Raw genomic sequence first — 55644 nt, 5'->3', positions numbered from 1 at the left:
CAGCGGCTTGCAGGCGTTGAAAATCTCCACCGATCGCTACCGCGTGGAGCCTGTACCGGATAACGGCGGCGCCATGGAGTTGCAGACCACCACCATCAGCGGTGCCTACCAGAGCGAGAGCCCCACCGGGCCGGTAGCAGGTTATGTGGCCACCCGCAGTCTGTCGGGCACCAAGACCGACACCGCACTGGTCGAAACGCCGCAGTCGATTTCGATCGTGACCAAGGACCAGATGCGGGCGCAAAACGCCGAGAGTCTCAACCAGATTCTGCGCTACAGCGCCGCCGTGGTGCCTGAGACCCGTGGCGCCACCGCCTCGCGCCTGGACCAGTTGACCATCCGTGGCTTTGCGCCGGCCACCTACCTCGACGGCCTGCGCGTGCCATCGAGCCGTGACGCCCTGCCACAAAAGGATGCCTTCGACCTGGAGCGTGTCGAAGTGCTGCGCGGCCCGGCTTCGGTGCTGTACGGGCAGGGCACCCCGAGCGGGGTGATCAACATGGTCACCAAGCGCCCGCTGGACACGCCTTTCCACGAAGTGGGCGTGGAATACGGCACCTTCAACAAGAAGCGCACCACCTTCGATTTGAGCGGCCCGATTGACGACCAAGGGGTTTATTCCTACCGCGTGGCGGGCCTTTTCGATGACGCTGACGGCCAGGTCGAACACACCGAGACCCGTCGCCAGTCGTTGTCCAGCGCCTTCACCTGGCGCCCTGACGACGCCACCTCGCTGACCCTGCTCGGGCACTTCCAGAAGGACCCCAAAGGCGCGTCCTACGGTTCGGTGCCGGCCTGGGGTTCGGTGCTGCACAGCCCGACCGGGCGCAGCATCGATGTGGACTTCTATGACGGCGAGAAGAATTTCGAGAAGAGTGATCGCGAACATTACTCCCTGGGCTATGCCTTCGAGCATCACTTCAACGATGTGTGGACGGTGCGCCAGAACGCGCGTTACCTGCGTGCCGAAGGCGTTTACCGCAGTATCTACAACAGCAACCTGCAGGCCGACTACCGCACCTCCAACCGGTCGACCATCGCTACCGATGTCGATATGGACGCCTACACCCTCGACAACCAGGTGCAGGCCAAATTCGACACCGGTCCGTTGCAGCACACCTTGTTGGCCGGCCTCGACTACCAGAACACCAGCACCGACACCAAAGCCGGTTATGGTCGCGGGCCGACCCTGGACATCTTCGACCCGGTCTACGGTGCACCCGTGGCGACTCCGGCCTTCAGCACCGATGCCACCTCGCGCAGCGAGCAGACCGGTGTTTATCTGCAAGAGCAGATGAAGTGGGACAAGTGGGTGCTGCTGCTCGGCGGTCGTTATGACTGGGCCAGCACCGACAGCACCACCAAGACCCTCAGCAGCGGTGCCAAGAGCAAGTCGTCGCTGGACAGCAAGGCCTTTACCGGCCGCGTGGGCCTGGTCTATCTGTTCGATAATGGCCTGGCGCCGTATGCCAGCTATGCAGAGTCCTTCAACCCGCAGTCGGGCACCGGTTACGGCGGTTCGGTGTTCAAGCCGACCGAAGGCAAGCAGTATGAAATCGGCATCAAGTATCAACCGCCGGGCAGCAACAGCTTTATCACGGCGGCGATCTTCGACCTGCGCCAGACCAACGTACCGACCCTGGACCCGGATCCCACCCACCTGTGTGGCAACGGCCGTTGCAGCGTGCAGGACGGCGAGCAGCAATCCCGGGGTTTCGAGCTGGAAGGCAAGGCCAGCCTGAACGACAACCTCGATATCACTGCGGCCTACGCTTATCTGGATAACCGCACCAGCAAGTCCAACAGCACCACGCAATACGCGCCGATCAGCGATGTCGGCACAGGCCCGGCGATTCCCCTCAAGGGCACCACCAGCTACGGTGTGCCGCGGCATACCGCGTCGGCCTGGGCTGACTACACCTTCCACGATGGCCAACTCAAAGGTTTCGGTGTAGGTGCGGGGGCGCGGTATGTGGGTTCGTCCTGGGGCGACACCGCCAACACCTTGAAGGTGCCGGGCTACACCCTGTTCGATGCGGCGGTGCACTACGACATCCCGAACATCGCCAGCCTCAAGGACAACCTGCGTCTGGCGCTGAACGCCAGCAACCTGGCGAATAAAGAGTACGTCGCGTCCTGCTATTCCTATTCGTGGTGCTGGTACGGCTCGCAGCGCACCGTACAGGCGAGCGCGACTTATCAGTGGTGAGGTGAAAAACGGAATAAATGGCCGTGCCCAAGCGTTCCCTGTGCGTGCGTTACGTGAGTAACCACCGGTCTCTGACCGCTCAATTCGCCAGAAAGGAACAGGGAACTCACTATGAGCACGCCATCTACTCCGTTCGCGAGTCCACAACAGACACGTGAAGCCCTACTGAAGCAAGCCAACCTGGAAGGCGGCTTTTTCAACGTGATCAATGGGCGCCAGACCACCGCCGACAACACACTGGAGGTGGTGAACCCGGCCACGGGGGAGGTGATCGCCTCGATTCCGGACGCCGGTGAAGATGCTTTGAATCAGGCCGTGGCCGCCGCCCGCCAAGCGTTCCCGGCCTGGGCCGCGACGCCCGTTGCCGAGCGGCGTGCACTGCTGCTCGAGTTCATTGCGCGGATAAAAGCCCATGAACCAGAGCTGACCGCATTGCTCACCGCCGAGAATGGCCGGCCCCTGGCGACATCGACCTGGGAACTGTCCGGCTTGGCGGATGCCTTCGGCCCGTCCCTGGTCAACCTTGAATTACCTGTCGAGTCCTATGACTCGCCGATCATGGGGCAGGTGACCCAGCACTACACGCCGCTGGGTGTCGTGTGCGCGATTTGCCCGTGGAACGTTCCGGCGCTGCTGGCGATGATGAAAATCCTCGCGGCTTTGGTCACCGGGAATACCGTGGTACTCAAACCCTCGCCCTACGCGCCGTTGACGGTCCTGCGGATCGCCGGTTATGCCGTGGATCTGCTGCCTGCCGGCGTGCTCAACGTGATCACCGGCGGCGATGCGCTGGGGCCGTTGATGACTGCGCATCCAGGCTTCGACAAAGTGAGCTTTACCGGATCGAGCCAGACCGGCAAGCGGGTGATGAACTCGGTGTCCGGCAAGCTCAAGCGTGTGACCCTGGAACTGGGCGGCAACGACCCGGCGATCGTGCTGGCCGACGCCGACCCGCAGAAGATTGCCGAGTCCTTGTTCTGGAGCATGTTCAAGCTCAACGGCCACGCCTGCATCTGCCTCAAGCGCCTGTATGTGCACGCGTCCATCTACGCCGAAGTGGCCGAGGCACTGGTGGCCTATGCGGCCCATGTCAAAACCGGGGATGGCTTCTTGCTGGACTCGGGGCTGGGTCCGATCCAGAACAAAATGCAGTACGAAAAGATCCGTGCCACCTGGGCGCAAATCCAGGCCAGCGGTACGAAGGTGCTGTATCAGGGTGAAGCACCCCATGCCGGTTATTTTTTCCCGGTGACCCTGCTCGACAATCCTTCCGACGATGCACCGTTTGTCCGGGAAGAAGTGTTCGGCCCGATTCGGCCGATCATGAAATACAGCGACCTGGACGACGTGATCGCCCGCGCCAACGACACCCCTTATGGCTTGGGGGCTTCGGTGTGGGGCAGCGACCGCGAACAACTCGCCCAGGTTGCCAGTCGACTGAACGCGGGCACGGTGTGGGTCAACCAGCACGCGGCACTGGCCCCTGATGTGCCATTCGGTGGGCACAAGGAGTCGGGTTTTGGTGTGGAGTTCGGTGTCGAAGGCTTGAAGTCGTACTGCAACCTGAAGGTGATTGCCGCGCGATAGGCCCTTCATGGGGCCGGGACAGTTGTGCAGTGAGGAAGGCAATTTAATGGCCCCTTTGTAACAAAATCCTCGCCAGAATCACTTTTATTTTCAGGTGGTTAGGTGGGGAATCGAATGCGCTCTGTTGGAATCATGTTGATCGCCTGTTCCCTGGCCGGCGGCGCCGCTGCCGTGCAGGCCCGGGAACTGCGCGACGGTGACAAGTACATGTGCAGTTGGGGCGCCGGCACGGCTGCCAGGGCCCAGGAACTCAAGCTGTCCGGTGTGTCACTGTATGCGGCGCGGCAGAAGATCCAGACCCTCAAGTTCAGCAAGCCCTGGATGCGCATGATGGCCATGGGCATCACCGAGCAGACCTACGACAGCCGTTCACGCCTCAAGCCCGAAGCCATTCGCCAGGGCTTCTATCAGGACTGTGTGCGCTACAAAGTGGCGCGCAAATGAGCGTCCGGCGGGCTCAACGCAACAGCAGCGGCCCAGCATTCTTCCGGAAAACACCCTAAGCGTTCGCTTTGAACAGGCATTCATTGCGTCGCCAAGCACCGGCCAGTGCAAAATCTGCGTAAGCCTGTCCAACTTCGCACCTGTGCCCCTCGCCATACTGGCGCCAGGTAAACGAAGAGGCACAGGCCATGACTGATTACGTATTCACGCCCCCGCATACGCCGTCCCTGGCGATTCAGGGTACTGACGCGCGCTTCCCGCTGCGCCGCATATTTTGCGTGGGCCGCAACTACAGCGAGCACGCACGGGAAATGGGACATGACCCGGACCGCGAGCCGCCATTCTTTTTCATGAAACCGGCGGATGCCGTGGTGTCCGCCGAGGGCGTGATTGCCTACCCGCCATTGACCGGCGACCTGCACCATGAAGTGGAACTGGTAGTGGCCATCGGCAAGGGCGGGGTGGATATCAGCCCCGAGCAGGCCTTTTCCCACATCTGGGGCTATGGCGTCGGCATCGATCTGACCCGCCGTGACCTGCAGGCCCAGGCGAAAAAACTCTCACGTCCGTGGGAATGGGCCAAGGCGTTCGATGACTCTGCGCCCAGCACCGCGTTGCAGCCGGTGAGTGCCGTCGGGCACCCGTCCAGCGGCAAAATCTGGCTCAAGGTCAACGGTGAACAGCGCCAGGTCGGTGACCTGGCTGACCAGATCTGGTCGGTCAGCGAAGTGATCAGCCATGCTTCCCGGTCCGTCGCGCTCAAGGCCGGGGACCTGATCTTCACCGGCACGCCGGCCGGGGTCGGCGCGCTGCAACCGGGGGATCTGGTCAGCGCTGGCATCGATGGCATCGGCGAGTTGAGTTTCACCCTCGGCCAGGGTTGAGGCTACAGTGGTGCCCAGGCCATTCGAGAGACCGTTATGCCCGGCACCCGCGTCACCACCTACGGCATGGAACAACGCAGCGACCGTCCCGACTTCTATATCCGCGACAAACGCGGACGGGCGGCGCTGACCAGTCCCCATCGCCATGAATACTTCCAGATCCAGATCAACCTCGGCGGCGACACCGTGCAGCACATCGGCGGCGCTGTGCGGCCGTTTCCGCGAAAGGCCCTGGCGTTCATCCTGCCCCATCGCCTGCATGTGATTCCCCACCCCGAGGACGGCGAATTCATGCTGATCAACTTCAGCCAGGCGTTTTTCCTGCCGCAATTGACCTGCGATCCTCTGGACCTGGAAGACATCCCCATCGGCCAGGCGCCGGAGCTGTCGCCGTTTCGTTTTCAGGAGCAACTGGACTTCATCCTCGACGATGCGGCCTTCGACGACGTGCAGACCTGGCTCGCCCATATGCGCGAGCTGGATGCCCACCGCACTTTCGGCGCGCGGGAGCGCCTGAAGGGCTACCTGTTCCAGTTGATCGGCCTGGTCTGCGAGCAGTACGCCGAATCTCTGCAGGCTTTTGCGGCCAACAACGCGACCCGTCGTGGGCGCAAGGACGCCCTGGCGCGGGTGCAGGGCTACATCCGCGAACATTTGCATGAGCCCAGCCTCAACCTCACGGACACGGCCGCTGCGGCATTTCTGTCGCCCAACTACCTCACCCATCTTTTGCGCAAGGAAACCGGCAAGCCCTTTTCCCAACTGGTACTCGACCGCCGCCTGCAATTGGCGCGAACGCTGCTACTCAACAGCCCGCAGATGATCGGCGCCATTGCGCACCGTTGTGGTTTTACCGATGAAGCGTATTTTTCCCGTTGTTTCCGCAAGGCCCACGGCCTGGCGCCGGGACAGTTTCGGCGCCGGCAGCATGGAGAGCCTTTGTAGCCTGCTGTTTTACAAATCCACGACAATCACTATGTTTCTATTTGCATACAATTGCGCCCTTCACCCGGGAGACCTGTATGCAAACCCCGATTCGCGCGTCGGCACAGGATGCTGTCGACGACGTGTACCTTGAGAAGAGCAGGGCGTCGTAACCCCATGCGCGCGCCAGAATCGCCTTCTTCCAACAGCTTGCGCTACTTCGTGGGCGGGGTGCTCTGCGTCGCGGTGCTGCTGGGCCTGTATTTCGTGCAGCTCAACGCCCGGGTGGACCGTGAGCGTGAACAGCTCAATGAGCGCCTGGCGTTATGCAGGCAGGTGGAAAGTGTCGCGCGTTCGGTTCACCCCAGTGGCCTTGAAGTGCGGGACGCCTGCGAACACATGGGCGGGCATACCGCCAAAAGTGCGACGCCACTTTAGGCCCTAATGAATAACCCCTTTTTATAGATGGAATATACGCGGGAAGTATCGGCTTAGTTGCACCAAAAAGTGGCACCCATACAGTTCGCTTCCTTAAAAAAGGTGTGGTTATTGAATGACTTACAGCGCTTTTAATCCGACGAAAGGATTGAAATAGTCTTGTTACATGTTTTTACAATCGCTACTATAGCCGGGCGTTCACCTCCCACGGTTTATGCATTTTTAAATCCCAAGTGTCCATCAGCTACTTGGGATTTTTTTTGCCCGTCATTTAGTTGCGCATCACGCTTGTGCGTCATCGAACTCGGCACGCATGCGCCCGTTGCGTTTGGCCTGATACAGCAATTTGTCGACGTCTTCGACGAACGCCAGCATCTCGCTGCCGGGTTCGACCAGGCGGGTGCCCACGCCCAGGCTCAAGGTCAGCAGGTTCGACACCGGTGAAAAACCATGTTCGATCTGCTGCTGGCAAATCAGGTGCAGGCAACGCTGTGCCACTTGCCTGGCCGAGGCGGCATCGGTTTCCGGCAACAGCCACACAAATTCTTCGCCACCGATACGCGCAATGAAATCCCGGGGACGGTTGGCCGCCAGCGATAGGGTGCGTGCTACCTGGCGTAGGCATTCGTCGCCCTTGATATGCCCGTAGTGGTCGTTGTACTGCTTGAAGTAATCGATATCCAGGATCAGCAGGGACAACGGCAACTGGCTGCGTTGGGCACTGGCCCATTCGCGCTCCAGCACGGTGTCGAACATGCGTCGGTTGGCGATGCCGGTGAGACCGTCCTGGAACGAATATTCCTCCAGCTGTTTTTGCAGACGGATCAGGTGTTCCTCGGTCTTCTTGCGCTCGCTGATATCGAACATGAAGCCGATCAGCGCTTCGACTTCGCCGTCCTTGCGCACCACGTGCACCACATCGCGGATCCACACGTAGTCGCCGTTCACCGTCAGCGCCCGGTAATCGGCCTCGTGGTCCACCCCGGCGCGGGATTGCGACACACAGAAGTTCACCACGTATTCACGGTCATCCGGGTGCATGCGCTCCACCCAGTCATCCACGCTGACCCAGCTCTGCGGGGTCCAGCCCAGCAACGTTTCGATCTGCGGGCCGATGTAGCTGAAGGTCATGGTTGCCCAGTCGATGCGCCAGGGGATGGCCTTGGTCGATTCCAGCAGCGTTTTGTACACGTCACTGTCGGGCGGGCTCGGGGGGTCGATGCTCATGGAGGCTGCTCAGGTGATGGCGAAAAGCCAAGAGCGTCTGGTGATCGGCGCCCGGAGTCAAGCACCCCGAAGGGCAGCAGACGAGAGGTCGTGATGCGGGTTTTCTGACGCCAGCGAGCCGGCGTTTTCGCAGCAAAATGAGGCGTGTATAACACTTTTGAAGTAATCATTCCGTACGCCGTAAAACCTCATCTACTCTGTTTGCATCACAACGACCGGCTGAGGCCCAGGGCAGGGTGTCGATCATGATCTCCATCGTCGAATTCAATCGCATCATGGCGTCTGGCTTCCTGCCGCTTGCATGCGACTGCACCTTGAACAGCGACGGCTCCCTGCGCATCAGCATCTTCGAGCCACAGAGCGGACGCGTCGAGCTGCTGCTCACCCGCGTCTCGCCCGAAGGCCTGGACAGCATCCGTTCCATCTCGAACCTGATCGGTGAGTTGCGCACCGAAATCAAGGCCGGGCGGCGCGGGTTTGCGGCGGTCGGTTAACCGTTGACGGTGCTGACGGGCGTATCGACGGCCCCGTAATAACGCCAGCAGCAATGCCGATGTTCCGGCAGGATCACGCAGCCGCTGAGGCTGACGATCAACACAGCGGCAACAAGCATGTAAAGACGACGGTGCATGGCATTTCCTCTTGGTGGGTACAGCGTTAATCCTTCAACGCCGTGACTCGCCGTAATCCGTCGCGAGCTTTCAAAGATTTCATCAAGTCCCGCCATCCCCCGCGCAATACTGCCTGCGACCACTGCCCCGAAAAAAAAAGCGTGGCCCGCGACGGATTTTTCTGTACCCGCCGTTCAACCCATCAGCAACGAGCACTTTCGCCCGCTGCATGAAGGAGTTGCCATGAGCCCCCTGACGATCTTGCGCCATGCGTTGCTTGTTCCCTTGGCTTTCGCTGCGTTGGTCAGCACCCCGACCTTTGCCCAGACCGAAGTGATCATTCGCCAGGCACCGCCGGTGGAGCGGGTGGAAGTGATCCCCGCCGAACGCCCAGGCTATGCCTGGGACCGTGGTCACTGGCGCTGGGAGGGTGGCGGCTACGGCTGGGTCCCCGGCCACTGGCAGCCGGTGATGCGCAATGCGCGCTGGGAGCCGGGCCATTGGGAGTCCCACGGGCCCAACTGGTACTGGCGTGAAGGGCACTGGATCCGCTGAACCTTGAGACTTAGCCCCCGGACCGAGTACTACCTGATTGAAAGACACTGATCCGGACGTTGAGCTGCTGGCCCGTATCGGCAACAACGAGCCCGCGGCCGTCACCGAAATGGTGACGCGCAAGCTGCCGCGCCTGTTGGCGTTGGCCGGCAGGCTGCTCGGCGATGCCGAGGAGGCCAGGGATGTGGCCCAGGAAAGTTTCCTGCGCATCTGGCGCCAGGCGGCAAGCTGGCGCCCGGGTGAAGCGCGTTTCGACACCTGGCTGCACCGGGTCGCGCTCAACCTGTGTCACGACCGTTTGCGCCGACGCCGGGAGCGTCCGCTGGACGATGAGCACATCGTCGAACCGGTGGATACGACGCCGTCGCCGGATGAGCAGCTGGAAGCGGCCGACCGCAGCGCACGCATGGCCGCCGCATTGGCGACCTTGCCCGAGCGTCAGCGCGAAGCGATTGTGCTGCAGTATTACCAGGAGCTGTCGAACATCGACGCCGCGGCCCTGATGAATATCAGCGTCGAGGCACTGGAGAGCCTGCTGTCGCGGGCCCGACGCCAGTTGCGCAGCCAACTTGCCGACACACCCGGGCTTGCCCGCCCAGGAAGGGGAAAATCATGAGGCCTGAACGCTTTGTTTACCTGGCCGACGCTTATGGCGCCGACCTGCACCGTTGGCCCGCCACCGAACAGGCCCAGGCCCGGGCGCTGCTCGACAGCGGCAACGCGCAGGCGCTGGATGCGCTGGCACAGGCACGCTGGCTCGACAACCAATTGAACAGTCATCAACAGATGGCGGTCGACCCGGCGCTGGTGCGTCAGATCCGCTTGTCCGCCCCCACGCGCACCTCGTTCTGGTCGCGTTACGCCAGCTGGCTGTCGCCCGCTGGCCTGGTGGGGGTGGGCATTGCCGGCGTCGTCACCGGCATGCTGGTGGCGTCCTTGAGTGTGCCACTGCCTATGTTGTCATCCGAAGTGCTGCCCAGCGTCTTCGATCAGGGCGACGCGGAAGTCGTCTTCACCGTCAACGCCGAGGAAACCGAGCAATGACCCCAACGTCTCTCAAGCCGTGGCTGCTCCTGTCGGTCGTGCTCAACGTATTTCTGATCGGTGGGGTGGGCGGCGGCCTTTATCACTGGATGGCCAGCGCCAGGCCCGCCGAAGCGGTAGTCAACCAGCACGGCTTGCGCCAGGCCATGTTCAAGCTGCCGCCGGAGCGGCGCCGGGAACTGCGCCAGTTGTTGCGCCATGACAGCGCCGCCAGCCAGCCCCTGGTGATGGCGGGGCGCGAGGCGCGCATGGGGGTGATCCGGCAGCTCGAGGCGCCGACGCTCGACCGTGATGTGCTGGTGACGGAACTGGCCAAGGCGCGGGAGGCCGATGCGGCGCTCAGGGCATTGGTGGATGGCACGCTGGCGCAGTTTGCCGGGACCCTGCCGCTGGATGAGCGCAAGGCGCTGGTGGAGGCGTTGTACTTGAGGGGGCAGGCTAAAACCAAAGAAAAGTTTATCGACACAACCGGGAATAAACCTCGGTCCTGAACTGTTAAGCCGGCATCACACCTGCGGAGCACTGCGTATGCCGGCTGCAAAAAAGAAACAGGCTTTTGATTTCTCCTGCGGGGCGGCGTCCCTGATGTGTGCCGCCGTGGAACTGGAAGGCAATTTGCCCAATGGGCTATCGCCCACCGACGCGCTACGCACCAGCATGTGTGAAGTCGAGTTGTACAAGCTCACTTCCGGGGCGACCACCGGCGGGGTGGTCAAACCGTTCGACCCGACCAAGGCCGGGTATTCCTACCCGCACAACGTGGCCCTGGCAGCACGCTCCATGGGGCTGAACGTGACCATCTATATGGATGGCTTTATCGCCAGTGCGTTGTCGGTGCTCTACCCGCAGTGCGAGGAACAGTGCATTCGAGCGGGGTTCCCGGTGATCCACGGCGCGCCCCCGGCACTGGCGGCCAACCGGCGAGCGCTGATTGTGGTCACCACTTTTCTGGTGGGTTTGCACTACGTGATGGAACGGCCAGGAGGCGGGTACATGGACCCGAACGATGGGGCGGACTTTGCGGACTTCAAGGCGATGAATGGATGGTCGAAAACGTATGGCAAGACGGGGATCACGTTGGTGCTGGAGAAAGAGGTAACGGTGTAGGCCAGCGCGTTCGGCGGTGCACCCGTCCCTGTAGTGAGCAGGCTTGTCCTGCGCCGGGTGGCGAAGCCACCCCAAGACCAGGCGCCGCGTTCTTCCTGAAATAACGCGGTGGTTTTATTGGGGCCGCTGCGCGCCCCAGCGCGGGCGGTGCGACGATTCGACAAGCCCGCTCACTACAATCTGACGGAGGTGCCAGCCTGAAATACTCACTGTGGTGAGCAGGCTTGTCCTGCGCCGGGTGGCGAAGCCACCCCAAATATCTTCAACACCTCCTTCCTCAACCACAAATGCCGTGGATCCTTCTGGTTCCGCGCATGCCAGTGGTGTTTCAGGCTGTACGGCGGGATTTCCACCGGGGCTTCGATCATGCGCACGGCGGAGTGCTTTTCGTAGATGTGCGCCACGGCGCGGGGCAGGACGGCGACGAGGTCGGAGCGTTCGATGATGGCGGACATGCTCATGTAGTGGGACATCTGCACCACGATCTTGCGCTGGATACCTTGCTCGGCCAGGTAGCTTTCGTACATTTCCTGGCTGCGGCTGCCGTCGCGCACTTGCAGGTGTTCCAGGTTGCAGAAGTCGTCCATGGTCAGTTGCGCGGCGGTGATGCGGTGGTGGCGGCCGATAAGGCAGACCAGGTCGTGGTCGAACAGGCGTTGCTGGTAGATGTTCGGCGCGTCGAGGTCGGGGAAGTAACCCAGGGCCGAGTCCACCCGGCCTTCGCGCAGGGCTTCGTGCAGGTCCTTGGGGCCCAGGCTCAGGCATTGGATCTTGGCGTTGGGCGCGGCGCTGCGCAGGCGGTCGAAGAGGGCGGGGAGGAACACCACTTCGCCGATTTCACTGAGGCAGAACGTAAAGGTCTCGCGGCTTTCAGCGGGGTCGAAGGTGGGGCTGGGCAGGATCTCCTGGTCGATGGTGGCGATCACTTCGCGGGTGCGTTCGACGATGCTGCGCGCCCGTGGCGTGGGCTCCATCGCGGTGCCGCTGCGCACGAACAACGCATCGCCCAGTGAATGGCGCAAGCGTGATAACGCGGCGCTGGCGGCGGGCTGGCTCATGCCCAGTCGCTTGGCAGCGGCGGTGACGTTGCCGCAGTCATGAATGGCCAATAAAACGCGTAGCAGGTTCAGATCCGTGCGCATGACTATAACCAAACCAAATAGATTGAATAACCAGAATTCGCTTCTGCTATTTGTGCCCCACGGCGAGGATTGTGTCCAGACAAGAATAAAACCAAGAGGCACCCTCATGATCAACCTGCATGACATCCGCTACGTGCGCCTGGGCACCGCGGACCTTGCCCAGGCCAAGCTGTACGCCACGCAGATGCTCGGCCTGCAAGTGGCGCGCGAGGCCAACGGTGCGATCTATTTTCGCTCCGACAGTCGCGACCACACCCTGTGCTACTACGAAGGCGATCCACGGGAAACCACCACTGCCTTCGAAGTCACCAGCTGGAACGAACTCGACCACGCCGCCCAATTGCTCGAAGACAACGGCTTCGCCGTGCGCCATGGCAGCCGCGAAACCGCCGAGGTGCGCCACGTCAACGAGCTGATTCAGTTTCGCGACCCCAGCGGCAATAACATCGAATTGGTGCTGCGCCCCCATGCCAGCGGCAGCCGTTACTTCGCCAGCCGCGATGCAGGCATCACCGGCTTCAGCCATATCGGCCTGCGCACCACCGACGCCAAACGCGACGAAGCCTTCTGGACCACCCTGGCCAACGCCCGGGTCAGTGACCGCATTGGTGAAGCGCCGTTGCTGCGCATCGACGAGGTGCACCACAAGATCGCGCTATTCCCCTCCAGCCACGCCGGCGTGCAGCACATCAACCACCAGGTGGAAAGTATCGATGACGTGATGCGTGCCTGGTACTTCCTCAAGGAGCGCGGGATCAGGATTCTGTTCGGGCCGGGCCGCCACCCGACGTCCGGGGCGATGTTCCTGTACTTCGAAGGGCCGGACGGCATGACCTACGAATACTCCACCGGCGTCAGCCACATCGCTGCGCAAGACGAAGCCACCCATCAGCCCCGGCAATTTCCGCTGGTCACCAGCTCGTTCTGTGCCTGGGGTTCGAAGCCGGACATTCCGGAGTTCAAGTCATGAGCCGCGTCAGCCAGGAAGCCGAAGTGCGCGTGGCCGCGCGTGCCCTGGCCAACGCGGGTTTTGTACACGCCTACGGCCATTGCAGTGTGCGCCTGGATGCCGGGCACTTTCTGGTCTGCGCCGCCAGGCCCATGGGCCTGATCCTACCCGGCGAGCCCGGCACTGTGGTGCCGGTGCACGGCCCGCTGCCGGAAGGGGTGTTGGGTGAAGTGCGCATCCACCAGCAGATTTACCAGCGTCGGCCCGATGTCAATGCGGTGATCCGCTGCATGCCGATGCAGGTGATGAGCCTGTCCTGCGCCGGGCTTGCCCCACGGTTGCGTCACGGCATGGGCGCGTATTTCAAGGACGGCGTACCGCTGTGGGATGACCCGCAATTGCTGCGCGATGACCCACAGGCCGCCGCCCTGGCCGAGCAATTGGGCCGGTCCCGGGCCCTGGTGATGCGCGGCAACGGCGCCATCGTGGTCGGCGGCTCCCTGGTGGAGGCGCTGACCCTGGTGTTCTACCTGGAGGACGCCGCCCGCATCGAGTTGCAACTGCTGGCCGCCGGAGTCGCCGACCACGCACCGCTGCTGAGCCTCGACGAAGCCAGCCGTCGAGCCACCAACAGCGGGCGGATTTTCGAACGCATGTGGGACTACCTCACCGCCGGCGATGCCGAGCTGAACCTGATAACAAGAGAAGAGCGCCAACCATGACCAAGCATTTTCACAACTTCATCGACAACCAATGGGTCGAGGGCGTACGTACCTTCGACAACCGCAACCCCGCCGACAATAGCCTGATCGGCCAGGTTCACGAGGCCGGCCGCGAGCAAGTCGACGCGGCGGTCAAGGCGGCCCGCGCTGCGCTGAACGGCCCTTGGGGCAAGATGACCATCGCCCAGCGCACCGCGCTGCTGCACAAGGTGGCCGACGGTATCGAACAGCGCGCCGAAGAATTCGTCGCCGCCGAAGTGGCCGACACCGGCAAACCCCATGCGCTGGCCAGCCACCTGGACATCCCCCGTGGCGCGGCCAACTTCAAGGTGTTTGCCGACCTGATCCGCAACGTGCCCACCGAAAGCTTCACCATGGACACCCCCGACGGCGGCAAGGCCGTCAACTACGCGGTACGCAACCCGCGCGGCGTGATCGGAGTGATCTGCCCATGGAACCTGCCGTTGCTGCTGATGACCTGGAAAGTCGGCCCGGCCCTGGCCTGCGGCAACACCGTGGTGGTCAAACCCTCGGAAGAAACCCCGGCCACCGCCACCTTGCTCGGTGAAGTGATGCGCGATGCCGGTGTGCCGGCGGGCGTTTACAACGTGGTGCATGGTTTTGGCGAGCACTCGGCGGGGGCCTTCCTCACCGAGCACAAAGACGTCGACGGCATCACCTTTACCGGCGAAACCGGTACCGGCGAGGCCATCATGAAAGCTGCGTCCAAGGGCGTTCGCCCGGTGTCGCTGGAGTTGGGCGGCAAGAATGCCGGGGTGATTTTCGCCGACGCCGATCTGGACAAGGCCGTGGCCGGCATCGCCCGCGCGGTGTTCGAAAACAGCGGCCAGGTGTGCCTGGGCACCGAGCGCGTGTATGTGCAACGGCCGGTGTTCGACGCGTTTGTCGCCGCCCTCAAGGCGCGTGCCGAAGCCATCCAGGTCGGCGCGCCGAACGCCCCCGGCGTCACCATGGGCCCGCTGGTTTCCGTGGGGCACCGCCAGAAGGTGTTGAGCTATTACGCGCAAGCGGTCAAAGACGGCGCCACCGTCGTCACCGGCGGCGGCATCCCGGACATGCCCGCCGAATTGGCCGAAGGCGCCTGGGTGCAGCCGACTATCTGGACCGGCTTGCCTGAAGACTCCGCGGTGATCCGTGAAGAAATCTTCGGCCCGTGCTGCCACATCGCGCCGTTCGACGACGAAGACGAGGTGGTGCGCCGGGTCAACGACACGCCTTACGGCCTGGCCGCCAGTGTGTGGACCACCGACCTGCAAGTCGCCCACCGCCTGGGCGCCGCGCTGGACGTAGGCATCTGCTGGATCAATTCGTGGTTCCTGCGCGACCTGCGCACCGCGTTCGGTGGCGCCAAGCAATCCGGCATCGGCCGCGAAGGCGGGGTGCATTCCCTGGAGTTCTACACCGAACTGCGCAACGTGTGCATCCGTCTGTGAGGTCCGCCATGACACATCTCAACCACCTCGGCGCGCAGTTGCACCAGGCGCTCACCGAACACAAACCCCTGGCGCCGCTCACCGAGCAATGCCCCGACTTGACCGTGGCCGACGCCTACCAGATCCAGCTGGCCATGCTGCAACCGCGCCTCGACGCCGGGCAGACCGTGATCGGCAAGAAGATCGGCGTCACCAGCCAGGTGGTGATGGACATGCTCGGCGTGGACCAGCCCGACTTCGGTCATCTGCTCAGCGACATGCTGGTCAACGACGGTGCCGCACTGGCCTGCGCTGACTTCATCGCGCCCAAGGCCGAAGGCGAGATCGCCTTTGTGCTCAAGCAGGACCTGGTCGGTCCCGGCGTGACTGTGGCCGATGTGCTGCGCGCGACGGCGTATGTGATGCCGTGCTTCGAAATCGTCGATTCGCGGATCAAGGACTGGAAAATAAAAATCCAGGACACCGTCGCCGACAACGCCTCGGCCGCCGCGTTCGTGCTTGGCGACGGCGTGGCCGACCCGCGTGAGATCGACCTGGCGTGCGTGGGCATGACCCTGGAAAAGAACGGCGAAATCGTCGCCACCGGCGCCGGTGCGGCAGCCCTTGGTCACCCGGCGAATGCAGTGGTGTGGCTGGCCAATACCCTGGGGCGCCTGGGCATCCCGTTGAAGAAAGGCGAGGTGATCCTGTCCGGGTCCCTGGCCGCCATGGTTCCGGTGCAGCCCGGCGACCAGTTGCGCATGAGCCTGGGCGGTATCGGCTCGGCTTCCATCCGATTTGTTTGAAGGACAACCCCATGAACCTGTCAGCCGCAACCATCGCCGAACTGGCCATCCATTTGGAAAACGCCGAGCTCAATCGTGAAGCCGTGGCCAAGATCACCGATGCCCACCCGGACATGGACTGGGAAGACGCCTACGCGATCCAGAACGCCATTCGCGCCAACAAGGAGGCGCGGGGCGTGCGCATCGTCGGCCTGAAGATGGGCCTGACGTCCTTTGCCAAGATGAAGCAGATGGGCGTCACCGAGCCGATCCACGGCTTTATCACCGACTACGGTTCCTGCGCCGACGGTTCGGTGATCGACGTCGACACGCTGATCCACCCCAAGGTCGAAGCCGAAATCGCCTTTGTGCTCAAGCACCCGCTCAAAGGACCGGGCGTGCACGTGGGGGATGTGCTGGCGGCTACCGACTTCATTTTGCCGGCGGTGGAAGTGATCGACTCGCGTTATGAAAACTTCCGCTTCGACCTCAAGAGCGTGATCGCCGACAACACCTCGTCCGCGCGCTTCGTCACCGGTGGCCAGGCCCGCAGCCCGCTGGGCATCGACCTCAAGTGCCTGGGCGTGGTGATGGAAAAGAACGGTGAAGTGGTCGCCACCGCCGCCGGTGCCGCCGTCCTCGGCCACCCGGCGCAAAGCGTGGCGATGCTCGCCAATATGCTCGCCAGCCAGGGCAAGGAACTGCCCGCCGGCACCTTCATCATGACGGGCGGCGTGACCGAAGCCATCGCGGTGCAGGCGGGCGACCAGATCACCGTGCGCTACCAGCACCTGGGCAGCGTTTCCATGCGTTTTGCCGCCAAGTCCGAGTGAGGAAAGCACCATGCCGATCATGCAGGTTTATCTGATGGAAGGCCGCGACGACGAACAGAAGGCGCGGTTGATCGAAGCATTGACCGAGGCTGCGGTCGCATCGATCCAGGCCCCGCGAGAGTCTGTGCGGGTGATCATCACCGAAGTGCCGAAGACCCAGTTCGGGATCGCCGGCAAAACCGCCAAGGCCCTGGGGCGCTGACATGAACACACACAAGAAGAACGTCGCAATCATCGGCTCGGGCAACATTGGCACCGACCTGATGATCAAGATCCTGCGTCATGGCCAGCAGTTGCAGATGGCGGTGATGGTGGGCATCGATGCCGCCTCCGACGGCCTGGAGCGGGCGCGACGCCTGGGCGTGGGCACCACCCACGCGGGCGTCGAGGGGCTGGTGCGCATGCCCGAGTTTGCCGGCATCGATATTGTCTTCGACGCCACCTCGGCCACCGCCCATGTGGCCAACGATGCACTGCTGCGCCAGCACAAACCGGGCATCCGCGTGATCGACCTGACGCCGGCGGCCATCGGGCCGTACTGCGTGCCGGTGGTGAACCTGGACACCAACCTGGCAGCGCTCAACGTGAACATGGTCACGTGCGGTGGCCAGGCGACCATTCCGATGGTGGCGGCGGTGTCCCGGGTGGCCAAGGTGCATTACGCGGAGATCATCGCGTCCATCAGCAGCAGATCCGCCGGCCCCGGCACCCGGGCAAACATCGACGAATTCACCGAAACCACCGCCCAGGCCATCGAGGCGGTAGGCGGCGCGGGCAAGGGCAAGGCGATCATCGTGCTCAACCCGGCCGAACCGCCACTGATGATGCGCGACACGGTGTACGTGTTGTCGGAGGCGGCGGATCAGGCGGAGGTGGAAGCCTCCATCGAAGACATGGCCAATGCGGTCACTGCCTATGTGCCGGGCTATCGCCTGAAGCAGAAGGTGCAGTTCGAAGTGATCGCGCCCGAGGCACCCTTGAACATTCCCGGGCTGGGCCGTTTCAGCGGTTTGAAGACCACGGTGTTCCTCGAAGTCGAAGGCGCCGCCCATTACCTGCCGGCCTACGCCGGCAATCTCGACATCATGACCTCCGCCGCGCTGGCCACCGCCGAGCGCATGGCGCAGGCTTTGTGAGGCCCCGACCATGATCTTCAACCCTGGCAAGAAGCTGTATATCAGCGACGTGACCCTGCGGGACGGCAGCCATGCCGTGCGTCACCAGTATTCCCTCGACAACGTGCAAACCATCGCCCGTGCCCTGGACAAGGCCCGTGTCGATTCCATTGAAGTGGCCCACGGCGACGGGCTGCAAGGCTCCAGCTTCAATTACGGGTTTGGCGCCCATACCGACCTTGAGTGGATCGAGGCGGTCAGCGATGTGATCAGCCACGCCAAGGTCGCCACCCTGTTGCTGCCGGGCATCGGCACCGTGCACGACCTCAAGGCCGCGTACAACGCCGGAGCGCGGGTGGTGCGGGTCGCGACCCATTGCACCGAGGCCGACTGCGCGCGCCAGCACATCGAGTACGCGCGCACCCTGGGCATGGACACCGTGGGCTTCCTGATGATGAGCCACCTGACCAGCCCGCAGAACCTGGCTGTCGAAGCAAAGAAAATGGAGAGCTACGGCGCCACCTGCATCTACGTGGTGGACTCCGGCGGGGCCATGGGCATGCACGATATCCGCGAGCGCTTCCGTGCGGTGAAGGCCGTGCTCAAGCCCGAGACCGAAACCGGCATGCATGCCCACCATAACCTGTCGCTGGGCGTTGCCAACTCCATCGTCGCCGTGGAGGAGGGCTGCGACCGCATCGACGCCAGCCTCGCCGGCATGGGCGCCGGTGCCGGCAATGCGCCGCTGGAGGTGTTCATCGCCGCTGCCGACCGCATGGGCTGGAACCACGGCACCGACCTCTACGCGCTGATGGACGCCGCCGACGACATCGTGCGCCCGCTGCAGGATCGCCCGGTGCGCGTCGACCGCGAGACCCTGGCCCTGGGTTATGCCGGGGTGTATTCGAGCTTTCTGCGCCATGCCGAAGTCGCCGCCCGGCGCTACGACCTCAAGGCCGTGGACATTCTGGTGGAACTGGGCAAACGCCGCATGGTGGGCGGCCAGGAGGACATGATCGTCGACGTCGCACTCGACCTGCTGAACCGCTGATTTCACCTGCTGGTGGAGAACCCAATGTGGGAGCGGCGGTGCGACGATTCGACTTGCCCGCGATGGCGATATACCTGCCAGAAAAGCATTGAATGACACACCGCTATCGCAGGCAAGCCAGCTCCCACAGGGGACCGCATTTTTAACCTGAAACATGCTTTTGCAGTGCACTTGATTCACCCCAAGACAAATCCAAAAACAGGGGAACATTGATGAACAGCAAGACTGCCAACATCGGCGCGACAATCGATAACAACAGGATCTCCGGCTACCAGATCATGGTGCTGCTCCTGTGCTTCCTGGTGGTGCTGGTGGACGGTTTCGACACCGCCGTCATCGGCTACATCGCCCCGGCCCTGCGCCAGGAGTGGGGCCTGCAAGCGGCGCAACTGTCCCCGGCCTTCGGCGCCGGGCTGTTCGGCCTGATGGTCGGCGCGTTTATCTTCGGCCCGGTGGCCGATGCCTACGGGCGCAAGAAGGTGCTGCTGGCGTCGGTGCTGATCTTTGGCATTGGCACCCTGGCCTCGGCGTATTCCACGTCCATCGAGATGCTCACCGCGCTGCGCTTTCTCACCGGCATCGGCCTGGGCGGGGCAATGCCGACGTGCATCACCTTGAGTTCCGAGTACTCGCCGGCCCGGCGCCGGATGATCATGGTCACCTTGAGCTACAGCGGTTTCACCACCGGTCTTGCGCTCGGTGGTGCGGTGGCTAGCCAGATCATTCCGGCGTTCGGCTGGCGCGGCGTACTGATGATCGGCGGGATCGTGCCTTTGCTGTTGCTGCCGTTGCTGGCCTGGTTGCTGCCGGAGTCGGTGCGCTTCATGGCCGCTCACCCGCGGCATGCCGATACGCTGCGCAAGGTGATGGGCAAGATCACCGGACGCAAGGACCTGCACGATGTCACCTTCGTCGAGCCGCAAAGCCCGGTGGCGGTGCGTTCGCCGATCTCGCAACTGTTCATCGAAAACCGCGCCCTGCGCACCGTGCTGTTGTGGGGCACGTTTTTCTGTTCACTGTTTGTGTTCTACCTCCTGACCAGCTGGCTGCCGAGCATCCTCAAGGACGCCGGCTACGACATCGCCGCCGCCGCGCGAATCGGTGCGATGGTGCCGCTGGGCGGCACGGTGGGCGCGATCCTGCTGGCGTTGCTGATGGACCGCGTCAGCCCTTACCGCGTGCTGGGCCTGGCCTACCTGGGGGCGGCGCTGGTGATCGCGCTGATCGGCTTTGCGCTGGCGGATGCGTTCTGGCTGGGGCTCACGGTGTTCATGGTCGGCTTTGGCGTCGCTGGGGCGCAGAACGGCTTGAACCTGCTGTCCGCCAGCATTTACCCGACCGCCGCCCGGGCCACGGGGGTGAGCTGGGCCATGGCCAACGGCCGGGTGGGCTCGATCATCGGTTCGGTGCTGGGCGCGTGGCTGATCGCGCAACTGGGCCAGCCGTCGGTGTTCTTCCTGGTGCTGGCGATTCCGGCGCTGTTCGGTTCGATTGCGATCTTCTCGCTGCAATTCATGACCGAAAAAAAGCCGGCGCCTGAGGTCACCGTACTCCCCACCTGACACCCCAACCCTTGTGGGAGCTGGCTTGCCTGCTCCCACCGTTGATCGGCGTTATTGCTTCACCCCACACAACAATAAAAGCCAACGGGTACACCCTCATGAAAACTTCCGTATTCCAAGCGGCGCCTGCGTGCGCCTGCGTTTTGCTCGCCGTCAGCACTGTGGCCCAGGCTGAAGGCTTCCTCGATGACGCCCACGCCAAGCTCGAGGCGCGCAACGTCTACTTCAACCAGGACAACCGCAGCGGCCCGGCCCAGCCATCCAGGCTGGAGGAGTGGGGCCAGGGTTTTATCCTCAACGTCAATTCCGGCTACACCCAGGGGCCGGTGGGTTTTGGCGTGGATGCGCTGGGCATGCTCGGCATCCGCCTGGACTCCGGGCGCGGCACCCATGGCAACCCCAACAGCGTGACCCAGGGCGGGTTCGTGTTCCCCACCGACAGCGATGGGCGCGCAGTGAGTGACTTCAGCAGCCTCGGGCTGACCGGCAAAATGCGGGTGGCCAAGACCGAACTGAAAGTGGGCACCCTGATGCCAAGGCTGCCGGTGGTGGTCTACAACGATGGCCGCCTGTTGCCGGAAACCTTTCAGGGCTGGCAGGCCACCTCCAAAGACTTTGACAACTTCACCCTGATCGGCGGGCGCCTGAGCGGCGTGAAAAGCCGCAATTCGTCCAACAACGAAGACCTCGCCATCAGCGGTGCCGGCGGCCCGGCAGGCAAGCGCAGCAACCAGTTCTACTACGCCGGTGTGGATTACACGCTGCGCCCGAACCTGCTGTTGCAGTACTACTACGGTGACCTTGAAGACTTTTACCAGCAACACTTCGTCGGCCTGGTCCACACCCTGACCTTGCCGGTGGGCAGCCTCAAAAGCGACCTGCGCTTTTTCGACAGCTCATCGGACGGCCGCAATGGCAGTGCCGCCGGACGTGCCGAGGGCTATCGCAGCACCGGCTACCACAACAATGGCGAAGTGGATAACCGCGTGCTGGCGGGGCTGTTCACCTACAGCCTGGGCGGTCATGCGGTGAGCCTGGGCTACCAGCATCTCAACGGTTCCAGCGACTTTCCGTTCCTCAACCAGGGCGACGGTTCGGCCACCTACCTGATCACCGATCGCCAGACCGGCGCACGCTTCCAGCGCGCCGGGGAGAACACCTGGGTGGCGCAACACGCGTTCAACTTCGCCACGGTGGGGGTTCCGGGGTTGACCTCCCAAGTGGTCTACCAGCGCGGCGGTGATATCAAGTCCGACCAGGGCCGGCAGCACGAGTGGGAGCGTGACGTGATGCTGACCTACGCGTTCCAGAGCAAGGCCCTCACCGGGTTTGCCGTGCAATGGCGCAACGCGATGCTGCGCAGCACTGTGGCCACCCAGCGGGACCTGGATGAAAACCGGTTGTATCTGACGTATACCCGCGCGCTGTTCTGACTCGAGGCATGTGGATGTCTCAGGGGCCCCATCGCAGGCAAGCCAGCTCCCACAGAGGAAGGTGATGCCTTGCGATCTGTGGGAGCGGGCAAGTCGAAGCGTCGAACCGCCGCTCCCACATTCAGTTCGGTGTTGTGCCTGTTAATACTGCCTGCTCGCGCTCCGCACTGTTGACGTTGACAGTGCGGGCGAAGCTCACGCCATCGCCTTCAAACACGCACACCACCCGATCCCGGAACGCGGTCTGCGGGTAGATCCAGGTCATTTCCAATGTTTGGGCATCCAACCAGCGTGCACCGGCGACGATCTGCGCATCGTGGAATTCATAGCCATGGTGCAACGCCCGGCCCGGCAGGCTGGTGAGGCCGCTGAGCCAGTGCTCGATGCCCACTTGCACGCGGTGGGTGGTGTGTTCGTCGGTGAGTGCGAAGGTCAGCACATCGCCAGCAACGTCGAACGACAATTGCTGCACGCCCAGGCTGTTCGGCGCCATCGTGAATACCCGTGTCGAATCCCCAGGTGCGGCACAGGCCGAGACCAATGCCGGACGCTCGGCCATGCTTGCCAGGCGCCGCTCCAGCCGGGCATCGGCCTCGGGGTTGATGCACGGGTCAGCACCCAACACCGCAGGGAAATACCGCTCGATAAACGGCACGATTTCAGCCGAGTTCTTCATGCCGCCCACCAGGACCAGGGTTGCGTTCTGTTCGCGGTACACCGCTGCCATTTGCACGAATACCCCCAGGGCGCTGAACGCCGGGCGCGGTTTCATCATCCAGTGGTAGCCGTAACGGCTGTCGGGCCCACCCTGGGGCTGGGTCGCGGCCTCGACCCAGGCCGCCGGCAGGACTTGTCGGCCTTCCCAAACGCCATTTTGTGCGTGCAGCACCGCCAGCTTGAGCGCCGCCGACACCGGCGCCGTAAGGCCGTTGCCGCCGGGATTCACCCCGTCGGGGCCGATATCCCAGGTTTCGTTGTGAATGGCCAGCGGCTGGAACAGGCGCGGCTTGAGGTACTGGTGCAGGGTTTGCCCGGTGACGCGGTTGATCAGCGCCGAGAGCATATAGCTGGCCGCGCTGGTGTAGACGTATTCGGTGCCGGGCGCATAGGCCAGGGGAATCTTGAAGAACTCGGCGATCCAGCTAGTGGCGATGCCGCGCCACACCGAGCCGGAGGTGTTGCTGGCGTGGCCGGTGCGCATGGTCAGCAGGTGTTCGACGGTCATGTCGGCCAGGCGCGGGTCGGCGTCGGGCGGCACGTCGTCGGGAAAGAAGCTCACCAACCGGTCATCAAGCCTGAGCAAGCCTTCGTCGATGGCCAGGCCGATGGCGCAACCGGTGAAGCTCTTGGCCATGGAGTGCAGCACGCGGGGCTCGTTGGGGTCCACCGGCCAGGTCCAGCCTTCGGCGACCACATGGCCATGGCGGTGCAGCATGAAACCGTGCAGGTCGAGGCCGGCGGCCTTGACCTCGTCGAGAAAGGCAATCAGGCGGTCGGGGTCCACACCCACGCTGCTGGCGCTGGCGCGGGGCAAACCGTCATAGGAAATCGGAGGCATGAAGGGGCTCGCGGGTAGGGTGGCTCAACGGCTGCGGTGCACCAGCCGGGAGTAGGAAATCAGCATGCTGGTCAGCTCCTGGCTGACCCCGGTAAGGGGCGCGGAGCGGCGGCTGATCAAGCACACATCACGCGGTGCCAGCGGCTCGTCGATGGCGATGGTGGTGAGTGCGCTGGAAAACAGTTTCATGCCCGGCAGCATGCGCGGTTCGATGGTCAGGTAGTCGGTTTCCGAGACGATGTGCAGGGTTTCCAACAGCGAATCGGTGGTGATCGCGATCTTCGGCGGCGCCAGGCCCTGGGTGCGGAACAGCTGGACCAGGCGGTTTTCCGCACCGCCGATCACGCCGGTGGAGCGCACGCTGATCCATTGGCAGTCCACCAGTTCCTGGACCGACCTGGCCTGGGCCAACGGGTGGCCCTTGCGCGCAATGATGCCGGCGCTGGAGCTGTAGAGGCGGTCGATGGACAGGTCGATGTCGGTGACGTTCGGCGCCAGCGGGCACAGCACGAAATCCAGGCGGCCATCGCGGACTTTTTCCACCAGGCCCTTGGTGGTGCCGCTGGCGACGTGCACCTGGATGCGCGGGAAGCGTTGGGTGAAGTTGCTCAGCACCGGCACCAGCAGTTCGGCCAGGGGCTCGGAGGTGACACCCAGGTCGATATGGCCTTCGGGTTCGCCTTTCCAGGGTTGCAGGTCGAGTACCGCGCGTTCGCAGTCGAGGGTGATGGAGCGCGCGCGTACCAGGAACACCTCACCGGCGGCGGTCAGGTTGATGCCCTGGTTGGAGCGCTGCAGCAGCACTACGCCCAGTTCCTTTTCCAGGCTCTGGATCGACTGGGTCAGGGTGCTTTGCGCCACATCCAGCTGACGAGCCGCCGAGCGGAAACTGCCTTTTTCGACCACGGCGCAGAACGCACGCAGATGGGTGAGAGTCATGGACGACGGCCTCGTTTGGAATCGATTGAACCCTTGAATACCGGCCAGCTTATCTGATGGCTCCTGGTGCGCACAGATCGGTTTTATCGATCAGGTTCATTATTTTTGAACGCCTGCAAACGCCGCCCGGGCCTGATTTTTCGGTAGGCTGGGGGCAGGGCGGAGGATGCTTGGCAGGTGATCGGAAAAGCCGAGCCTGATCACCTGGAGCGTTCTTCTCAAGCTTGCCGGACCGGGCATAAGATCGGTCCAGGAACATTCGCCAACCGTGACGGCGACTAAAACAACAACAACTATCCAGGTGTTCGGCCGTGCCTTTCTTTGGGTCCTGCCAGCGTCCGAACCCAAGCGTAAGGATCATTTAAGGTGCATTTATCATGAACAAGACTTTAATCCTGGCAGGCGCCTTGTCTGCGGCGCTGATGGGCACTGCCCACGCAGAAAGTGTATTGAAGGTGGCGCTCAATGCCGACATCCGCAGCACCGACCCGGGTGTGAACCGTGACACCAACTCCGATGCGGTGATCATGCACATCACCGAAGGGCTGGTGGCCTTCCGTGAAGACGCTACCGTCGGCCCTTTGCTCGCCAAGGACGTGCAGGTGTCCGACGACGGCTTGCGCTATACCTTTCATCTGCGCGACGGGGTGAAGTTCCAGAACGGTCAGCCGCTGACCTCCGCCGAGGTGCTATGGACCTGGAAGCGCTTCCTAGACCCCAAGACCCAATGGCGCTGCGCACCTGAATTCGATGGCCATGGCGGCGCGAAGATCGTCGACATGAGCGCCCCGGACCCACTGACCGTGGTGTTCACCCTCGACAAGCCCAACGGTCTGTTCCTCACCAGCACCGCGCTGCCTGAATGCGGCGGCAGCGGCATCCTGAGCCCGGACTCGCTCAACGCCGACGGCAGCTGGAAAGCTCCGGTCGGCACCGGCCCGTTCCGCCTGGGCGACTGGAAGCCCGGTCAATATGTAGAGCTGTTGCGCAATGCCGGCTACACCGCCCGCGATGAAAAAGACCCCGACGGCTATACCGGCAACAAAACCACCACGCTCGACCGTGTGCGCCTGCTGGTGATCCCGGACCCGGCGGCGGCCAAGGCGGCATTGCTGTCGAAGAACGTTGACCTGCTGATCGACGTCACCCCACTGGACGCCACTGAACTGGCGGCCCATTCGAATGTGCGGGTGACCTCCAGCGGCACCATGTCGGTCAATGCCTTGCTGTTCCAGACCCGCGATCCGTTGCTCAAGGACGTGCGCCTGCGCCAGGCCATCGCCCATGCCCTGGACTCCGCGCAAATCGTCGAAGCCCTCACCGGCGGCCGTTCCAGGGCCAACAACTCGATGGTCGCCAGTGGCAGCCATTACCACACCGCCGTCGAGGACCTGGGGTTTGCCTTCGACCCGGCCAAGACCGCGCAATTGCTGCGCGAAGCTGGCTACAAGGGGGAGCCGATCAAGCTGATCGTCAACAAGCGCTACGCGGCGATCTTCGACATGGGCGTGTTCGTGCAAGCCATGGCCAAGGCCAGCGGCATCAACCTGGAGCTGGAAACCCTGGAGTGGGGCACCCAGCTGGAGCGCTACCAGAGCGGCAACTACCAGATGATGGCGTTCCCGTACTCCGAGCGCCTGGACCCGGCGCTGAGTTTCGACTCGATGACCGGCGACAAGGACAAGGAAACCCGCAAGGTCTGGGACAACCCCCAGGCGCGCGAATGGTTGCGTGAAGCCCAGCGCGAAGGCGACGTGAACAAGCGTCAGGCGCTGTTCGATCAACTGCATCGGCAGATGATCAAGGACGTGCCGATGATCCCGATGTACAACGGCAACGCCATCGCCGCCAGCCGTGACTACGTCAAGGGCCTGCGCACCTGGCCGGTGTCCAAGCCACGCCTGTGGACCGTCAGCGTCCCCGCTTCCGGGAGCAATTGAGGATGTTTCGTTTTATCTCCCAACGCCTGGCGATGTCGGTTCCGACCTTGCTGCTGATCTCGCTGATGGTCTTCGCGATCATCCGCCTGGTCCCGGGTGACCCGGCGTTGCTGATGCTCGGCGATATGGCCGACGCCCACAGCCTGGAAGTGGCGCGAGCCTCCCTGGGCCTGGACCAGCCGTTGCCGGTGCAGTTCGTGATCTGGCTCAAGGCGGTGCTCAGCGGTGACCTCGGGCATTCGATCACCACCAACGAGGCGGTGCTGCCGCTGATCCTGGATCGTTTCCAGGTCAGTGCCGGGATTGTGCTGGTCTCGGTGTTGCTGGCGGCCTTGATCGCGGTGCCGGCGGGCTTGCTCGCGGCGTGGAAGCAGGACAGTGCGATGGACTTCGGCGTGGTCTCTACCGCCACGCTGTTGCTGTCGATCCCGAGCTTCTGGCTGGGCCTGCTGTTGCTCTATGCATTCGGCATCAAACTGGGCTGGCTGCCGGTGGTGGGGTATGTGTCGTTCGGCCAGGCGCCGTGGCAGGCCCTGAGTTTTGTGGTGCTGCCGATTGTCACCCTGACCCTGGTGGAGCTTGGCGCGATTACCCGCATGGCCCGGGCCAGCGCGATTGAAGTGCTGCGCCTGGAGTACATCACCCATGCCCGCGCCAAGGGCCTGTCGGAACGCGCCGTGTTGTGGCGCCATGCGCTACGCAATTCGTTCGCCCCGACCCTGACCCTGATCGGCCTGATCCTTGGCAACCTGCTCAGCGGCATCGCGGTGCTCGAAACCGTGTTCACCCTGCCGGGCATCGGTCGCCTGATGGTCGACGCCATCTATGCCCGGGACTATCCGGTGCTGCAAGGCTGCCTGCTGCTGGTGACCTTTGTCTATGTGCTGGTCAACCTGTTGGTGGACCTGCTGTACCCGCTCTTCGACCCCAGGGTTAAGTTATGAATAAGCCGCTTCCTGTTGCACCCGAGGTGCTGTTGCCCGCACCGGGGCGTGCCCCCAGGGCCTGGCGTGTGCCGCCGTTGAATGCGCTGATCGGTGCGTTCCTGCTGGCCTTGCTGTTGACCATGGCCGCCGTCGGCCTGGTATGGACACCCCACGATCCGCTGGCGCTGAACCTGCTGGCGCGGTTGCAGGCGCCTACCGCTGCGCACTGGCTGGGCACCGATGAATATGGCCGCGATGTATTGAGCCGCCTGATGATCGGCGCGCACACCAGCCTGTGGGTGAGTGTGTTGACTGTGAGCATGGCGATTGTCGCCGGCACTTTTCTCGGTTTGCTCTCCGGCTTCCTGCGCGGCTGGGTCGACCGTGGCCTGATGATGGTCAACGACGCGCTGCTGGCGTTCCCCGGCATCCTCTTGGCCCTGGGCCTGATGGCGATCATCGGCCCGAGCCTGTACGGCATCGTCTTCGCCCTGAGCCTGGCCTACACGCCATCGGTGGTACGGGTGGTGCGCGGCACGGTGTTGTCGCTGCGTGAAAAAGAGTTCGTCGAGGCCTCGCGGGTGATCGGCAATTCGGAGCTGTACACCATGCTGCGCCACATCGCGCCGAACTGTGTGGCGCCAGTGTGCGTGCTGGCTACCAGCATGTTCGGCTGGGCGATCCTCGCGGAAAGCTCCCTGAGCTTCCTGGGGCTGGGCGTACCGCCACCGGCGGCGACCTGGGGCAACATGCTCGCGGCCAGCCGGCCGTACATCGCCACGGCCAGCTGGCTGGGGCTGTTTCCCGGTGTCTGCATCGCCATGGCGTTGCTGGCCTTCAACCTGTGTGGCGACGCCTTGCGCGACCGCCTTGACCCACGGATGAGTAAATGACCATGACTGACGTACTGTTGGCCGTCGATCACCTGAAAATCCGCATCGGTTCCCACGGCCCGCTGGCGGTCAATGACCTGAGCTTCACCATTGCCCCCGGTGAAATCGTCGCGCTGGTGGGGGAGTCGGGCAGCGGCAAGACCATGGCCGCCCGCGCCGCCATCGGCCTGTTGCCACCGCCGCTGGAACACTGCGGTGGCCAGGTGCGGTTCCAGGGCCATGACCTCAATGCACTCCAGCCCGAGCAACTGCGCGCACTGCGTGGCGCGAAGATCGGCATGGTGTTCCAGGAGCCGATGGTCTCGCTCAACCCGTCCATGAGCATCGGCGAGCAGATGGCCGAGGGCCTGCGCCTGCATACCCAAATGACGGAGGCGCAGATCCGCGAGCGCAGCCTGGAGATGCTCGGCCATATCGGCATCAAGGACGCCGAGCGTTGCCTGGCGGCGTTTCCCCATGAGTTCTCCGGCGGCATGCGCCAACGCATCATGCTCGCCTCGGTAATGCTGTTGCGTCCGGCGCTGCTGATCGCCGACGAACCGACCACCGCGCTCGATTGCCTGGCGCAACTGGACGTGTTGAAGCTGATGCTCGATCTGACCCGCGAGCAGGGCACGGCGATTCTGTTTATCAGCCATGACCTGTCGCTGGTAGCGCGTTATGCCGACAAGGTGGTGGTGATGCGCGAAGGCCGCGCGGTGGAGCAGGGCAGCATCGAACAGATCCTGCTGGCGCCCAAGGCCGAGTACACCCGGCAACTGCTGGAAGCCTTGCCGCGTCGGGGTGAGCTGACACCATTGCCCCAGGCCGAGCGGCCTTTGCTGAGCGTCAAGGACGTGTGCATCGAACACCCGGGGCCGCGCAGCCTGTGGGGACGCACCGCGTTCAAGCGCGTGGTGCATTCGGCCAACCTGACCATCGCACCGGGGGAAACCCTGGCGCTGGTGGGCGGCAGCGGTTCGGGCAAGACCACCCTGGGCCGGGCGATAGTCGGCCTGAACAAAGCCTGTGCCGGCGCCATCGAGTTCGAAGGCGTGGACATTCTCAAGTCCGGCAACCGTGAGCATCGCCTGCAATGCCAGATGATTTTCCAGGACCCGTACTCGTCCCTCGACCCGCGCATGAAGATCGGCGATATCCTCGCCGAGCCCTTGCGTCACGTCCCCGGCATGACTGCGGAACAGAAGCGTGAGCGGGTGGCGAAAACCCTGCTGGATATCGGCCTGGCCGAGCAATTCGTCGACCGCTTCCCCCATCAGCTTTCCGGCGGTCAGCGCCAGCGTGTCGCCATTGGCCGCGCCCTGGTGCGCCACCCGCGATTGGTGATTGCCGATGAGCCGATTTCGGCGCTGGACATGACCATCCAGAAGCAGATTCTGGAGCTGTTCGAACGCTTGCAGGCCCAGTACGGCTTTGCCTGCCTGTTTATCTCTCACGATCTGGCGGCGGTGGAGCGTATCGCACACCGGGTCGCGGTGATGAGCGAGGGCAAGGTGGTGGAAATGGGCGCTCGCGACGAGATCTTCGACCGCCCGCAACACCCCTACACCCGCAAGCTGCTGGCCGCCGCCAGCCCCTTGGAGAAACTTGAAAACGGTGGCTACCGCATCCGCCAGGGCCCCGTGCCGCTAGCGCTGTAACCCAGGACTGACTTCACCCGCCGCGCAAATCCCGGATTTGCGCGAACGGCGAAGCCATGCCCGAAGAACAATAAAAACACCCCCCAACCCCCAACTGCCAGGAGCTAAAAAAATGAAAAAAACCCTGACTCAACTCATCACCGGCGTCGGCGTCGTGAGCAGCGGGATGGTCCCGTTCGCCGCCCAGGCCGACTTCATCAAGGACAGCAGCGGCACCCTGGAATTGAAGAACTACTACTTCAATCGTGACTACCGCGAAGAGGCCAGCCAGTCGGTGCGGGCCGAATGGGCCCAGGGCTTTCTGCTAGGCATCAAGTCCGGATTCACCGAGGGCACCGTGGGCTTCGGCCTGGACGCCATCGGCATGCTCGGCTTGAAACTCGACTCCAGCCCGGACAAGTCCGGCACCGGTCTGCTGCAACGCGACAGCGACAAGCGTGCCTCTGACAACTACTCCAAGCTCGGTGTGACCGCCAAGGCGCGCCTGGCCAAGAGTGAGTTGCGCGTGGGCTACCTGGTGCCGGATTTGCCGACCCTGCAACCCAATACCAGCCGGCTGTTCCCGCAGTCGTTCAGCGGTACCCAACTGGTGTCCAACGACATCACGAACCTCAAGCTCAGCCTCGGCCAGCTTGACCAGGCCAAGGACCGCGACTCCACCAACTACGAAGACATGAAGCTGACCACTGTCAGCAAGGTCTACAAAAGCACGGCCCTGAGCGACCAGTTCCGCTTCGCCGGCGGCGACTACTCGCTGACCCCCAACACCTTGCTCAGTTACCACTATGCGCAACTGGACAGCATCTACCACCAGCAATACGGCGGCTTCAAGAACAGCTTCGGCCTGGGCCCCGGCACACTGAAAACCGATGTGCGTTACTTCAAGGCCGACAAGGACGGTGCGGGCCTGGCGGGCGATGTCGACAACCGTGCGCTGAGTACCCGGTTGACCTACCAGTACGGCGGGCACAGCCTCGGCGGCGGCTTCCAGCGCCAGTTCGGCACCACGCCGTTCACCTACCTGGACGGGTCCATCACCTACCTGTTCACCGAGTACCAGTTCAGCAACTTCACCCAGACCAAGGAACAAGCCTGGCACGCGCGCTACGAGTACAACTTTGCCGACCTGGGCCTGCCGGGTCTGCTGTTCGGGGTGAAATACGCCAAGGGTGATTCGGCCGAAGTCGTCGGTTTCAATGGCGAAGGCCGTGAATGGGAACGTGACCTGGACATCAGCTACGTGGTGCAGAACGGCCCGTTCAAAGGTGTGTCGATGCGTTGGCGCAACGCCCTGGCCAAGGGCAACTTCTACAACGACGTCAACGAGAACCGCGTGCTGCTGGGGTACACCCTGGCGCTCTGGTAATTGACCGCTGCGGGAGCGGGCTTGCCCGCTCCCACACTGATCGGATTATCAGATCGAGATAGCTGTAGCCGCCCTTACGGACGATCACCCGGTCTCGTTAGTATTTTTCTCAAGGTCCATCACTCGAATATCGAGATTTCCGGTTTATGAAACTTAATCAACACCCTTTGCTGCAAGCGACACCGGGCACCCACAGGTATGTGGACAGTGAGCATTACGGCGCGGCGGGTGCAGGTCGAAAAATCTATATTCAGGCTGCGCTGCATGCCGATGAAACCCCGGCCATGCTGGTGGCCGCGCACCTGCGTCGGCAACTGGCGGCGCTGGAAAATGCCGGCCGCCTGAACGCGCAGGTGGTGCTGGTGGCGGTGGCCAACCCGACCGGTCTGGGCCAGTACATCATGGGGGCGCCCAGCGGGCGCTTCGAACTGGGCAGCGGGCGCAACTACAACCGGGGTTTCCCGGTGCCGTATCAGGCCATCGCCGATAAGGTGGAGCATCGGCTCGGTCAGGACATCCACGCCAACCGCGAGCTGATCCGCCAGGCCTGGGGCGAATGCCTGCGCGCCGCCCAGCCGATGGATGAATACCAGTCGCTGCAACAGACCCTGATGCTGCTGGCCCACGACGCCGATATCGTGCTGGACCTGCATTGCTCCCGCGAAGCGGCGATGCACCTGTACACCGGCGAAGCGGTGTGGCCGACCATCGAGCCGTTGGCGCGCTATATCGGCGCCGAAGCCACCTTGCTCGCCACCGACTCACAGGCCAACTCGTTCGATGAAGCGCTGTACCTGTTGTGGGTCAACTTGCGCGAGCGCTTCGGCGAGCGTTTCCCGATTCCGGACAGCAGCATCGCGGTGACGGTGGAACACCGGGGCCAGCGCGATGTGTCCTATGAACTGGCCGAGCACGACGCCACGGCCATCATCGATTACCTGACTCACCTGGGCGCTATCGAAGACACGCCGCGCCCGCTGCCGGCGCTGCGCAGCCCGGCCACGCCACTGGCCGGCAGCGAGCAGTTTTACGCGCCGAGTGCCGGGGTGCTGGTGCACCGCGCGGCGGTTGGCAGCCGCATCGAGGCGGGGCAGGCGCTGTTCGACATCGTCGACCCCCACAGCGGCCAGACCGTCACGGTCAGCAGCCAGACCACCGGTGTGTTGTACATGCGCCGCGATGTGCGCTTCGTGAAGCCGGGCGACCCGCTGGGCCGGGTCTCCGGTGCCACGCCGATTCGCAGCGGAAAACTCTTGAGTGCGTGATGTGTAACGCAGTCCAACTGTGGGAGCTGGCTTGCCTGCGATAGCGGTGGGTCAGTTAATGAATCGGGTGACTGATCGGCCGCATTCGCGGGCAAGCCCGCTCCCACAGTTGATCTTCATTGTTTATTTGATTTTTATCAGGCAGGACATTTCTCCATGCATTCCAACCCGGCAATCACCCTCGAAAACCAATTCTGCGCCCATAACTATTCGCCGCTGCCGGTGGTCATCGTCAAGGGCGAGGGCGTGTGGGCCGTTGGCGATGACGGCAAGCGCTACCTGGACATGATGTCGGCGTATTCCGCGGTCAGCCACGGCCATGTGCACCCGCGTATTCGCGCGGCGGCGGTGGCGCAGATCGACAAGATCAGTGTGGTGTCGCGGGCGTTCTACAGCGAACCGCTGGGCAACTTCCTCAAGGCGCTGTGCCGTATCACCGGGTTTGATTCGGTGCTGCCGATGAACAGCGGCGCCGAGGCAGTGGAAACCGCGATCAAGGCCGCGCGGCGCTGGGGTTATCGGGTCAAGGGCATTGCCGCGAACCAGGCCAGGATCGTGGTGGCCGACAACAATTTCCACGGGCGTACCTCCACCATCGTCGGCTTCTCGTCCGAGCCGGACTACAAGGCTGATTTCGGCCCGTTCTGCAACGGTTTCACCGAGGCGCGCTTCGGTGATATCGAGAGCTTTCGCCAGGCGATCACCGCCGACACCTGCGCGGTGCTGATCGAACCGATCCAGGGTGAGGCCGGCATCCGGGTGCCGCCTGCCGGTTTTCTGCGTGAGCTGCGCCAGTTGTGCGATGAAACCAACACCTTGCTGATCCTCGACGAGATCCAGTCGGGCCTGGGCCGCACCGGCAAGTGGTTTGCCTTCCAGCACGAAGGCATTCGCCCGGATGCGCTGATCCTGGGCAAGGCCCTGGGCGGCGGGATCATGCCGGTGTCGGCGTTCGTGGCGGACCACTCGGTGATGGACCTGTTCGATGCCGGCAGCCACGGCTCCACCTTCGGCGGCAACCCGCTGGCGGCGGCGGTTGGTCTGGAAGCCTTGAATGTGCTGGAGGAGGAAGGCTTGATCGATAACAGCGCGAACCTGGGGCAGTACCTGGTGGAGCGTCTGGTGGCGATGAACGCGCCGGCGATTCGCGAGATCCGCGGGCGCGGCTTGTGGGTGGGCGTGGAGCTGGACCGCGATGCGCGGCCACTCTGTGAGGCGCTGCTGGCCGAAGGCGTGCTGACCAAGGAAACCCACGAAAATGTGCTGCGCATCGCGCCGCCGCTGTCCATCACCCGTGAGGAACTGGACTGGGGCCTGGCGCGCATCGAGCAGGTGTTTGCGCAACTATGAAGGATCTACTCAATCACTTGGCCGTCGATGGGCAGCGCTACGCCTATATCGATTTGCACAAGCTGCTGGCCCCGGCGCAGTTGCAGCGCTTGCCTTATGCGGTACGCATTTTGCTGGAAAACATCGCCCGTTGTGCCCCGCAAGCGCTGCCGACGGTACTGGCGCGCGCCACGGGCAGCGGGCCGGACTGCGAGGTGCCGTTCCAGCCCAATCGGTTGATGTTCCACGACACCACGTGCCTGCCGGCCCTGGCGGACTTCGCCGGGATGCGCGACAGCGTGGCGGAACTGGGTGGCGACCCGCAGGCGGTGAACCCGTCGATCCCGGCGGTGCTGACTATCGATCATTCGGTGATCGTCGAGCACTACGCCGAAGCCGGTGCGGTGGAAGCCAACCTGGACATCGATTTTCGCCGCAACAGCGAGCGCTATCGCTTCATCAAGTGGGCCCAGGCCAGCCTGGACAATTTCAAGGTGATCCCGCCGGGGACGGGGATCATCCACCAGATGAACATGGAGGCCGTCGCCCAGGTGGTGTGGGAAACCCCGACCGCCGACGGCGTGCTGCTGCACCCTGACTGCATGGTGGCCACCGACAGCCACACGCCGATGATCAATGCCATCGGCGTGCTGGGCTGGGGCGTCGGCGGCCTGGAGGGGCAGGCGGCGATGCTCGGCGAGCCGGTGCCGATCCCGTTTCCGCAGGTGGTGGGGATTCGTGTCAGCAACGCCTTGCGCGCTGGCGTGACCGCCACCGACCTGGCGCTGACTGTCACCGAGTTGTTGCGCCAGCGCAGCATGGTGGGCAAGTTCGTCGAGTTCTGCGGGCCTGGTTTGTCGAACCTGAGTTGGGCGGCGCGGGGTACCGTAGCGAACATGGCGCCGGAGTATGGCGCCACTGTGGTGTTTTTCCCGTTCGATGACGAGACCCTGAGGTACCTGGCGTTGAGCGCACGGCCGGCGCCGCTGCTGGCCAAGGTGTCGGCGTATATGGCGGCGCAAGCATTGTGGCGCCAGGACGACGCGCCGCAGCCGCAGTTCGATGAGTTGATCGAGCTTGACCTGGCGTCGGTGGAGCCCAGCGTCGCCGGGCCTCACCAGCCCCATCAGCGCCAGTCGCTGGCGCAGGCGGCTGCGTCGTTTCACCGGCATGTGCAGGGCGAGCCGGGACGGCAGTTTATCCAGCCCGGGTTCAATGCGCCGCTGACCCATGGCGCGGTGGTGATGTCGGCGATCACCAGTTGCACCAACACCGCCAACCCGGCGCAGATGATCCAGGCCGGGTTGCTGGCGCGCAATGCGCGGGCGCGTGGCGTTGGGCGCAAGCCGTGGGTGAAGACGTCGCTGTCGCCGGGGTCGCGGGTCGTTGCCGATTACCTGGAGGCGGCGGGGCTGCTGGAGGATTTTGCCGCGCTGGGTTTTGACCTGGCGGGCTTTGGCTGCATGACCTGCATCGGCAATTCCGGCAGCCTTGAGGCGCATGTAGAGGCCTTCGCCGAGCAAGGGCTCAAGGGCGTGGTGGTGCTGTCGGGCAATCGCAATTTCGAAGGGCGGGTCAACCCGAAAGTCCCGGCGGGCTACCTGGCTTCACCGGCACTGTGCGTGGCTTATGCGATTGCCGGGAGTATCGATATCGATCTGTCCGCCAGCCCGTTGGCGCTGGATACCCACGGCAAGCCGGTGTACTTGCACGAGTTGATGCCGGGCGATGCCGAGGTGGCGGCGCAGGTGGCGCAGGTCGTGCGCCCGGCGTTGTTCCGGCAACGCGGTGAAATGCTCTGGCAGGGCACCCACCATTGGCAGGCGTTGGAGGCTGATGGCAGTGTGCAATTCGCCTGGGATGCGGACTCCACTTACTTACGTCGCCCGCAGTACCTGGCGGATGTACACGCCTTGCCGCAGGCGCATTTGTCGGTGAGCAACGCCCGCGCGCTGGTGGTGCTGGGTGACAACGTCACCACTGACCATATCTCGCCCGCCGGGACCATCCCGGCCAATAGCCTGGCCGGAGCCTGGTTGCGTGAGCGCGGCGAAGCCGAGGCGGACTTCAACCAGTATTCGACCCGGCGCAGCAACCATGAGGTGATGGTGCGCGGCGCCTTCACCAACCCGCGACTGACCAACCTGCTCGACCCCACGCAAGCGCCGCGCCAGGGTGTGTGGGCGTGGAACGCCGACCACAGCGAGTACCAGCCGCTGTACCTGGCCGCACAAAGCTACGCAGGCACGCCCACGGTGCTGTTTGCCGGCATCAACTACGGCGCCGGCTCCAGCCGCGACTGGGCGGCCAAGGTATTGAGCCTGCTGGGGATCAAGGTGGTGGTGGCGCGCAGCATCGAGCGCATTCACCGCAGCAACCTGATCGGCATGGGCGTGTTGCCGCTGGTGTTCGCCGAGGGCGCTTCGGTGCAGGACGTGCAGCTCGACGGCAGTGAGCGGTTGACGTTCCTGGGGCTGGACAACCTGAAGGTCGGCGAAAACCCGATCACCTTGCAGGTCGAGCGCGCTGATGGACGCGTCGCCGAGCGCCTGTTGGCGCTGCGCCTCGACTCGCAGCAGGAGCTTGGGTACCTTGAGCACGGCGGGGTCTTGCCGTTCGTGATTCGCAAGACCGTGCAACGGACTCGTCAAGGAGCGCTCGATGGTTGATCCCCGTGTCATGCAACAACTGGCCCCTGATGGCGTGCTGCGCGCCGCCATCAACTTCGGCAACCCGGTACTGGCGCAACGCGGTGCGGGGGGCGAGCCGCAAGGGGTTTCGGTGGAGCTGGCCAAGGCGTTGGCCGACGCATTGGGCGTCGAACTGGAATTGGTCACCTTCGAGGCGGCTGGCAAGGTCTTTGCCGCCTTGGCCGAGGATGCCTGGCGTGTGGCATTCCTGGCGATCGAGCCGGTGCGCGAACAGGAGATCGCCTTCAGCGCACCCTACGTGGAGATCAAGGGCACCTGCCTGGTGGCCAAGGATTCACCGCTCACGCATGTCGCCCAGCTGGACGCACCGGGTCGGCGCATCGCTGTCGGCCAGGGCGCCGCTTATGACCTGTATTTGAGCCGTACGCTCAAGCATGCGCAGCTGGTGCGCGCGCCCACGTCGGCAGCGGCGGTGGACTGGTTTGTCGAGCAGGAACTGGACGCGGCGGCGGGCGTGCGGGATTTCCTGCGTACCCAGGTCAGCGCGCAGCGGCGCCTCCTGGACGATGACTTCATGACCATCCGCCAGGCCATGGCGGTACCGGTGGCGCACGCAGCCGCGGCCGCGTTCGTCAGATCCTTTGTCGAACGGCAGAAGGCCAATGGTGGGGTCAAGCGAGGGTTGCTGGCCAGCGGCCAGAGCGCTGAGTTACAGGCGACGTAGGAAGGCTTTGACGATGTGCCGGGTGGCGTCGGTGGTGTCCAGTTCATCCATGGCGTCATAAGGATGCCACTGGCAATCGACTATTTCGTTGCAAGGTTTTGCATCGGCAATGTTCACCACCGACGCTTCGAACACGTGGTGAACGGTGTCGCGGGCTTTCAATTCCTGCAAATACAGCAAGCCGTCCACGTTCAATCCGGTCTCTTCTTCCAATTCGCGTTCAGCCGCGCCGACCGCGCGTTCATGGCGTTCGACCTTGCCCCCCGGCAACGCCCATTTCGATCTGGCCTTGCGCACGAAGAGGATATGCCCCTCGTGTTCGCAAATGACCGTGGCCCTTGTTTTCATCGTGTTTGCCCCCGCACGGGATGAATGTCACAAAAGTGTAATGCAATTGTCATGCTCAGTGGTTATGGCGCGTGGCGGTGGGGATGTGGATACTGCCGGATTGATGAAAACGGACGAGGAGAGCAGATGAACACCGTACGTTGGGGCATGATCGGTTGCGGCAGCGTCACTGAGTTGAAGAGTGGACCCGCTTTCTACAAAGTGCCAGGTTCGGCGCTCGTGGCCGTGATGGGGCGCCGCGAGGAGACCGTGCGCGATTATGCGGCGCGCCACGGCATCGCCCGTTTCTACACCGACGCCCAGGCCCTGATCGATGACCCCGAGGTGGACGCGGTGTACATCGCCACGCCGCCCGACAGCCATCTGGAATACAGCCTGATGGTGGCGGCGGCGGGCAAGCATTGCTGTGTCGAGAAACCCATGTCCCTGAATGCCGAGCAGAGCGCCTTGATGCAACGGATGTTCGAGCGGGCCGGCCTGCATCTGTTCGTGTCCTATTACCGGCGTTCGCTGCCGCGCTTTCAGCAGGTGCGTGACTGGCTGCGAGACGGGCGCATCGGCGAGTTGCGCCACCTGAGCTGGACCTTGTGCAAACCGGCGAAACCGGATGATGCCAGCGCCGCCAACTGGCGCACGGACCCGGCGATTGCCGGCGGAGGCTACTTTGCCGATTTGGCCAGCCATGGCTTTGACCTGTTCCAGTACCTGGCCGGGGATATCATCGAAGTGGCCGGTTTTACTTCGCGACAGGAAGGCCGTTATGCCGCTGAAGACGCAGTGACCGCGAGCTGGCGCTTCGCCTCGGGCGCGTTGGGCATGGGGTGCTGGAACTTCGTGGCGGATCGTCGCGAGGACCGGGTGGAACTGATCGGCAGCCATGGGCGTATCCGGTTTTCGGTGTTCGATGACCAGCCGCTGCACCTGGACGGCGAGACCACCGAAGTGCTCGAAGTGCCGTGCCATGCGCATATCCAGTGGCATCATGTGTTGAATATGAATGCCCATATTCGTGGTGAGCGCGAGCATCCTGCGCTGGCGATCGAAGCGTTGAAGACCGATCGCATTCTGGACAAGGTGCTACAGCGCAACCCTTACCTTCCCGGATAAGGGCGACGGTTTTCTCAAGGAATGGACGAATGAAATATTGGATGGTGGTGTGGCTGGCAATCGCCACAAGTGCAATGGCGGCTCCGCGTAACCAGGGAACGCCGGGCGAGTTTGATTTTTACGTGTTGTCGCTGTCGTGGTCTCCGACCTTTTGCCTGACCCATCCGGACAATGAGCAATGCTCGGGCAAGGGCTACGGGTTTGTGTTGCATGGTTTGTGGCCGCAGTACGCGCAGGGAGGCTGGCCGGCATCCTGTGCGCCGCAATCCTCGTTGAGCCGTGAAGAGGCCGACAAGGGCGCTGCGTTGTTTCCGACCCGCGCACTGCTCCGGCATGAATGGGCCAAGCACGGCACGTGCAGCGGGCTCGAGCCCCTGGCGTACCTGGAAAAAACCGATGCGGCGCTGGGTGCCGTGGTGATTCCGGCGCAGTTGCAGCCGTTCAATACACCGCCGTCGCTGCCGGCCAGCGAGATCGAGGCGTTGTTCCGCGAGAGCAACCCGCGCATGGGCAACCGTGGGTTGGCGGTGATCTGCAAGGGCAAGGTGCTGTCGGAAGTGCGCGTGTGCCTGACCAAGGACCTGGCCTTCGCCGGTTGCCCGCGCAGTGTGAAAACCCAGTGCCGCGACGGCGATATCCGTATCCCCGCGCAGCGCTAGGGCAGCATGGCCAGACGGTAGCGCTCGTCGAAATCCTCGGCCAATTGCGCCAGCGTGACGGTGCCCAGGCGTTCCAACAGCAACGCCTGGGCCTGCTCGAAGGCGTCCGTGAGTGCAGCGTTCACCGCTTGTTCCACCAGGCATTGCGGGTGATCGGTGGACAGGCCGATGGCGAAGATCGACGGCGTGCCCAGGGCGTTGTGAATATCCAGCAAGGTGATTTCACTCAAGGGTTTGCCCAGCGTCCAGCCTCCTTGATGGCCCTTTTCCGAGCGTACGTAACCTTTCTCCTTGAGTAGCCCCAGGGTGCGCCGCACCACCACCGGGTTGGTGCCGAGCATCTGTGCGATGGTGTCCGATGTGGCGCGTTCTTCGTGGCGGCCCATGTGGATCAGCACATGCAGCATGCGCGAAAGCCGGGTGTCGTTTCTCATCAAAAAACCTCGGGTCGATTCGACCGGCAGTATCGTGTGTAACCTGAAAAGTTGCGAGACACTTGACGGCGTATTTTTACGTAACTTATGGTGTGTCGTGAAAGCCGGCGGATAACCGCAGGCACCAAAACACGGGGCACTCTCATGATGCATGACGTCATTATCGTCGGCGGCAGCTACGCCGGCCTGTCCGCAGGGCTGCAACTGGCGCGGGCACGGCGCAAGGTGCTGGTGATTGACGCGGGGCAGCGGCGCAACCGGTTCGCGACGACGTCCCATGGGTTTCTCGGCCAGGATGGCCAGCCGCCCGAGGTCATCGCTGCGGAAGGTCGCAGCCAATTGATGGAATACCCGACGGTCAATTGGGTGCAGGACCGCGTGCTCCAGGCGCGTGCGACATCGGACGGTTTCAGCGTACGCACCGAATGCAACGGTGAGTTGCAGGCCAGGCGATTGATCCTCGCCACCGGCGTGGTGGACGAACTGCCGGCCATCGATGGTTTGCAGGAGCGTTGGGGCACGCGGGTGTTTCATTGCCCCTACTGCCACGGGTATGAATTGGATCAGGGCCGTATCGGCGTGTTGGCCACTTCGCCGCTGGCGATGCATCACGCGCTCTTGCTGCCGGATTGGGGCGACACGACGCTGTTCACCAATGCTGTGTTCACCCCGGATGCCGAGCAACAGGCGCAGTTGGATCGACGTGGCGTGACGGTGGAGTCTGGCAAGGTCAGGCGTTTGCGCGGTGAACGTGCCGATGTGGAACTGGACGACGGTCGGGTGTTCAACCTCGACGGCGTGTTTACGATGTCCCGCACCCGTATCAGTGGGTTGGCCGAGCAATTGGGGTGCGAACTGCTGGAAGGCCCGACCGGCGCGTATGTGTCCGTCAACGACATCCGCCAGACTTCGGTGCCCGGTGTGTTTGCCTGTGGCGATACTGCGTTGGCAGGGGGCTCCGTGGCATTGGCGGTGGGCGAGGGCGTGCGCGCCGGGGTGGGCGCGCACTTTTCGTTGATCAGCGGGTGAGGTAGAGCGGGCTTTGCGTCGACAGCGACGCCTTGATCGCGTGGCCCATGTCGGTGATCACCACTTCTTCGCGTCCTTCGCTGAGCGCTTGCAGGGTCAGCGCGACCACTTCCTGGGGTGTGCTTTTGGGCGCTTCGATACCGGCGGTCATGTCGGTGTCGATGTACGCGGGATGAACGCCGATCACCAGGGTTTTCTGCTCGCGCAATTCGCTGCGCAGGCCGTTGGTCAGGCTCCACTGCGCGGATTTGGAGGCGCTGTAACCGCCGGTGCCTGGCGAACTCAACCAGCTCAACACCGAAAGGATATTGATCAGCGCGCCGCCGCCTTGTCGGGCGAGGATCGGGGCGAACGCGCGGGTGACGCGCAGGGTGCCCAAGGTGTTCACGTCAAAGTGCTGTTGCAGGTTTTCGACGCTGTCGTCGTCCAGCAATGCGCCACGGGTGAGGGCACCGGCGTTATTGATCAGCACCTCGACATCGGTGTACTGCTCGGCGGCGCGTTGCACGCTGGCGGTGTCGGTGACGTCCAGGGCGATCGGCGTGCTGCCGGGAATGTCCACGCTGCGCGGGTCACGCGCGGCGGCGTAGACCTTGGCCGCGCCGCCTTGCAGCAGCGCGCTGACGAACGCTTTGCCCAGGCCGCGATTGGCGCCGGTGACCAGTACCACTTTTCCACGAATATCCATGATGAACTCCAGGCTGCGAATTAGGTTTAATAATGAAACTGTTTTTATCCTGCGTGAGATGGTTCTATAATGCAACCTGAATTTTTCAGTCAGCCCGGAGGCGCCCGATGAAACGTAAATGCCTGGAAGGCGATGGCTGCCCGGTTGCCCGTGCCCTGGATGTGGTGGGCGATTGGTGGACGCTGCTGATCATCCGCGATGCCTTTGCCGGCGTGACGCGCTTCGGTGATTTCCAGAGGCGTCTGGGCGTGGCGAAAAACATCCTCGCCACGCGCCTCAAGGACATGGTCGAGCAAGGCCTGTTGCAGACCAGCGAAGTGGGCGCGCGCAGCGAATATCAACTGACTGACAAGGGCCGCGCACTGATGCCGGTGCTGGTGACCCTGGCGCAATGGGGCGAGGCGTTCACCACGCCTGAGGCGGACGGTCGGCGGGTGCTCGACGCGCAGTCGTTGCAACCGCTGCGCAAGGTCGAAGTGCTGTCCCAGGACGGGCGTGTGTTGGGAATTGAAGATATTGTCACACAAGCGCCTGTGGCTTGAAGCCCCGCAAAGGCTAGACTGTACGGGACCGCCTCCCTGTGGTGAGCGGGCTTCGGCCCAGTCCGGTGTTTGGAGGTCTTCAAGGACAGGAGACAGACCATGACCACCGATTTCGAATGCAAGACCACTTCCCAGGGGTTGACCTTCAAGCTCTACCGGGGCGAGGGGGCTGCGCTGCTGGCATTCGACCTGGCACCAGACCTGGCCACCCGCGATTTTGTCGGCTTCAGCATCGAAGTGCGCTACCCCGGCGCCGACAAATGGGGCGCGCTCTACAACCGGCTGCACTTCGATTACCCACCCACCCCCGAGCGTTCGCGCAGCTTTCCTTCCACCGAAGCCCCGTTCCAGAAATTTCGCTGGATCCACGTGCCCAGCGAGATTCTGACCGGTGTGTACCGCTACCGCGTCACCGCCTGCTATATGAAGGAGGACGGGACCTTGTCCAAGGGCGTGAGCCTGGAAAACCAGGTGTCCCTGGAAGCGCAAACCATCAACCATTTCGTGAACGTCGGTTTCACCCGCGGCTTTGCCTCGTCGCAGGCCTACGGCGATCGCTTCAACAATGAAACCCGCATTCTGCCACCGGCGCGTTCCGCGCCCCGTGCGTACCTGGACCTGGACATGGCGCCGTTCGAGCGCAACTATCAATGGCTGGGCTTCGAGGCCCGCGAGTTGATACTGCAAGTGCTGGAACAGGTGGCGAACGACCCCGCATTGACCCTCGACGCGCTGATCTACGAAAGCAAGGAACCGGACATCCTGCGTCGCCTGGAATCGCTCGGCCCGCGCCTGCGGGCGATCATCGATGACCATGACGACCAGGGCGCCGCCGACAGTTGCGAAAGCCTCAGCGCCGAGCGTTTGACGGCGGCCGGGGCGCAGATCAAGCGTTTGCATTTCTCCAGCCAGCAACACAACAAGGTGTTGATCGTACGGCGCGCCGGCAAGGCCATTCGGGTGCTGGGCGGTTCCACCAACTTTGCCTTGCGCGGTTTGTATATCCAGGCCAACAACGTGTTGCTGTTCGACGACGAAACCGTCGCCGGCAAATTCGCCGAGGTATTCGACGCCTATTGGACGGCGCCCGAGGCTTTTCGCAAAAACCCGCTGTCGCAACAGTGGTGGGTAGTGCGTGACCAGCCAGGTTCCAAAGTCTCGTTGTGCTTTGCGCCTCACGCCGACAGCGCGTTGTCCCTGGACCCCATCGCCAGCAGCATCGAACAGGCGACCAGTTCGGTACTGTATTCCATCGTGTTCCTCAGCCTGATCAACGGCAAGGTGCGCGATGCGCTGGACGAGTTGATGCAGCGTTCGCTGTTCTCCTACGGCGTGGCCCAGCGCACCGGCAAGCTGGCGGTGCGCAAACCGGATGGCTCGGTGGGGTTGCTGCCGTTCGCGTACCTGGCGGGCAACGCGCCGGCGCCGTTCAAGGCGGAGTGGTCGGGCAATGCCGGGAACATGGTGCACAACAAGTTTGTGGTCACCGATTTCAATGGCGCCAACCCTACGGTGTACACCGGGTCATCCAACCTGGCCGGGGGCGGTGAAAAGAACAACGGCGACCACCTGATCCGCATCGAAGACCGCAAGGTGGCGGTGGTCTATGCGATCCAGGCGCTGCTGCTGTTCGACCATTTCCACTTTCGCGCCAATGCCCGCCAGCCGGGTGCCAATCAGACGCTGCGCCTGGCCAAGCCTCCGGCAGAGGGGGAGAAGACCTGGTTCGACGCGTATTACCGCCCCGGTCATATCAAGGCCCGGGACCGCGAGCTGTTTGTGAAGTAAGCGCGCCTAGCCATCCACCAGTTGCTGGAACAGCGGCGTGAGCAGGTCGATCAATACCTGCGGATCGGCCTTGGCCAGGGCCTGCAGTTCAAGCATCTGGCGCATCACCTGAAACCCCGAAACCAGCGCCATCACCAATGCCGCGCGTTCTTCGTGGTGCGCGCCCTTGAGCGCGGCGGCCATGGTGGCCTGATGGCCTTTTTCCACCTGCTCGCGGCCGATCACGGCGGCGCGTTTGCTTGACGCCGAATGCAGCATGATCAGGAAACCTTCCAGCGGCGTGCTGCCGGCCTCGGTGATGCTGACCAGCGCGGTGGCCATGGTGCGTCCGAGGTTTTCCGAGCTGAGGTTGTCTTCGGTGAGGATGATCGGGCTGGCCATGGTGTCGGCGATCACTTCGGCGAACAGCTGTTCCTTGGAGCCGAAGTAACGGTTGACCAGCATCGCTGTCACGCCCGCACCGGCGGCGATTTCGCGCACGCCAGCACCGTCGTAGCCCGATTGGGCGAAGGCTTTGCGCGCGGACAACAGAATGGCGTCGCGGGTGGCGGCGGCATTGCGCCGTCGTGGAGTCGGATTGGGCATGGAGGTCCTGACATGGCTGGGATCTGTGGGCGCACAGCGCGTGCGCGCCCACAGGGTACAGGGTCTATTTGCTGTCGAGGAAGCCCAGCAAGGCGGCATTGAACAACGCCGGGTCCTGCAGGAAGGCAAAGTGGCTGGTGTTCGGCAGAATCAGCAGCCCGGCACCCGGGATGGTCGCGGCCATGTACTCGGTGTGTTCGCGCTTGATCGCCTCGTCATGGTCACCATCGGCGATCAGGATCGGCGTCTTGATGCTTGCCAGTTGCGCATCGGTCCAGTTCGGTTGGCTGGCCCACATATGGCTGATCTGCTCGACGAACGCCTCGTACTCCTTCGGCGTTGGCGACAACTTCGCGTACTCCTTGCCGGCGCGTTCGATGAACGCCGCGAAGGTCGGGTTCTTCTCCACGGCGTCCTTCACACCTGAAGTCTGGGTGTTGGCGGCGAAGGCGAAGACCTTGCCGATGCGCGCCGGATGGCGCAGGGCCAGGTCGATGCCGATGATTGCCCCGTCGCTCCAGCCGACGATATCGGCACGCGGGATTTTCAGGCTGTCGAGCACTGCCACCACGTCGTCGGCCATCAGGTCATAGCCGTAGGGTTGTTCGTTGCGCGAGCTGCGCCCGTGGCCACGGCTGTCGATGCTGATCACTTCGTGCTTGGCCGACAGGGCCTTGACCTGGTTGCCCCAATAGTCGGAGTTGGACAGGCCGCCATGCAGCAACACCACTGGCGAGCCGTGGCCGGTGCGGGTGTAGTAGACCTTGATGCCGTTGACCGCGGCATAGCCGGTTTTTGCCCCGGCGACGGGGGCGGGTGTCGGCGGCAGGGTTTCCCAGCGTTCGGCGGCCTGGGCCGCGGAGAAGGACAGCAACAGGCAGGCAGCTGCCAGTAGACGGCGTGACATGGCGGTTCCTTTTTGCAGTGAGTAGGCGCTGAACTCTAGCACCGGCCCCGGGCCGGAAAAAACGCATTTTTGCCTATTGGAATTCTCTGGCTGAAAGAAAAAATTCAGCTATATCAATGGAATAAAACCGTCTAAAGGGCTTTTTGGCTAATCAGGCTATTGGCACAATCGATCAGTGTGTCCTCCGCCGGGCGCGGTTGCCAGCCGAGTAGCCGATGGGCTTTTTCCGCACTGTGGCGGTGTGCCCGACCCAGGTTCGGGGTAAGGCTGCGCAACAGCGGGTCGAAACGCGCCAGCAGCCGCAACAGCCAATCGGGGATGTTGCGCGTGGGCACCTTGCGGGCAGCGTCCCCCAGCCGGTCGCGCAGCACTTGGGAAATCTCGGCCATCCACATGAACCTCCCGACGCCCAGTATCCGCTGGCCGGCAGCGGCCGGGGCGGTCATGGCGCGGATATGCAGGTCGGCCAGGTCACGTACATCCACCACTTCGAAACCCAGGCGCGGGTTGCCCTTGGCCCGGCCTTGCAGCAAGCGTGCGATGACTTGCACCGAGCCGAAGGTGTCGCGGCTCATGATCGGCCCGAAGACCGCCCCCGGCAGCACGGTGGTCAGGGTGGTGGTGCCGGTGTGGTCGGCCATGAACTCCCATGCAGCGCGTTCGGCCTGACGCTTGGCCTGGCGATACGGAATCACATTGGTTTCGTTCGGGTCGAACCACACCGCCTCGTCGCTCAGGCTGTCGGGGCTTTGCAGTGGCGGGGTGGCGACCGTCGCCGCGCTGGTCATGACCACCCGGCGTACCCCGGCACGGGTGGCGGCCCGCAGGATGCGCAGGGTGCCGTCACGGGCCGGGCCGATCATGTCGTCGATATGCTGCGGCGCGTCCAGGCCCAGGGGCGAGGCCACGTGCAGCACGTAATCACAACCGACCATGGCAGCGTCCCATCCGGCGTCGCGGGTGAGGTCGGCGACGAAGAACGACAAGCGATGATGATCGATACCCTGGCCGCTCAACGCCGCTCGCACACCCGCAGCCTTGTCCAGATTGCGCAGGCTGGTGCGCACCTGATAGCCCTGTTGCAACAGGCCCGCCAGGCACCAGCCGGCGATATAGCCCGTACCACCGGTGACCAGAACCGTTTCTGCCATGTGTGTTCTCCAGCATGTGTCAATGAAGTGAGGCTGACTGTAGAGCTGAAAATGAAATAAGTCTACAGTCGTATACAAAATAGTTGGCCAAGGGGCATTTTCTTCAATACCGCCCGACATTCGCCGTTTACCGTGGTCCCAACGTTCTTCCTCGCATCAAAAGGAGCTGCAATGAGCTTGATCCTTTCCATGGCCGCGTTCGCGTTGGCTACGTCCATCACGCCGGGACCGGTCAATGTGGTGGCCTTGAGTTCAGGTGCGCGCTTCGGCTTTGCCGCCAGCCAGAAGCATGTGTTCGGTGCGGCGGTGGGGTTCACCTTGCTATTGGTGCTGATCGGCTTGGGGTTGCATGAAGTGCTGCTGCGTTGGCCAGTGCTGACCCAACTGATCCAATGGGGCGGGGTGGCTTTTTTGCTGTACATGGCATGGAAGCTGGCGATGGATGACGGCCAGCTGGACGCCGAGGGCAGCGCGAAAGTGCCGTCGATGTTCTACGGCGCACTCATGCAGTGGCTCAACCCCAAGGCGTGGCTGGCCTGTGTGGCCGGGATGGGACTGTTCGTGGCGGACGGTGCGGCGGGGCAGGTCTGGTTGTTTGCCGGTCTGTACCTGGTGATCTGCTACCTGTCGGTGGCGTGCTGGGCCTGGGCCGGAACGTTTCTGCGGCGTTACCTGGGCAACCCACGGGGCGTGCGGTTGTTCAACCGTTCGATGGCTGCGTTGCTGGTGGCCAGCGTGGGTTATCTGTTGATGGCTTGAGGCGGTCACGGTACTGGCCCGGCGTGGCCGCAACATGTTGCTTGAAGGTACGCTGGAAATGCGCCTGGTCGGCAAAGCCCGCCGCCAGTGCCACATCGGCGATCAACTCGCCCTGGCGCAGCCGGGTGCGGGCAAATTGAATGCGCTGGTTCACCAGGAATGCGTGGGGTGTCAGCCCGTAATACTGCTTGAAGGCACGAATCAGGTAGGACGGCGACAGCTCGGCTGCCGCGCAGATGTCTTCCAGTTTCACCGCCAACGTGCAGTGCGCGCGGATGTACTCCGCCGCTCGCTCCAGTTTGCCATTGGCTTCGCGCGGTGGCATGCCGGAAGGGTTCAAACGCTGCTGAACCTCGCTGAAGTAGCTGACCAGCACGCTCTGTTTGTGCAGGTGCTCGGCGTGTTCATCCACCAGCACCCGGTACAGCTCCAGCAGGCCGCTGTACAGCTGCGCATCCTGTGTGTGGGGCGTGTTGAACGGGCGATAGCCCTGGTCGATGCTGAAGCCCAACTGGTGTTGCAAGTCCGTGAGCCAGGGCGTATCGAGGTACAGCATCCGGTAGGACCAGGGCTCGTTCTCTATCGGGTTGCACGCGTGCACATCCCCCGGGTTCATCAACACCACTGTGCCGGCGCTGATCAGGAAGGTCTGCGCGCCATAGTGGTAATAACTGCGCCCGCTGGTGACCGCTCCGATGGAGAAATGCTCGTGGGCATGCCGGCTGTAGGTGACCTTGCGCCCGTCGGCGATGGCCCGCGCTTCGATAAAAGGCAGCACGGGGTCACGCCAGAACAGTGGGGCGGTCGCGTCGCTCATGGGCGCGGCGCCAGGAACGCCGCCTCCAGCAACTGCCGTGTGTAGCCATGTTGCGGCGCGGCGAAGATGGTTTTGGCGTCGCCCTGTTCCACCACCTGCCCGTGCTTGACCACCATCAATTGGTGGCTGAGCGCCTTCACCACCGCCAGGTCATGGCTGATGAACAGGTAGGTCAGGTTGTACTTGGCTTGCAGGCTGCGCAGCAATTCCACCACTTGGCGCTGTACCGTGCGGTCCAGGGCGGAGGTGGGTTCGTCGAGCAGGATCAGGCGCGGTTTGAGCACCAAGGCACGGGCGATGGCGATGCGCTGGCGCTGGCCGCCCGAGAATTCATGGGGGTAGCGATGCCGGGATTCCGGGTCCAGGCCGACTTCCTTGAGCGCCGCGATGATCGCCGCCTCCTGCTCGACCGGCGTGCCCATTTTGTGAATGCGCAGGCCCTCACCGACGATCTCGCTGACGCACATGCGCGGGCTCAGGCTGCCGAACGGGTCCTGGAATACCACCTGCATTTCCCGGCGCAACGGGCGCACTTGCTGCTGGTTGAGGCTGTCCAGCTGCAAGCCCTCGAAACGAATGCCGCCCTGGCTGCCGATCAGGCGCAGGATCGCCAGGCCCAGGGTGGATTTGCCCGAGCCGCTTTCGCCGACGATGCCCAGGGTCTGCCCCTGGGGCAGGCTGAAGTTGATGCCATCCACCGCCTTGACATAATCGACGGTATTGCGCAAAAAGCCCTTCTTGATCGGGAACCACACTTTCAAGTCATCGACTTCCAGCAACGGCGGTCCCGCCACGTTGGTCGCCGGTCCGCCGCTGGGTTCTGCCGCCAGCAGTTCCTGGGTGTACGGGTGCCGGGGCGACTGGAACAGGGTCTCGCAGTCCGCCTGTTCCACAATGCAACCCTGCTGCATCACGCATACACGGTGGGCGATGCGCCGTACCAGGTTCAGGTCGTGACTGATCAGCAGCAATGCCATGCCCAGGCGTGCCTGCAATTCCTTGAGCAGTTGCAGGATCTTCAGCTGTACCGTCACGTCGAGGGCGGTGGTCGGTTCATCGGCGATCAACAGTTCAGGCTCGTTGGCCAGGGCCATGGCGATCATCACCCGTTGGCGCTGGCCGCCGGAGAGTTCATGGGGCAGCGCCTTCAGGCGTTTGTGCGGCTCGGGAATGCCCACCAGCTCCAGCAGTTCCAGGGTGCGGCGGGTAGCGACCTTACCGGTGAGCCCCTTGTGCAGGCCAAGCACTTCGTTGATCTGCTTTTCGATGGAGTGCAGCGGGTTCAGCGAGGTCATCGGCTCCTGGAAAATCATCGCGATGCGGTTGCCGCGAATGTGCCGGATGGTTTTTTCCTTGAGGATCAGCAGGTCTTGCCCGGCGTATTCGATGGTGCCGGACGGGTGTCGGGCCAGGGGGTAGGGCAGCAGGCGCAGGATCGAGTGCGCGGTCACCGATTTGCCCGAACCGCTTTCGCCCACCAGGGCCAGGGTTTCGCCGCGCTTGATATCGAAGCTGACGTTGTTGACCACGCGCTGGTGGTTGCAGCCCACGACAAACTCGACACTGAGGTCGCGGATTTCGATCAGATTGTCCTGACTCATCTCATTTCCTCGGGTCGAAGGCATCGCGAGCGGACTCGCCGATAAACACCAGCAGGCTCAACATGATCGCCAGCACGGCAAAGGCACTCATGCCCAACCACGGTGCTTGCAGGTTGGATTTGCCCTGGGCCACCAGTTCCCCCAGGGACGGCGAACCGGCAGGCAGGCCGAAGCCGAGGAAGTCCAGGGCAGTGAGGGTGCCGATGGCGCCGGTGAGGATGAACGGCATAAAGGTCATGGTCGAGACCATGGCGTTGGGCAGGATATGCCGGAACATGATCGCGCCGTTCTGCATCCCCAGGGCCCTGGCCGCACGCACGTATTCCAGGTTGCGCCCGCGCAGGAACTCGGCGCGCACCACGTCCACCAGGCTCATCCAGGAGAACAGCAACATGATCCCCAGCAGCCACCAGAAATTAGGCTGCACGAAACTGGCGAGGATGATCAGCAGGTACAGCACCGGCAGCCCGGACCAGATCTCCAGGAAACGCTGCCCGGCCAGGTCGACCCAGCCGCCATAAAAGCCCTGCAGGGCCCCGGCTATCACGCCGATGATGGAACTGAGCACCGTGAGGGTGAGGGCGAACAGCACCGACACGCGAAAGCCGTAGATCACCCGCGCCAGCACATCGCGGCCCTGGTCGTCGGTGCCCAGCAGGTTGACCGACGAGGGCGGTGCGGGGGCGGGGACTTTCAGGTCGTAGTTGATGCTCTGGTAGCTGAACGGGATCGGTGCCCACAGCGTCCAGGCGTCCTTGGCCTTGAGCAGTTCCTGGATGTACGGGCTCTTGTAGTTGGCCTCCAGCGGGAATTCGCCGCCGAAGGTGGTTTCCGGGTAACGCTTGACGGCGGGGAAGTACCAGCCGCCGTCGAAATGCACCACCAGTGGCTTGTCGTTGGCGATCAGCTCGGCGCCCAGGCTCAGCACAAACAGGATCAGGAACAGCCACAGCGACCACCAGCCACGCTTGTTGGCCTTGAATCGTTCGAACCGGCGGCGATTGAGGGGGGACAGGTTCATCTCAATGCTCCCGGCTGGCGAAGTCGATGCGCGGATCGACCAGGGTATAGGTGAGGTCGCCGATGAGTTTCACCACCAGCCCCAGCAGGGTGAAGATGAACAGCGTGCCGAACACCACCGGGTAGTCGCGGTTGATCGCCGCTTCAAAGCTCATCAGGCCCAGGCCGTCGAGGGAGAAGATCACTTCCACCAGCAACGAGCCGGTGAAGAAGATGCCGATGAACGCCGAGGGGAAACCGGCGATCACCAGCAGCATCGCATTGCGGAACACGTGGCCATACAGCACGCGGCGGTGGGTGAGGCCCTTGGCCTTGGCGGTGATCACATATTGCTTGTTGATCTCGTCGAGAAAGCTGTTCTTGGTCAGCAGGGTCATGGTGGCGAAGTTGCCGATCACCAATGCGGTGATCGGCAGTGCCAGGTGCCAGAAGTAATCGAGGATCTTGCCGCCCCAACTCAGCTCGTCGAAGTTGTTGGAGGTGAGCCCACGCAACGGGAACCAGTCGAAATAACTGCCGCCGGCAAACACCACGATCAACAGGATCGCGAACAGGAACGCCGGGATCGCATAACCGACGATGATCGCCGAGCTGGTCCACACGTCGAAATGGCTGCCGTGTCGCGTCGCCTTGGCGATTCCCAGGGGAATCGACACCAGGTACATGATCAGCGTGCTCCATAACCCCAGGGAGATGGACACCGGCATTTTTTCCTTGATCAGGTCGATGACCTTGGCGTCGCGGAAAAAGCTGTCACCGAAGTCCAGCCGCGCATAGTTCTTGACCATGATCCACAAGCGTTCCGGCGCCGACTTGTCGAAGCCGTACATCTTTTCGATTTCCTTGATCAGCGCCGGGTCCAGGCCCTGGGCGCCCCGGTAGCTGGAACCCGCTACCGAGACCTCGGCGCCGCCGCCGGCAATGCGGCTGGTGGCACCGTCAAAGCCTTCGAGCTTGGCGATCATCTGCTCCACCGGACCACCGGGAGCGGCCTGGATGATGACGAAGTTGATCAGCAGGATCCCGAACAGGGTGGGGATGATCAGCAGCAGGCGACGAACAATATAAGCCAGCATTCAATCGCCTCCGTTCGCCGGATCGGCGTTGGTTGGGGTGTCCAGGGTCACGGCGGGTTGCACGTTGGGCTTGCTCCACCAGGTGGCGGTGCCGACGTCGTAGCGCGGCGAGACTTTGGGGTGGCCGAGATGGTCCCAATACGCCACGCGGAACGTCTTGATGTGCCAGTTGGGAATCACGTAGTAGCCAAATTGCAGCACCCGGTCGAGGGCCTTGGCGTGGGCCACCAGGCTCTTGCGCGAGTCGGCGTCGATCAGCTCTTCCACCAGTTGATCGATGGCCGGGTCCTTGAGGCCGATGTAGTTGCGGCTGCCGGGTTTGTCGGCGCTGGACGACTTCCAGTATTCGCGCTGTTCGTTACCCGGCGAGCTGGATTGCGGAAAGCTGCCCACCATCATGTCGAAGTCCCGCGAGCGCACGCGGTTGATGTATTGCGAGACGTCGACCCGGCGTATCACCAGGTCGATGCCCAGGTCCGCCAGGTTGCGCTTGAACGGCAGCAGGATACGCTCGAATTCGGTCTGGGCCAGCAGGAATTCGATGGTCACCGGTTTGCCGTGGGTGTCGACCATCTTGTCGTCGACGATGCGCCAGCCAGCCTCTTGCATCAACTGGTAGGCCTCGCGCTGCTGGCTGCGGATCATGCCGCTGCCGTCGGTTTTGGCGGGTTCGAAGGCTTGGGTGAAAACGGCGGCCGGGATCTGCTCGCGCAGCGGTTCGAGGATCGCGGTTTCGTCCGGGCCGGGCAGGCCGGTGGCGGCCATTTCCGAGTTTTCGAAATAACTGCGGCTGCGGGTGTAGGCGCCGTTGAACAGCTGCTTGTTGCTCCACTCGAAGTCCAGCAACAGGCTGATGGCTTTGCGCACGCGCACGTCCTGGAACATCGGTTTACGCGTGTTGAACACGAAGCCCTGCATGCCGGTGGGGTTGCCGTTGGGAATCTCTTCCTTGATCAAGCGGCCTTCGGTGACTGCCGGGGTGTTATAGGCGTTGGCCCAGTTCTTGGCGCTGATTTCCAGCCAATAGTCGAACTGCCCGGCCTTCAGGGCCTCCAGGGCCACGGTGTTGTCGCGGTAATAGTCAGTGACGCGGTAATCGAAGTTGTAGAACCCTTTGGCCACCGGCAGGTCCCTGGCCCAGTAGTCCTTGACCCGCTCATAGCGAATCATGCGCCCGGCCTTGATCTCGGCGACCTTGTATGGCCCGCTGCCCAGCGGTACTTCCAGGTTGCCCTTGGCAAAGTCGCGGCTGCTCCACCAGTGCTTGGGCAGCACCGGCAGTTGGCCGAGGATCAGCGGCAATTCGCGGTTATTGGTGCGTTTGAATTTGAACAGCACCCGCAACGGGTCTTCGGCAACCACCTCGTCGACGTCGGCGTAGTAGGTGCGGTAGATCGGCGAGCCTTCCTTCGTGAGGGTCTGGAAGGTGAACACCACATCTTCGGCGCGGATCGGGTGACCATCATGGAAGCGCGCTTCGGGGCGCAGGTAGAAGCGTACCCAGCTGTTGTCCGGAGCCTTCTCTATCTTGCCCGCCACCAGGCCGTATTCGGTGATGGGTTCGTCCAGGCTCTGCATCGCCAGGGTGTCGTAGATCAGGTTGATGTTGTCGGCCGGCACACCCTTGCTGATGTAAGGGTTGAGGCTGTCGAAGCTGCCCATGCTCGACTCGCGGAAGGTACCGCCCTTGGGGGCGTCCGGGTTGACGTAGTCGAAGTGCTTGAAGTCGGCAGGGTATTTGGGCGGTTCGTTGTACAGCGTCAACGCGTGTTGCGGCGCCGCGTGGGCTGCGGTACACAGCAGCAGGCTGCCGAACACGGCAGTGCGCAAAGACATCATTGGGCTTTCTCCGAAGCTTTCAGCCACCACGCACTCAGACCCAGGCTGTAGGGCGGCGTGGTGACAAAGGCGAACCGGTTGCGGTACGCCAGGCGATGATAGTTGAGGTACCAGTTGGGAATGCTGTAGTGCTGCCACAGCAGCACCCGGTCCAGGGCCCGGCCGGCGGCCAGTTGTTCTTCACGGGTCTGGGCCGCGAGCAGTTGTTCCAGCAGGTGATCGACCACGGGGTTGGCGATGCCTGCATAGTTCTTGCTGCCCTTGATCGCGGCCTGGCTGGAGTGGAAGTACTGCCACTGCTCAAGGCCCGGGCTGAGTGTCTGGTTGAGGGTGATCAGGATCATGTCGAAGTCGAACTGATCCAGGCGCTGTTTGTATTGTGCACGGTCGACGGTGCGCAGGCGCGCATCGATACCGATGCTGATCAGGTTCTCGACATAGGGCTGCAGGATGCGCTCCAGGTTCGGGTTCACCAGCAGGATCTCGAAACGCAGCGGCTGCCCGTCGCTGTTGAGCAGGCGCTGGCCCGACAGCTTCCAGCCGGCTTCGCCCAACAGGGTGAGCGCGCGGCGCATGGTCTCGCGGGGGATGCCGCGACCGTCCGTCTGAGGCAGGCTGAATGGCTGGGTAAACAGGTTGGCCGGCAGTTGGTCGCGGTAGGGCGAGAGCATCAGCCATTCATGGCCCACCGGGACGCCGGTGGCCGAGAACTCACTGTTGGGGTAATAGCTCAAGGTGCGTTTGTAGGCGCTACTGAACAGGGTGCGGTTGGTCCACTCGAAGTCGAACATCAGCCCCAGGGCTTCACGCACCTTGGTCTGGCTGAAGGTCGAGCGCCGGGTGTTCATGAACAGGCCCTGGCTCTGGGTCGGGATCTGATGGGCGATCTGTGCCTTGATCACGTCGCCACGGTTCACCGCCGGGAAGTTGTAGCCATTGGCCCAGTTCTTGGCCTGGTGTTCGATATAGATGTCGAACTCGCCGGCCTTGAAGGCTTCGAAGGCCACATCGCTGTCGCGGTAGAACTCCACCTCGACCTTGTCGTAGTTATAGAAGCCCTGGTTGACCGGCAGGTCCTTGCCCCAGTAGTCCTTGACCCGTTCGAACACCAGCTGCCGCCCCGGTGTGACCTTGCTGATGCGGTACGGCCCGCTGCCCAGCGGTGGTTCGAAGGTGGTGGCCTTGAAGTCGCGGTTTTTCCAGTAATGCTGGGGCAGTACCGGTAGCTCGCCCAGGCGCAGGATCAGCAGCGGGTTGCCGGCGCGCTTGAACACGAAGCGGATGCGGTGGCGGTTGAGGATGTCGACCCGTGCCACTTCCTGCAGGTTGGTGCGGTACTGCGGATGGCCTTCGGTCAGCAGGGTGCGATAGGAAAACGCTACGTCATAGGCGGTGATCGGCTTGCCATCATGAAATCGCGCTTCGGGGCGCAGGTTGAACACCACCCAGCTGCGGTCCTCACTGTATTCCACGGACTGGGCGATGAGGCCATAGCTGGATGTGGGTTCATCACCCGAAGGTGCGTATTGGCCGGTACCGACCATCAACGGCTCGTTCAGCTCGTTGACGCCGTATTGCAGGAAGTTGGGCGTGGAAACAGGGCTTGAGCCCTTGAAGGTGTAGGGGTTGAGCGTGTCGAACGTGCCAAACGCCATGACCCGCAGGGTGCCGCCTTTGGGCGCCGCAGGGTTTACCCAATCGAAGTGGGTGAATTTGGCCGGGTACTTGAGCCTGCCGAACTGCGTGTAACCGTGGCTCTCGGTAATCGTCGCGTTCGCAGCAAAGCTCAAGGCCAGACTTATTAGTAGAAGGAGGGGACGCTTCAAGTCAGAGATCCGATCCAGGCGGCTTGGGCTTTATGATCGGTACAGTAACAGCTTGTTCCGGTTGGAAAAAGGCTGTTGAAATGCCTCAGCCTGAGCGCCAGCGCGGTATTGAAGGGTGTGAAGATCAAATGTGGGAGCTGGCTTGCCTGCGATAGCATCGGCCTGGTGTCACTGATACACCG

Annotated in this window: 54 protein-coding genes (1 of these 54 only partly in view); 37 read left to right on the top strand and 17 right to left on the bottom strand. The window is 63.0% G+C overall.

Translation table 11 applies throughout. The features are described from left to right. From ACW9IN_RS22435 to ACW9IN_RS22410, 6 genes are all read left to right on the top strand, one after another. Positions 1 to 2209, top strand: partial view of a TonB-dependent siderophore receptor gene (locus ACW9IN_RS22435; RefSeq protein WP_457367863.1) — the 3' portion only. It extends 284 nt beyond the left edge of the window; the window shows 2209 of its 2493 coding nt (coding positions 285-2493); the start codon falls outside the window, past its left edge; its stop codon occupies positions 2207 to 2209. A gap of 111 nt (positions 2210 to 2320) precedes the next feature. After that, positions 2321 to 3796, top strand: coding sequence for an aldehyde dehydrogenase family protein (locus ACW9IN_RS22430; protein WP_457367862.1), 1476 nt, complete (start codon positions 2321 to 2323; stop codon positions 3794 to 3796). A 114-nt stretch (positions 3797 to 3910) separates the two neighbouring features. Further along, a complete protein-coding gene (locus tag ACW9IN_RS22425) occupies positions 3911 to 4240 on the top strand; it encodes a hypothetical protein (RefSeq protein WP_457367861.1) in 330 nt (109 codons plus the stop codon). A 188-nt stretch (positions 4241 to 4428) separates the two neighbouring features. Beyond that, positions 4429 to 5124, top strand: a complete 696-nt coding sequence (locus tag ACW9IN_RS22420) for a fumarylacetoacetate hydrolase family protein (protein WP_457367860.1) — start codon at positions 4429 to 4431, stop codon at positions 5122 to 5124. A 36-nt stretch (positions 5125 to 5160) separates the two neighbouring features. Continuing rightward, positions 5161 to 6069 (top strand): helix-turn-helix transcriptional regulator, encoded by a 909-nt coding sequence (locus tag ACW9IN_RS22415; protein ID WP_457367859.1) that lies wholly within the window; start codon positions 5161 to 5163, stop codon positions 6067 to 6069. 156 nt (positions 6070 to 6225) lie between these two features. Next, positions 6226 to 6486: a hypothetical protein gene (locus tag ACW9IN_RS22410; protein ID WP_457367858.1), complete on the top strand. Its 261-nt coding sequence runs from the start codon at positions 6226 to 6228 to the stop codon at positions 6484 to 6486. A gap of 282 nt (positions 6487 to 6768) precedes the next feature. On the opposite strand, the gene ACW9IN_RS22405 is transcribed toward ACW9IN_RS22410, so the two are convergent. Continuing rightward, positions 6769 to 7713, bottom strand: a complete 945-nt coding sequence (locus tag ACW9IN_RS22405; RefSeq protein ID WP_457367857.1) for a sensor domain-containing diguanylate cyclase — start codon at positions 7711 to 7713, stop codon at positions 6769 to 6771. Positions 7714 to 7958: 245 nt separating this feature from the next. Between ACW9IN_RS22405 and ACW9IN_RS22400 the strand changes: the two genes are divergently transcribed. Beyond that, on the top strand, positions 7959 to 8207 hold the full coding sequence (locus tag ACW9IN_RS22400; protein WP_457367856.1) for a DUF1652 domain-containing protein: 249 nt from the start codon (positions 7959 to 7961) through the stop codon (positions 8205 to 8207). Here the strand turns inward: ACW9IN_RS22400 and ACW9IN_RS22395 are convergent. Further along, the gene (locus ACW9IN_RS22395) at positions 8204 to 8344 is read right to left on the bottom strand and encodes a hypothetical protein (RefSeq protein ID WP_457367855.1); all 141 of its coding nucleotides are present in this window, start codon (positions 8342 to 8344) and stop codon (positions 8204 to 8206) included. The two genes, ACW9IN_RS22400 and ACW9IN_RS22395, sit on opposite strands and share 4 nt — an antisense overlap. A 223-nt stretch (positions 8345 to 8567) precedes the next feature. Between ACW9IN_RS22395 and ACW9IN_RS22390 the strand changes: the two genes are divergently transcribed. Genes ACW9IN_RS22390 through ACW9IN_RS22370 form a run of 5 tightly spaced genes read left to right on the top strand, consistent with a single transcriptional unit; the run spans position 8568 to position 11030 of the window. Then, complete coding sequence (locus tag ACW9IN_RS22390; protein ID WP_457367854.1) at positions 8568 to 8879, top strand: YXWGXW repeat-containing protein; 312 nt, start codon at positions 8568 to 8570, stop codon at positions 8877 to 8879. Between the two features lie 37 nt (positions 8880 to 8916). Beyond that, a complete protein-coding gene (locus ACW9IN_RS22385) occupies positions 8917 to 9495 on the top strand; it encodes an RNA polymerase sigma factor (RefSeq protein WP_457367853.1) in 579 nt (192 codons plus the stop codon). Continuing rightward, complete coding sequence (locus tag ACW9IN_RS22380; RefSeq protein ID WP_457367852.1) at positions 9492 to 9923, top strand: hypothetical protein; 432 nt, start codon at positions 9492 to 9494, stop codon at positions 9921 to 9923. The genes ACW9IN_RS22385 and ACW9IN_RS22380 overlap by 4 nt, the downstream gene beginning before the upstream one ends. Beyond that, the gene (locus ACW9IN_RS22375) at positions 9920 to 10414 is read left to right on the top strand and encodes a periplasmic heavy metal sensor (RefSeq protein ID WP_457367851.1); all 495 of its coding nucleotides are present in this window, start codon (positions 9920 to 9922) and stop codon (positions 10412 to 10414) included. The genes ACW9IN_RS22380 and ACW9IN_RS22375 overlap by 4 nt, the downstream gene beginning before the upstream one ends. Positions 10415 to 10451: 37 nt before the next feature. After that, positions 10452 to 11030 carry a hypothetical protein gene (locus ACW9IN_RS22370; protein ID WP_457367850.1) on the top strand — a complete coding sequence of 193 codons (579 nt, stop codon included), beginning with the start codon at positions 10452 to 10454 and terminating at the stop codon, positions 11028 to 11030. A gap of 206 nt (positions 11031 to 11236) precedes the next feature. On the opposite strand, the gene ACW9IN_RS22365 is transcribed toward ACW9IN_RS22370, so the two are convergent. After that, complete coding sequence (locus tag ACW9IN_RS22365) at positions 11237 to 12172, bottom strand: LysR family transcriptional regulator (protein ID WP_457367849.1); 936 nt, start codon at positions 12170 to 12172, stop codon at positions 11237 to 11239. A gap of 106 nt (positions 12173 to 12278) precedes the next feature. Here ACW9IN_RS22365 and ACW9IN_RS22360 point away from each other — a divergent pair, with 106 nt between their 5' ends. The 10 genes from ACW9IN_RS22360 to ACW9IN_RS22315 all read left to right on the top strand — a co-directional run bounded on the left by ACW9IN_RS22360 (position 12279) and on the right by ACW9IN_RS22315 (position 22055). Further along, positions 12279 to 13142, top strand: coding sequence for a VOC family protein (locus tag ACW9IN_RS22360; protein ID WP_457367848.1), 864 nt, complete (start codon positions 12279 to 12281; stop codon positions 13140 to 13142). Then, entirely contained in the window at positions 13139 to 13843 is a 705-nt protein-coding gene (locus ACW9IN_RS22355; protein ID WP_457367847.1) for a class II aldolase/adducin family protein, read from the top strand. Before ACW9IN_RS22360 ends, ACW9IN_RS22355 begins: the two co-directional genes overlap by 4 nt. Beyond that, positions 13840 to 15297, top strand: coding sequence for a 2-hydroxymuconic semialdehyde dehydrogenase (locus ACW9IN_RS22350; RefSeq protein ID WP_457367846.1), 1458 nt, complete (start codon positions 13840 to 13842; stop codon positions 15295 to 15297). Before ACW9IN_RS22355 ends, ACW9IN_RS22350 begins: the two co-directional genes overlap by 4 nt. Positions 15298 to 15305: 8 nt before the next feature. Further along, the gene (gene dmpE, locus ACW9IN_RS22345; protein ID WP_457367845.1) at positions 15306 to 16082 is read left to right on the top strand and encodes a 2-oxopent-4-enoate hydratase; all 777 of its coding nucleotides are present in this window, start codon (positions 15306 to 15308) and stop codon (positions 16080 to 16082) included. Between the two features lie 11 nt (positions 16083 to 16093). Next, positions 16094 to 16894 carry a 2-oxo-3-hexenedioate decarboxylase gene (gene dmpH, locus ACW9IN_RS22340; protein ID WP_457367844.1) on the top strand — a complete coding sequence of 267 codons (801 nt, stop codon included), beginning with the start codon at positions 16094 to 16096 and terminating at the stop codon, positions 16892 to 16894. A 10-nt stretch (positions 16895 to 16904) separates the two neighbouring features. Further along, positions 16905 to 17096, top strand: a complete 192-nt coding sequence (locus ACW9IN_RS22335) for a 2-hydroxymuconate tautomerase (RefSeq protein ID WP_457367843.1) — start codon at positions 16905 to 16907, stop codon at positions 17094 to 17096. A gap of 1 nt (position 17097) precedes the next feature. Beyond that, entirely contained in the window at positions 17098 to 18030 is a 933-nt protein-coding gene (locus tag ACW9IN_RS22330; RefSeq protein ID WP_457367842.1) for an acetaldehyde dehydrogenase (acetylating), read from the top strand. A 10-nt stretch (positions 18031 to 18040) separates the two neighbouring features. Continuing rightward, positions 18041 to 19060: a 4-hydroxy-2-oxovalerate aldolase gene (dmpG, locus tag ACW9IN_RS22325; protein ID WP_457367841.1), complete on the top strand. Its 1020-nt coding sequence runs from the start codon at positions 18041 to 18043 to the stop codon at positions 19058 to 19060. Positions 19061 to 19272: 212 nt separating this feature from the next. After that, entirely contained in the window at positions 19273 to 20622 is a 1350-nt protein-coding gene (locus tag ACW9IN_RS22320; RefSeq protein WP_457367840.1) for an MFS transporter, read from the top strand. A 98-nt stretch (positions 20623 to 20720) separates the two neighbouring features. Further along, a complete protein-coding gene (locus ACW9IN_RS22315; RefSeq protein WP_457367839.1) occupies positions 20721 to 22055 on the top strand; it encodes an OprD family porin in 1335 nt (444 codons plus the stop codon). Between the two features lie 121 nt (positions 22056 to 22176). Here the strand turns inward: ACW9IN_RS22315 and ACW9IN_RS22310 are convergent, their stop codons facing one another. Both ACW9IN_RS22310 and ACW9IN_RS22305 read right to left on the bottom strand, forming a co-directional pair. Further along, positions 22177 to 23613, bottom strand: coding sequence for a serine hydrolase domain-containing protein (locus ACW9IN_RS22310; RefSeq protein WP_457367838.1), 1437 nt, complete (start codon positions 23611 to 23613; stop codon positions 22177 to 22179). Positions 23614 to 23637: 24 nt separating this feature from the next. After that, the gene (locus ACW9IN_RS22305) at positions 23638 to 24552 is read right to left on the bottom strand and encodes a LysR substrate-binding domain-containing protein (protein WP_457367837.1); all 915 of its coding nucleotides are present in this window, start codon (positions 24550 to 24552) and stop codon (positions 23638 to 23640) included. Between the two features lie 377 nt (positions 24553 to 24929). On the opposite strand from ACW9IN_RS22305, the gene ACW9IN_RS22300 reads away from it, so the two are divergent. From ACW9IN_RS22300 to ACW9IN_RS22260, 9 genes are all read left to right on the top strand, one after another. After that, the gene (locus ACW9IN_RS22300; RefSeq protein ID WP_457367836.1) at positions 24930 to 26492 is read left to right on the top strand and encodes an ABC transporter substrate-binding protein; all 1563 of its coding nucleotides are present in this window, start codon (positions 24930 to 24932) and stop codon (positions 26490 to 26492) included. Positions 26493 to 26494: 2 nt separating this feature from the next. Next, complete coding sequence (locus ACW9IN_RS22295) at positions 26495 to 27436, top strand: ABC transporter permease (RefSeq protein ID WP_457367835.1); 942 nt, start codon at positions 26495 to 26497, stop codon at positions 27434 to 27436. Further along, positions 27433 to 28311, top strand: a complete 879-nt coding sequence (locus tag ACW9IN_RS22290) for an ABC transporter permease (protein ID WP_457367834.1) — start codon at positions 27433 to 27435, stop codon at positions 28309 to 28311. The genes ACW9IN_RS22295 and ACW9IN_RS22290 overlap by 4 nt, the downstream gene beginning before the upstream one ends. Continuing rightward, the gene (locus tag ACW9IN_RS22285; protein ID WP_457367833.1) at positions 28308 to 29951 is read left to right on the top strand and encodes an ABC transporter ATP-binding protein; all 1644 of its coding nucleotides are present in this window, start codon (positions 28308 to 28310) and stop codon (positions 29949 to 29951) included. Before ACW9IN_RS22290 ends, ACW9IN_RS22285 begins: the two co-directional genes overlap by 4 nt. Positions 29952 to 30063: 112 nt before the next feature. Continuing rightward, complete coding sequence (locus ACW9IN_RS22280; RefSeq protein WP_457367832.1) at positions 30064 to 31317, top strand: OprD family porin; 1254 nt, start codon at positions 30064 to 30066, stop codon at positions 31315 to 31317. A 146-nt stretch (positions 31318 to 31463) separates the two neighbouring features. Next, the gene (locus ACW9IN_RS22275; protein WP_457367831.1) at positions 31464 to 32582 is read left to right on the top strand and encodes a succinylglutamate desuccinylase/aspartoacylase family protein; all 1119 of its coding nucleotides are present in this window, start codon (positions 31464 to 31466) and stop codon (positions 32580 to 32582) included. Positions 32583 to 32738: 156 nt separating this feature from the next. Next, complete coding sequence (rocD, locus tag ACW9IN_RS22270) at positions 32739 to 33932, top strand: ornithine--oxo-acid transaminase (protein ID WP_457367830.1); 1194 nt, start codon at positions 32739 to 32741, stop codon at positions 33930 to 33932. Beyond that, on the top strand, positions 33929 to 36580 hold the full coding sequence (gene acnA, locus ACW9IN_RS22265; protein WP_457367829.1) for an aconitate hydratase AcnA: 2652 nt from the start codon (positions 33929 to 33931) through the stop codon (positions 36578 to 36580). The genes rocD and acnA overlap by 4 nt, the downstream gene beginning before the upstream one ends. After that, positions 36573 to 37286, top strand: coding sequence for a transporter substrate-binding domain-containing protein (locus ACW9IN_RS22260; RefSeq protein WP_457367828.1), 714 nt, complete (start codon positions 36573 to 36575; stop codon positions 37284 to 37286). Before acnA ends, ACW9IN_RS22260 begins: the two co-directional genes overlap by 8 nt. Here ACW9IN_RS22260 and ACW9IN_RS22255 read toward each other — a convergent pair. After that, complete coding sequence (locus tag ACW9IN_RS22255) at positions 37272 to 37634, bottom strand: NUDIX hydrolase (RefSeq protein ID WP_457367827.1); 363 nt, start codon at positions 37632 to 37634, stop codon at positions 37272 to 37274. The two genes, ACW9IN_RS22260 and ACW9IN_RS22255, sit on opposite strands and share 15 nt — an antisense overlap. A gap of 126 nt (positions 37635 to 37760) precedes the next feature. Between ACW9IN_RS22255 and ACW9IN_RS22250 the strand changes: the two genes are divergently transcribed. Together ACW9IN_RS22250 and ACW9IN_RS22245 are read left to right on the top strand one after the other, a co-directional pair. Beyond that, a complete protein-coding gene (locus tag ACW9IN_RS22250; RefSeq protein WP_457367826.1) occupies positions 37761 to 38741 on the top strand; it encodes a Gfo/Idh/MocA family protein in 981 nt (326 codons plus the stop codon). Positions 38742 to 38770: 29 nt separating this feature from the next. Beyond that, positions 38771 to 39400, top strand: coding sequence for a ribonuclease T2 family protein (locus ACW9IN_RS22245; RefSeq protein WP_457367825.1), 630 nt, complete (start codon positions 38771 to 38773; stop codon positions 39398 to 39400). Here ACW9IN_RS22245 and ACW9IN_RS22240 read toward each other — a convergent pair. After that, positions 39397 to 39834, bottom strand: a complete 438-nt coding sequence (locus ACW9IN_RS22240) for an Rrf2 family transcriptional regulator (protein ID WP_457367824.1) — start codon at positions 39832 to 39834, stop codon at positions 39397 to 39399. The genes ACW9IN_RS22245 and ACW9IN_RS22240 overlap by 4 nt on opposite strands. Before the next feature lie 144 nt (positions 39835 to 39978). On the opposite strand from ACW9IN_RS22240, the gene ACW9IN_RS22235 reads away from it, so the two are divergent. Then, positions 39979 to 40863, top strand: a complete 885-nt coding sequence (locus ACW9IN_RS22235) for an NAD(P)/FAD-dependent oxidoreductase (protein ID WP_457367823.1) — start codon at positions 39979 to 39981, stop codon at positions 40861 to 40863. Here the strand turns inward: ACW9IN_RS22235 and ACW9IN_RS22230 are convergent. Then, positions 40853 to 41551 (bottom strand): SDR family oxidoreductase, encoded by a 699-nt coding sequence (locus tag ACW9IN_RS22230; RefSeq protein ID WP_457367822.1) that lies wholly within the window; start codon positions 41549 to 41551, stop codon positions 40853 to 40855. The genes ACW9IN_RS22235 and ACW9IN_RS22230 overlap by 11 nt on opposite strands. Positions 41552 to 41658: 107 nt before the next feature. On the opposite strand from ACW9IN_RS22230, the gene ACW9IN_RS22225 reads away from it, so the two are divergent. After that, positions 41659 to 42093 carry a winged helix-turn-helix transcriptional regulator gene (locus ACW9IN_RS22225; RefSeq protein ID WP_457367821.1) on the top strand — a complete coding sequence of 145 codons (435 nt, stop codon included), beginning with the start codon at positions 41659 to 41661 and terminating at the stop codon, positions 42091 to 42093. A gap of 99 nt (positions 42094 to 42192) precedes the next feature. Further along, complete coding sequence (locus ACW9IN_RS22220) at positions 42193 to 43881, top strand: phospholipase D-like domain-containing protein (RefSeq protein ID WP_457367820.1); 1689 nt, start codon at positions 42193 to 42195, stop codon at positions 43879 to 43881. Between the two features lie 6 nt (positions 43882 to 43887). Here ACW9IN_RS22220 and ACW9IN_RS22215 read toward each other — a convergent pair whose 3' ends face one another. The 3 genes from ACW9IN_RS22215 to ACW9IN_RS22205 all read right to left on the bottom strand — a co-directional run bounded on the left by ACW9IN_RS22215 (position 43888) and on the right by ACW9IN_RS22205 (position 46524). Continuing rightward, complete coding sequence (locus tag ACW9IN_RS22215) at positions 43888 to 44466, bottom strand: TetR/AcrR family transcriptional regulator (protein WP_457367819.1); 579 nt, start codon at positions 44464 to 44466, stop codon at positions 43888 to 43890. Positions 44467 to 44530: 64 nt separating this feature from the next. After that, positions 44531 to 45373 carry an alpha/beta fold hydrolase gene (locus tag ACW9IN_RS22210; protein WP_457367818.1) on the bottom strand — a complete coding sequence of 281 codons (843 nt, stop codon included), beginning with the start codon at positions 45371 to 45373 and terminating at the stop codon, positions 44531 to 44533. A 131-nt stretch (positions 45374 to 45504) separates the two neighbouring features. After that, positions 45505 to 46524, bottom strand: a complete 1020-nt coding sequence (locus ACW9IN_RS22205; RefSeq protein ID WP_457367817.1) for an NAD-dependent epimerase/dehydratase family protein — start codon at positions 46522 to 46524, stop codon at positions 45505 to 45507. Positions 46525 to 46695: 171 nt separating this feature from the next. On the opposite strand from ACW9IN_RS22205, the gene ACW9IN_RS22200 reads away from it, so the two are divergent. Then, the gene (locus tag ACW9IN_RS22200) at positions 46696 to 47283 is read left to right on the top strand and encodes a LysE family translocator (protein ID WP_457367816.1); all 588 of its coding nucleotides are present in this window, start codon (positions 46696 to 46698) and stop codon (positions 47281 to 47283) included. On the opposite strand, the gene ACW9IN_RS22195 is transcribed toward ACW9IN_RS22200, so the two are convergent. Genes ACW9IN_RS22195 through ACW9IN_RS22170 form a run of 6 tightly spaced genes read right to left on the bottom strand, consistent with a single transcriptional unit; the run spans position 47225 to position 55462 of the window. After that, positions 47225 to 48100, bottom strand: a complete 876-nt coding sequence (locus ACW9IN_RS22195; protein ID WP_457367815.1) for an AraC family ligand binding domain-containing protein — start codon at positions 48098 to 48100, stop codon at positions 47225 to 47227. The genes ACW9IN_RS22200 and ACW9IN_RS22195 overlap by 59 nt on opposite strands. After that, positions 48097 to 49701: an ABC transporter ATP-binding protein gene (locus ACW9IN_RS22190; protein ID WP_457367814.1), complete on the bottom strand. Its 1605-nt coding sequence runs from the start codon at positions 49699 to 49701 to the stop codon at positions 48097 to 48099. The genes ACW9IN_RS22195 and ACW9IN_RS22190 overlap by 4 nt, the downstream gene beginning before the upstream one ends. A gap of 1 nt (position 49702) precedes the next feature. Next, positions 49703 to 50722, bottom strand: coding sequence for an ABC transporter permease (locus ACW9IN_RS22185; RefSeq protein ID WP_457367813.1), 1020 nt, complete (start codon positions 50720 to 50722; stop codon positions 49703 to 49705). A 1-nt stretch (position 50723) separates the two neighbouring features. Next, positions 50724 to 51797: a microcin C ABC transporter permease YejB gene (locus ACW9IN_RS22180; RefSeq protein ID WP_457367812.1), complete on the bottom strand. Its 1074-nt coding sequence runs from the start codon at positions 51795 to 51797 to the stop codon at positions 50724 to 50726. Then, complete coding sequence (locus tag ACW9IN_RS22175) at positions 51798 to 53636, bottom strand: extracellular solute-binding protein (RefSeq protein WP_457367811.1); 1839 nt, start codon at positions 53634 to 53636, stop codon at positions 51798 to 51800. After that, positions 53633 to 55462 carry an extracellular solute-binding protein gene (locus tag ACW9IN_RS22170; RefSeq protein WP_457367810.1) on the bottom strand — a complete coding sequence of 610 codons (1830 nt, stop codon included), beginning with the start codon at positions 55460 to 55462 and terminating at the stop codon, positions 53633 to 53635. The genes ACW9IN_RS22175 and ACW9IN_RS22170 overlap by 4 nt, the downstream gene beginning before the upstream one ends. Positions 55463 to 55644: the final 182 nt, after the last annotated feature.

This window comes from Pseudomonas sp. SDO5271_S396, from assembly GCF_054071795.1.
Note: the sequence above shows the minus strand (reverse complement) of the source record. Positions and strands in the feature narration are given on the sequence as shown.

Excerpts from the sequence above, each read along its gene's own strand:
- dmpG (WP_457367841.1), top strand. The coding sequence starts at position 18,041 with ATGATCTTCAACCCTGGCAAGAAGCTGTATATCAGCGACGTGACCCTG.
- ACW9IN_RS22185 (WP_457367813.1), bottom strand. The coding sequence starts at position 50,722 with ATGAACCTGTCCCCCCTCAATCGCCGCCGGTTCGAACGATTCAAGGCC.
- ACW9IN_RS22320 (WP_457367840.1), top strand. The coding sequence starts at position 19,273 with ATGAACAGCAAGACTGCCAACATCGGCGCGACAATCGATAACAACAGG.
- ACW9IN_RS22380 (WP_457367852.1), top strand. The coding sequence starts at position 9,492 with ATGAGGCCTGAACGCTTTGTTTACCTGGCCGACGCTTATGGCGCCGAC.
- dmpE (WP_457367845.1), top strand. The coding sequence starts at position 15,306 with ATGACACATCTCAACCACCTCGGCGCGCAGTTGCACCAGGCGCTCACC.
- ACW9IN_RS22275 (WP_457367831.1), top strand. The coding sequence starts at position 31,464 with ATGAAACTTAATCAACACCCTTTGCTGCAAGCGACACCGGGCACCCAC.
- ACW9IN_RS22205 (WP_457367817.1), bottom strand. The coding sequence starts at position 46,524 with ATGGCAGAAACGGTTCTGGTCACCGGTGGTACGGGCTATATCGCCGGC.
- ACW9IN_RS22250 (WP_457367826.1), top strand. The coding sequence starts at position 37,761 with ATGAACACCGTACGTTGGGGCATGATCGGTTGCGGCAGCGTCACTGAG.
- ACW9IN_RS22285 (WP_457367833.1), top strand. The coding sequence starts at position 28,308 with ATGACCATGACTGACGTACTGTTGGCCGTCGATCACCTGAAAATCCGC.
- ACW9IN_RS22370 (WP_457367850.1), top strand. The coding sequence starts at position 10,452 with ATGCCGGCTGCAAAAAAGAAACAGGCTTTTGATTTCTCCTGCGGGGCG.
- ACW9IN_RS22245 (WP_457367825.1), top strand. The coding sequence starts at position 38,771 with ATGAAATATTGGATGGTGGTGTGGCTGGCAATCGCCACAAGTGCAATG.
- ACW9IN_RS22280 (WP_457367832.1), top strand. The coding sequence starts at position 30,064 with ATGAAAAAAACCCTGACTCAACTCATCACCGGCGTCGGCGTCGTGAGC.
- ACW9IN_RS22335 (WP_457367843.1), top strand. The coding sequence starts at position 16,905 with ATGCCGATCATGCAGGTTTATCTGATGGAAGGCCGCGACGACGAACAG.
- ACW9IN_RS22220 (WP_457367820.1), top strand. The coding sequence starts at position 42,193 with ATGACCACCGATTTCGAATGCAAGACCACTTCCCAGGGGTTGACCTTC.
- ACW9IN_RS22230 (WP_457367822.1), bottom strand. The coding sequence starts at position 41,551 with ATGGATATTCGTGGAAAAGTGGTACTGGTCACCGGCGCCAATCGCGGC.
- ACW9IN_RS22190 (WP_457367814.1), bottom strand. The coding sequence starts at position 49,701 with ATGAGTCAGGACAATCTGATCGAAATCCGCGACCTCAGTGTCGAGTTT.
- ACW9IN_RS22365 (WP_457367849.1), bottom strand. The coding sequence starts at position 12,172 with ATGCGCACGGATCTGAACCTGCTACGCGTTTTATTGGCCATTCATGAC.
- ACW9IN_RS22175 (WP_457367811.1), bottom strand. The coding sequence starts at position 53,636 with ATGATGTCTTTGCGCACTGCCGTGTTCGGCAGCCTGCTGCTGTGTACC.
- dmpH (WP_457367844.1), top strand. The coding sequence starts at position 16,094 with ATGAACCTGTCAGCCGCAACCATCGCCGAACTGGCCATCCATTTGGAA.
- acnA (WP_457367829.1), top strand. The coding sequence starts at position 33,929 with ATGAAGGATCTACTCAATCACTTGGCCGTCGATGGGCAGCGCTACGCC.
- ACW9IN_RS22360 (WP_457367848.1), top strand. The coding sequence starts at position 12,279 with ATGATCAACCTGCATGACATCCGCTACGTGCGCCTGGGCACCGCGGAC.
- ACW9IN_RS22300 (WP_457367836.1), top strand. The coding sequence starts at position 24,930 with ATGAACAAGACTTTAATCCTGGCAGGCGCCTTGTCTGCGGCGCTGATG.
- ACW9IN_RS22395 (WP_457367855.1), bottom strand. The coding sequence starts at position 8,344 with ATGCACCGTCGTCTTTACATGCTTGTTGCCGCTGTGTTGATCGTCAGC.
- ACW9IN_RS22240 (WP_457367824.1), bottom strand. The coding sequence starts at position 39,834 with ATGAGAAACGACACCCGGCTTTCGCGCATGCTGCATGTGCTGATCCAC.
- ACW9IN_RS22225 (WP_457367821.1), top strand. The coding sequence starts at position 41,659 with ATGAAACGTAAATGCCTGGAAGGCGATGGCTGCCCGGTTGCCCGTGCC.
- ACW9IN_RS22295 (WP_457367835.1), top strand. The coding sequence starts at position 26,495 with ATGTTTCGTTTTATCTCCCAACGCCTGGCGATGTCGGTTCCGACCTTG.
- ACW9IN_RS22400 (WP_457367856.1), top strand. The coding sequence starts at position 7,959 with ATGATCTCCATCGTCGAATTCAATCGCATCATGGCGTCTGGCTTCCTG.
- ACW9IN_RS22430 (WP_457367862.1), top strand. The coding sequence starts at position 2,321 with ATGAGCACGCCATCTACTCCGTTCGCGAGTCCACAACAGACACGTGAA.
- ACW9IN_RS22405 (WP_457367857.1), bottom strand. The coding sequence starts at position 7,713 with ATGAGCATCGACCCCCCGAGCCCGCCCGACAGTGACGTGTACAAAACG.
- ACW9IN_RS22425 (WP_457367861.1), top strand. The coding sequence starts at position 3,911 with ATGCGCTCTGTTGGAATCATGTTGATCGCCTGTTCCCTGGCCGGCGGC.
- ACW9IN_RS22180 (WP_457367812.1), bottom strand. The coding sequence starts at position 51,797 with ATGCTGGCTTATATTGTTCGTCGCCTGCTGCTGATCATCCCCACCCTG.
- ACW9IN_RS22290 (WP_457367834.1), top strand. The coding sequence starts at position 27,433 with ATGAATAAGCCGCTTCCTGTTGCACCCGAGGTGCTGTTGCCCGCACCG.
- ACW9IN_RS22390 (WP_457367854.1), top strand. The coding sequence starts at position 8,568 with ATGAGCCCCCTGACGATCTTGCGCCATGCGTTGCTTGTTCCCTTGGCT.
- ACW9IN_RS22210 (WP_457367818.1), bottom strand. The coding sequence starts at position 45,373 with ATGTCACGCCGTCTACTGGCAGCTGCCTGCCTGTTGCTGTCCTTCTCC.
- ACW9IN_RS22195 (WP_457367815.1), bottom strand. The coding sequence starts at position 48,100 with ATGAGCGACGCGACCGCCCCACTGTTCTGGCGTGACCCCGTGCTGCCT.
- ACW9IN_RS22305 (WP_457367837.1), bottom strand. The coding sequence starts at position 24,552 with ATGACTCTCACCCATCTGCGTGCGTTCTGCGCCGTGGTCGAAAAAGGC.
- ACW9IN_RS22375 (WP_457367851.1), top strand. The coding sequence starts at position 9,920 with ATGACCCCAACGTCTCTCAAGCCGTGGCTGCTCCTGTCGGTCGTGCTC.
- ACW9IN_RS22410 (WP_457367858.1), top strand. The coding sequence starts at position 6,226 with ATGCGCGCGCCAGAATCGCCTTCTTCCAACAGCTTGCGCTACTTCGTG.
- ACW9IN_RS22355 (WP_457367847.1), top strand. The coding sequence starts at position 13,139 with ATGAGCCGCGTCAGCCAGGAAGCCGAAGTGCGCGTGGCCGCGCGTGCC.
- ACW9IN_RS22215 (WP_457367819.1), bottom strand. The coding sequence starts at position 44,466 with ATGCCCAATCCGACTCCACGACGGCGCAATGCCGCCGCCACCCGCGAC.
- ACW9IN_RS22330 (WP_457367842.1), top strand. The coding sequence starts at position 17,098 with ATGAACACACACAAGAAGAACGTCGCAATCATCGGCTCGGGCAACATT.
- ACW9IN_RS22200 (WP_457367816.1), top strand. The coding sequence starts at position 46,696 with ATGAGCTTGATCCTTTCCATGGCCGCGTTCGCGTTGGCTACGTCCATC.
- ACW9IN_RS22310 (WP_457367838.1), bottom strand. The coding sequence starts at position 23,613 with ATGCCTCCGATTTCCTATGACGGTTTGCCCCGCGCCAGCGCCAGCAGC.
- ACW9IN_RS22415 (WP_457367859.1), top strand. The coding sequence starts at position 5,161 with ATGCCCGGCACCCGCGTCACCACCTACGGCATGGAACAACGCAGCGAC.
- ACW9IN_RS22255 (WP_457367827.1), bottom strand. The coding sequence starts at position 37,634 with ATGAAAACAAGGGCCACGGTCATTTGCGAACACGAGGGGCATATCCTC.
- ACW9IN_RS22260 (WP_457367828.1), top strand. The coding sequence starts at position 36,573 with ATGGTTGATCCCCGTGTCATGCAACAACTGGCCCCTGATGGCGTGCTG.
- ACW9IN_RS22420 (WP_457367860.1), top strand. The coding sequence starts at position 4,429 with ATGACTGATTACGTATTCACGCCCCCGCATACGCCGTCCCTGGCGATT.
- ACW9IN_RS22315 (WP_457367839.1), top strand. The coding sequence starts at position 20,721 with ATGAAAACTTCCGTATTCCAAGCGGCGCCTGCGTGCGCCTGCGTTTTG.
- rocD (WP_457367830.1), top strand. The coding sequence starts at position 32,739 with ATGCATTCCAACCCGGCAATCACCCTCGAAAACCAATTCTGCGCCCAT.
- ACW9IN_RS22235 (WP_457367823.1), top strand. The coding sequence starts at position 39,979 with ATGATGCATGACGTCATTATCGTCGGCGGCAGCTACGCCGGCCTGTCC.
- ACW9IN_RS22350 (WP_457367846.1), top strand. The coding sequence starts at position 13,840 with ATGACCAAGCATTTTCACAACTTCATCGACAACCAATGGGTCGAGGGC.